Below are 42,527 nucleotides of genomic sequence, written 5' to 3'. Positions count from 1 at the left end.
AATCAGTCCAGCGCAAGGCAGCTTGCTGGATGACCTGCTCGATACAGACCTTGAAGCTATCGAGGCTGAGCTGAAACAGCTTCTCCCAGCTGCGCAACAGGCCGAACCACGGCAATCCCCGAAACGTGCGCCCTTGCCGCCGCAGTTTCCCCGCACCGTCATTCGCCATGAACCCGAAAACACTCAGTGCGTCTGTGGCTGCCTGCTCCAACGCATCGGCGAAGACGTCAGCGAGAAGTTGGATTACACGCCGGGCGTGTTTACCGTCGAGCAACATGTGCGTGGCAAATGGGCCTGCCGTCAGTGTGAAACTCTGATCCAGGCGCCAGTGCCAGCCCAGGTTATTGACAAAGGTATTCCGACCGCAGGCCTTTTGGCCCACGTGATGGTGGCCAAGTTTGCCGATCACCTGCCGCTGTACCGACAGGAGAAAATCTTTGGTCGCGCCGGACTGGCAATTGCTCGCTCGACCTTGGCCCAGTGGGTCGGACAAACCGGCGTGCGACTCCAGCCGCTGGTCGATGCACTGCGTGAGGCGGTGCTGAACCAGGGCGTGATTCACGCCGACGAAACACCGGTTCAAATGCTTGCGCCAGGCGAGAAGAAAACCCACCGGGCCTACGTCTGGGCCTACAGCACGACGCCGTTTTCGGCGCTCAACGCGGTGGTTTATGACTTCAGCCCAAGCCGTGCCGGGGAACATGCGCGCAACTTCCTAGGTGACTGGAACGGCAAGCTGGTTTGCGATGACTTCGCTGGCTACAAGGCCGGATTTGAGCAAGGCATCACTGAAATCGGCTGCATGGCCCACGCCCGTCGCAAGTTCTTTGATCTGCACGTGGCGAACAAAAGTCAGCTGGCTGAACAGGCACTGCATTCGATCAGCGGCTTGTACGAGGTCGAGCGCCAAGCGCGGGACATGAGCGATGAAGACCGCTGGCGAATACGCCAGGAAATGGCGGTGCCGATCATCAAAACGCTGCATGACTGGATGTTGGCTCAGCGCGACTTGGTGCCCAACGGGTCAGCTACGGCCAAAGCCCTCGATTACAGCCTGAAACGCTGGGTAGCGCTGACGCGCTACCTGGACGATGGGGCTGTGCCCATCGACAACAACCAGGTCGAGAACCAGATACGGCCATGGGCACTCGGGAGATCGAACTGGTTGTTTGCCGGGTCACTGCGCAGCGGCAAACGAGCGGCGGCGATCATGAGTTTGATCCAGTCGGCACGCATGAATGGGCATGATCCGTATGCCTATCTCAAGGATGTGCTGACGCGGCTGCCGACCCAACGGGCCAGTGAGATCGGTCAGTTGCTGCCGCATCAGTGGATGCCGGCCTGATTTACGCAAGGTAAATTCGCCGGACGCTTACGTCTGAGTGTTCTTAGGTCAAATAGAAAGCAAGTACGCGCTCGTACATTGCTGCGTCCTGAGTAATCAGCAACAGGCTAGGACAGGCTCCAAGCAGAGCGTGCGTTGGCTGCAAATCTTCAATTTGTGACCAGAACTCGTCGACCTTATCGGTCTCTCCGAAAGGTTCAAATGTAACAGCGCTACTAAATTTGGCTAGCCTCGCCCTATCAGGTAAGCGGTCAAAGACATACCACTCATCAAAGCCTGGCGTCGGTAATTGACCGATATCCGTAATTATAGGACTGATCGCCAGGTCTCCTACTCGCTGCCACCCACTAGCGATCTCAGCAGCGCTAAGTGTATAGGGCCCGCTATCTGCCCAGGCGATTGCCACATAACGGCCCAGTACGAGCTGAGGAAGCTGGTGAATGACGTCGCCCAGGTTAACGTCGCATCCGGCATTCCAGTCGAGAGTGCTGTAGCCGGCACGCGCCCCCGTGTGCAGTTCAGCTGTCATAAACAATCCTTTGAGTAACAACGATGGAGCAGGTGTGGCGACCTGCCGTTTGGCAGGATAGACCGTCTTTAGCGTCACCCGCACCGTAAGCTTATGGGCAAAATTCTACCGCAGGTCAGCGGGGCATCCATTGAAGGAGCAAGGTGACTTCTACAGACGCTTACACTGCAGGCGGCTTCTGGCACGACGTAAATCGTGGTGCGCCCCGAATGCGAATTCCCATTCTGGGGCGTGACGAAATTTTCTGCGGGTGGTGGTGACACACAGTTTATGCGCATTAAATAGAGGTCCACTTCAAAAAATAGACTCCAAAATGCGTAACGCTCTCGTTTCAATCTCAGTGAACACCATCGCGAGCCTCCTGACTGCGCTCGTGCTTCACTGGATCACTCCCCCTCTTACTGACCCGTCGATTCGACTAATCACTGTGTCAAGCTGCGCATCCCAAAGCGCTGCGTAGCTGAGTGATCTGTAAGCGTCCGGTCAAGTCACCTTCCGAACTCCAGCATTAAGGGAGATGGTGTCTGTGTATCTTCAAGCGGGCGCGATCACCTTTGTCGTCAGGATTTTCATGCGTCAACGAAGCTATCGGCTCCCGGCGTCACCGAAATAATCATCCTTTGCGACCAGACCAAGATCATCGATGAAATCCTGGCCATCCTCGCTGAACAGATTTTGAGTCCGCCGCTCCTGCTTGAGGTAAGCCAATGTTTGGAAGAAGCAATCCTCACACAGGTGCAGTTCATAGCGCTCCCCATCATGGGCAGTACCATAGCCCCAGTGTGCTTGTAGGGCGCCGAACTGATTCCCGCCAGTATCCAAGCGGGTGGAGCAACGGCATACATCGCACACGACGTCTATAACGGTCTCGACTTCGACTCTTCCGGTTATTTTCATCGCTGACTCCTACAAGCGCCTCTGACTTTCGCGTTCAGCATGCTACCTCCAGGACGGAGCGTAGGCTTGCCATTGTAGTCTCCATTGTGTGAATCCATAGCCGTTCTTTACCGGTCATGATCATGGAATGTAGTGGTCACTTCCATGCCAATGGCTACTCAGATCAAAGTGATCTGGCCTTTAGGGCCCGCGCAGGTCGGTCAGGCATGCTTTGGGCGGGCTTCAAACCAGTGGGTGACCACCAAAAGGGTCAGTTAGGCCTACTGCTGCCTATCCTCGCTCGTTACCATCCAGAGACCCTCTATTGATACGGTTTCAGCAAAGATGGATGTCTATAAGCTCCGCATCGAAGACACAGAAAGCAAGATCATCGACAAGGAAGGTTTCGAGGCCGAGACCTTCCGCAGAGATCCGTGGTACCAGCCTGGGAGTGCGGGCAAGCTAGCTCAGTTTGCTGTATGCCCGGCATGCGACAACCCTGTCCAGCTGGTTGGGCTGTATGAGCTACCGCCTAACGTGAAGAACCCATTCGGGAAACATGCTACTAAGAGCATTCGCGGCATCGCTCCATTTGATAGTGAGGCCCGTAACGATTGCCCGTACTTCCAGCCTCGCCAGCACAAGAAAACAGAACGAAAAACCAGGTTTGACGGCGTCCCGCGGAAGATTCTCAAGCTATTGATCGAACAGTTCGATCGCGTGGTTTACATCCTGGAGAAAGAGACCCAACTGGTCCTTTCCGAGAACGCGTTGAGAGGCATGCTGCAGCGTTACAAGGGAGAGCGTGGCTACCTCTATACCGGCGCGACGCTTCGCAATGTGCCATGGATCTTTGCTTACATGTCGGACGCCACCCGCCTGTTTGGCCAGAAGGTCAGTGGAAATGCTGAGCTGGTGAAAGCTATTGCCGCTGAGGTGCCGGGGGCGGAAATCAGCAGCGCTGGTCGGCTGGAATCGAAGAAGGTGCCTGGTTCGAAGGCGGCATATTTTGATCTCAAAATGAGTTTCATCCGCCATCGAATCGTCAAAGACAGTGAAGTGTCCGGCTTGGTCGAAAGCATGGAGTTTGTGGTGTCACAGCCTCGCAGAGGTGAGCTTGAGCACATTCACAAGGAAGTCATCAAATTCGATTCGGCTTGGTTCGAATCCCTTATCCGGATGCCGGTTGATCATCCTTATCGCAGAATGGATAGAGTGAAGATGGCCCGGGAGGAACTGGGCGATCTGCTGGAGCTGACTCAAGCCTGAGGAGGCCTGCTGTAAACCACTTTTTTCACTGTAAACCACAGTGGTTTACAGTGAAAAAAATGGTTTACAACGTAGCTACGACACGCGCCCTGGCCACTCCCCAGGCCAGCGCGCTCCTCATTGATTCGTTCTGCCGGGTGTCGAACACCTGTGCTGCTCGGGGCCTTGCAACGCCGCGGTGTCCTATAATTCATCTTGAGCTGAATGGAGCAAAATGTTGTGAAGCGCACATTCATTGGAATGGTCGAGGCTGGTGAGCCACTGATGAGACAAGCGCTTGAAGCTATCCGACAGGCCCACGAAGCGGAGGATGCTGGATTGCCAGACCTTGAAGTACAGCGTCTTCACCTATTGGCAGATTCGCTGTACCAGGCTGTCATTGATCGCAGAATCACAATTTCGGGCTGTCAGCGAGTATCAGCTCAACGCTCTGGGATATCAGTCTCGTCGTCCGCACTGAAGGGATAACCGATCCGGAGGTAGCTTCAGAATCCATCAAGCCAAGCGGAAGACTCACGACGCGGTCCGATTGATCAGCGAGACGGTCGGGAGGGTTTGCACACAGCCCAAAAAAAGCAGCTCCCGAGAGCTGCTTTTTTCTTACTCCCCCTTTTTGTGCTTGTGGGGTTTCAGGTCCGGATGGTCCTTCTGCTTTTCAGGGGTGACTCGCTGCCTTTTGTCCGGAGTGCCATCTTCATTGGTGCGCTTTGGGCCTGGTTTGATGCTCATGCAAAACTTCCTTTTCCGCTTGGGTTGTTGAATGCAGCTATGTAAATAGTCCAGCTTCTCTCAGCTGTCAAAGCAGGCTGGTGCAGAACCGCCTGGCCGATGATCCGGTCCACAACGAACATTCAGAGGCCAGAATAAGAGCCTCCGGCCAAGGGCTTGCAAGGGGCTGTGAAATCCAGCGCTGAGCGATACGAAGACGTCTGAACGTTCATCATGCCGAGCACGGTGTGAAACAGGTAAGAGTTCAGCAGATCGAGCGTCTACTGAGCGCCAGAGGCGGAATAGTCACAGCCTGGTGGTTGAACGCGGTACAGCTGGTGTACGCAGAGCTGGACTCATTGTTTTTTGAATGGCGCATTGCAGCACATAGAAATATAAAATCCCGGAAGAAAATACGATTGCGGACAGGGAAACCATTTCTGAATCTAAGACCCCAGAAATCATATACTGCTTAATCGTGACAGATCCCAGGATGATTCCAGTGCAGTACATGACCCCTGTGAACTGGTTTCCCAAAAAACTTAGGATACCGCTGAAAGCATTATTCGCACTCAGTAGAACTGCTTTCAGAATTGTCCACCCAAGAAGTGGCAGAAAAGCCTTAATCATGAAGGCGAATAACATCGATGATGCGAATAGTTTTATCGGCGTTTCTGCCCACGGCTTGATGGTACCGTCTATTTCAACCCCGGTATACAAGATCACATTAAGAACAAGTGCCATGACGGTGCATATGCCGAGGCGTATCATTTCCCGCTTTAGTGGGGCCATCATTATCACGGCGTGAATCTTGCGTCCGATGAATCGGTTTAGTCCTTGGGTCGACATTTCTCTTCCTATGTTTTCGGGGATGACACTGTTGTAACGTTGTAAGAAGGTCACCCTTTTACCCGAAGAGAGGTGACGCTTCAACGGTTGTGGATTGCGCAGGGGGTCATGTCCTTCCCTTACTGGTAGCTTGCTGAGTAATCCTCATCTACCTGCGTGGCAAAGATGCGTCCACCCCGTCGCCGTCAGAGCTCGGGAGGACTGGCTGCTGTCAGTAACTCATCAAGTGACGGAACCTTAGCGTTAGCACTCAGGACGAGTGTCCTGGATCGGAGTATGGATACATCATAGAAAGATTCGCACTCGACTCTTCCATTCACTTCTCTCCAGTGGGTGACTTCTGGTATCAGCTCGTTAGGCACCGGATGTAATGCCATAGGGTTATGGAAGACCTCCACTTCAGCAGACCACGGCTCGTAGCCATACTGCGGCCAGAGCTCACCGTAATCGCTGGACGCTACATCCAACAAAAATGGGATACCTTGTGATGCACCTGGAGAACGGTCGAAAAACTCACCAAACCGCAAGTATCGGTACCCGTCTAGATCAGCTCCACCTGAAATCGGCACTCGGCTGAGCTTTGGGACTGTGCAGGCATTGGTGAAAATGACCGCTGAAAGATGGGCATTTTCCCTTAGCGTAAATAGGCCGTTGGGGCGCCCTGATAGCAGAGATGTCTCTTCCTCCACAGTTATCAGCTGCATTCCACGATGCGCAGATGAGTGAACTGAAAAGCCATAGAGATAGCTGATGAGTGACTCCCTGCTCCACAGCATTGAACTGGGCGCATGGAAATCGGCTAAGGCCAGAATGAGCGGCTTACCCTCCACGTGCGGTAGGGATTCGTAACGCTTGTCCAATTTGTTTTGGATGGTCCTCGCAAACCTTTCTGCAGCCGCTCCAAAGAAGCGCTCATGTCGGTCAGCGGGTGGGAGGACCGGCGAGGCGCCAAAATGCTCATACCGCTCTTCCGGGTTGGCTGTCACTGCTTCAACCCAGGCCTCATCTCCCAGCCTATTCTCGATATGAAAATCGGGTGATTCTTTAGGCTGGGTGACCAAGAGTCCCTGCTCACGAAAAATCGCTAATAGGTGGGCCTCCCAAAGGCGGGTGTGAAAATTCTCAGTCTGGCAATCGGGAACCCAATTTCTGTCTGGGGATGGCAGTGCGAGATACAGTTGATTGAGCGCCCACGCCCCAATACGGCGGCTTGGATCAAATAGTGATTTGAACACCACGCTTGGTGTGCGCTTACCCATTCTGCTTAGAGGAGCACGTCGTCGTTCGCCTGAGGGGAGTGGAAGCGGATGGGCTTGGGTATTGAGAAAATGGCTGATTGAGGCGCGGGCTTCGGACTCGCGAGCGGTGCACTCACCATGGCTGAGGAGCACCCACACGCTATCGACACGACGCCGTAAGATGACTACTCCGAAGCTGCCGGACTGGATATTTCGGGTTAGAGCGGCACAAGAAAGTCCGTCCTCACTAAGCCATGCCCCTACTGGCGGGCTGTCCCCAAACCCCAACCCTCGTGGAAGCGACAAAGCGATTAGATCGAACATCGGCGCAGCAATTTCTTTCATTCACTGATCTCGGCAGCCGTGAAATGCATTCCTTCATTGCCTCGGAGCGTGCCCGCCGGCGATGGCATCGGTGGAGGTACCTATTGAAGGAGGGGGCTTTGCTCCACCAGGACGTCTCGGTTGGTGAAGATGGTCTCAATGGTTGCAGCCTCGGCAGCCACATGAGTCTTGCGCGTAATCTCTTCGAGGGCCAGTTCGAGCCGGTAGTCTTGGAAATACTCGTACAGCTTTTCAGAGCTCTCGGATATCTCCTCCCCACCATTCTTTGCGAACAAGATGTGGATGATCGCTGCGAGTGGGAGGGAGATGTCGAGATTCTTCTCTTCTGCATCCGACTCCGAGTTCAAACCGTCGAAATACCTCTCCAGATGATTCTGGAGCTCCTCAAGCCAGAACTGAGATAGGTTGCTAGGTAGGGAGCTTTCAGGCCCGGCCAAAAGGACTTCATCTCTGAATCGAACCAGCAGATTGGGGTTTGCCATGGAGGACCTCACGATTAGATTTGAGAGCAACTGGTCAGCATAGTCCACCTCAAAATGACCAGCTCCTTGACGCCTATCCTGGTGCTCCTGATCCTCAGACGAGGTCTGAATGGGGGCGATCCCTCAAACTCAAATCAGGACACCGCTCATAGGAATGGAGTCGTCTCCCTTGACTCTAACTGCTACCATGGTGGCATAACGTAATCCTGCTTTGGCGAGCAGGATGCGAGTCATTGAGTCCCTCCTATCCTGAGCACCGCGTCGTCGCCATAGCCACGGATTGGGCATTTTTTGCAGAGATCAGGTAACAGAAATGGCCAGCGCCGAACAGCTCAAAGCGCTCGTGAAATCTCACATCGAACGGGATGACAGTCAGTTCTATTCCGTAGCGATGCAGGTTGCCGCGCGCGAAGCTAAATCGGGCCATGGCAAGCTGGCGACCGATCTGCGCGACATGATTGATGCTGCCAAAAGCAGTGTGAGTCTGGAAGGTCGACGCAATAGCCCTACTCCCCTTGCCAAGCCTCGCGGCGAAATGGCGGGCTTGCTGAGCGTTACCTATCCTAAAGATCGCTTCGTAGAGATGGTTCTCGACGAAACGGCATCTGCTCAGTTGCAACGAGTCTTGAAAGAACAACGAATGTTTTCTCGTCTACGAGAGCATGGGCTTTCTCCTCGCAGGAAGGTGCTGTTGGTAGGCCCCCCAGGGACGGGTAAATCCATGACTGCCTCCGCTCTAGCTGGTGAGCTCGGAGTGCCACTTTTCCTTGTCCGCTTGGACACGCTTATTACCAAGTTTATGGGTGAAACTGCGGCGAAGCTTAGGCAGGTTTTTGATGCCATAGCTGAAGTCCGTGGTGTCTATTTTTTTGATGAGTTCGACGCAATTGGTTCCCAGCGTGGAATGCCAAACGATGTTGGCGAGATCCGACGGGTCCTAAACAGCTTTTTGATGATGATCGAAGAAGACCAATCAAATAGCCTAATCATTGCCGCGACTAATCACCCCGAGATCCTTGACTACGCCTTATTTCGTCGTTTCGATGACGTCATCGAGTATCACTTACCTACTGCTGAACAAGCATCGAGTCTTATTCGTTCGCGGCTTGGCCATTTCGCACCTAAGCCCTTTTCAGCTAAAGCCATTGGGGAGAAGGCTGCTGGCTTGAGCTATGCCGAAATCCGGCGGGCGGTGGATGACGCTATTAAAGATGCCGTTATGCATGATGAAGAACGCGTCAAAGGACAGACGCTGGGCAAGGCATTGATGGACCGCCAACTGCTCAGCCAGAAATTGGCAAAACAACGTAGCAGCGAGCCATGCCGGACAAAAGAAACGCAAAGCGTGAACACTTAATACTGCCAAAAAATTCTAAGCCGAGAGATTTCACGGCACATGCCTCTAAGGGTGGCGTAAAGCCGCAGATCCCAGATTTGCCAAGGCAGCAGCATGGTGCGTCACTTCAGCATCAACTGCACGCATTGAAGCCAATGGCCGAAGCAGCTAAGAACTTTCAACAGGGGATAGATGTTGAAAGCGGCTTGGGCTTGCAAATCCAGTTCATCGGTCAACCCGATGTGGAAATGGCTTTCCAAAGCCTTGGTGATGAGCGCAAGAAAATCGAACTCCTCAGCGTACGCCAAGAGGGAGACCAGACCATTGCCAACGTCTTCGTCCCCGATGGCAAGCTCGACCACTTTGAGAGGATCGTTACGGAGTACCTTCAGGAGAAGAAGGACAAGAACGGTAATCCCCGAGACCACCGTAACCTAGTCAACACGATCGAATCGATTCGCAACGCCGAGTTGGAAGCCTTATGGACAGACGATCCAGATTTGCTGCCGGACGACAAATCAAAAGAGTTTTGGTGGGAGGTGTGGCTTCCGGTACGAGGTGCGCGCCAGGCCGTTATTAACGATTTCACTAAGATCGTCGAAGGTAGTGGATGCGTAGTCAGCGAAGCACGAGCTGATTTTCCCGAACGAACTGTGGTGCTGATGAAAGGTTCACAGCGCCAATTTTCGCAATCGGTGATGGGGCTCAACTGCGTCGCTGAGCTTCGTCGAGCCAAAGAAACCGCAGATAGCTTCGATGACTTGGCCAATGAAGAGCAAATCGAATGGCTGGATGAACTGGTTGCGAGAACTGATTTCCCAGCAATCAATCGTCGCGCTCCTAGAATTTGTTTGCTGGACTCTGGGGTCAATCGCGCTCACCCCTTGCTCAGTCCACTGATCGAGGAAGAGGATACTCACACCGTTAACCCTCAGTGGGGTAAGCACGATGAGGAGAACCACGGCACCGGCATGGCAGCCCTCGCAGCCTATGGCGATCTTACCGACTGCCTGTCATCACTTGAACGTGTGAGCATTCATCATCGGCTTGAGTCGGTGAAGCTTCTTCCAAGCCATGGGGCGAACGAGGGGAACGCACTGCTTCATGCATCGCTTTTTGCTGAAGGGGTGGCGCGACCAGAAATTAGCCACGCGGATCGATCCAGGGTCTTTAATTCAGCAGTTAGCGCCGAGGACTATCGTGACCGCGGTCGCCCATCCTCCTGGTCTTCAAAGCTGGACAGCCTAGCTGCGGATGCCGATAACGAAGGTGAGTTCCCCAGGCTGTTTATCCAATCGGCCGGGAACATTCGCGACATCAACGCCTGGATGCTTTATCCCGCGAGCTTGAGCACCAACCTGATCCATGATCCGGGGCAGGCTTGGAACGCTCTGACAGTGGGTGCCTGTACCCGCAAAATGGACACGAGACTCACGGCCTATGAACCAATAGCGCAAGAAGGTGGGCTCAGCCCCTTTACCACAACTTCTGCTACGTGGGAAAGTGCCTGGCCATTGAAACCGGACGTGGTTTTTGAGGGGGGCAATGCTGCCAAGGACCGATATGGCGCAGCGGGGATGGCGAGCCTTAATTTGCTCACCGCCAAGAATGAGTTCGAGGCAAGACGATTCTGCACCTTTAACGCTACGAGCGCAGCGTCGGCATTGTGCTCACGTATGGCGGCCCAAATTCTGGTTCAGTACCCAGCCTTGCGTCCAGAGACAGTCCGCGCCCTGATTGTTCACTCAGCGGAATGGTCGGAAGCTATGCGTGACGCTTATCTTCCTGCTCGCCCAGTGAAATCGGACTACGTAAACCTTATTCGACATGCCGGCTGGGGAGAACCGAGTCTTGAGCGTGCTCTTTGGAGTGCGAGCAACTCTCTGACCTTGGTGGTGGAAGACCAGCTCTTTCCTTATAAAAAAGGGAAGGGGAAGATCGATACGAAGGAGATGAACCTCCACAACATCCCTTGGCCAAAGGACGAGCTTGAAGCTCTGCAAGGCGCAGAGGTGGAGATGAAGGTCACCCTTTCCTATTTTGTTGAGCCGAATCCCTCTGCTCGCGGCTCCGCGTCCAAGTATCACTACCCATCACACCGCCTACGATTCGATGTTAAGCGGCCTTTGGAAGGGCCTGATGATTTTGTGGGACGCGTAAATGCGGCTGCTGAGCAAGTGAATGAAGGGATGGCGCCCAAGGATCCCGACTGGCTCCTCGGGGGGCAATACAGGCACAAAGGGTCCATTCACCAAGACATTTGGAAAGGCACTGCTGCTGATCTCGCAAGCCGTGGCTTGCTGGCTGTGTTTCCTGGAATGGGCTGGTGGAGAACCCGACCCAATCTCAACCGGTACGCGCTCCCCGCTCGTTACAGCCTGATCATCTCTATCAAAACCCCAGAGACGGACATCGATCTGTATACCGCTGTCGAAAACAAGCTGGCTATCTTGGTTTAAATATCGTTCAAATGGCTCACCGGCCGCTCTGGGTTGATCGCGGTCAGTCGAAACCGGCTGCTTTCGACCCATTGCAGGCGAGAATCACCGCTTCTGCGGTAGATTAGCTAGTCGACAAGCTCAATGTAACTAGACTCGCCCCACCCGTCGCACCGGATAACCATCCCCAAACAAAATGAAGCGTCGTGCGCCCAAGATCGTCTTGGCCAATCTCACCGCGCGACCAGCCAGCAGGGATCTCATCCTCAGTGGTAAGGCAGTGATAAAGAAGCTCGATGGTGTTGCTGCCGGTCACCCGCCCCACTTGACTGCCCATGCGGATCCGGCCGCCGTGGTAAGTGCCGGTGATGGCTCCACCGTCGACGAGATAGTGAAATATCGTTCCACTACCAGATAGCCCTTGGGAGTTGTTGGCTACCGTGAATCGACGGTTGTTCAACCGCTCGTGAATTTCGGAACTAGCCATAAGCCACATGCCCTCACTTGGAAATCCATTTCAGAAGCGCAAAGCCTATACCTAGATGGCTGGGGCTTCTCTCTGAATGTCCGCAATGGGTGGATTGCAATCATCGCGAGTGACCGCTTTCGACCCATAGCGGCCCTTCCCGGAAGACCGCAATCGGCCAAAAACAGTCTTTCGCCCGTCAAGTTTGATAACCGTCTATTCGTAAATGACGGCCATCAGAATCATGCTGCTGTCGTGGGTAGATTTAGTGTGTTTCGGCATCAATTGATCAAAGACCGGTTGCCTTTATGGCTCACTCCAGTCAAATTGCATGCCGCGCGATCCACATAGGGTGGTCAAAAAGCGCGCAAAGACAGATCTTAATGGTGGTTATTGTTCTCGATTCCGTGCCGGGAGGGGTGATTTTCGATGTCGGAAGCAGAAATTCCAAATGGTGACTCTCTCAACTTAGATGGTCTCAACGCTTTCATCGTGAATATGATGCTATGAAGAAGCGTGACGAAGATGAAGAGCTAAAGCAAGCGGCCTTAGAAAAAGAAAGGCAGGCCAGAGTGAAAAATCAACTCGCCAGCGAACTATTTCAACAGAAGATTTTTTCAACACTGACCGTTATTACCTTTGTTGTTACAATTTTTGGAACTGTTTTTACTTTTCGTGAGTCGGTGGTCTACTATTATTTCTATGTGACCTATACTGCGATTCCTGTTTTGCTCGCGATAAGCTTTTTCGCTATTGCCAAGATCTGGATGCGAAAAGACTTGACTGGTAGTGACACCTCTTTCGTTGAGCTAGATAAACGTGCCGAATATAGAGAATTAATCAAGGCGAAGGCTCAAGCACAGGCTCAAATGCGAGCGTTTTCGGAAGAGCTTGCACGCGTTAAGATTGATGCCGTTAACAAATATTCTGGACTTGAGCTAAAGTCTATAAGTGAAGCCAAATCAGCCCCTGTAAAAGATCCAAGCTATGATTTTGTCGAAAATATTCAAGATATAATTTCAAATCTTGATAGTCAAATTCGCTACGCTGAGGAAAAAGCTTCCCGGTTGCTTGAGAGCGGCAGATCGTTCATAAAAATGGGTATTTCATTTTATTTGATTACAATTATTGCTTGGCAATTATATCTGTGGGGGGCTCACATGGAGCTAACGCCAGGGATGATTGTTGGCATGGCGTCGTGCACAATTCTATTCATAACAGTAGAGTTTTTGGGGGCCTGGTTCTTAAAGCAATATCGCCACTATGGGGATTCAGCTTTTGCTTACATGAAGGTACGGTCTATGTACGGAAGGCACCTCTTGGCATACTGTGCTGTGTTTGAGTTCGGTGATGGGGGGGAGGTAGCAAAAAATGATTTGCTTAAAATTCTAGAGAAGTCAGAAGAGTGGCCAGAGCTCAAAGATTTAAATAAGAACGACTTCAATCATATGCTCCAGTCCGTCGAGGCTGTGGGTGTTTTGTTTGAGAAATTAAAGAGTATAAAGAAAAGCAAAAGCGCTGAAGCGTCGTAATGAGTGGCTGAAAGTGAATTTAATTGCTTGAGGCTCTCCAGTTTCTGGTTGGCAAAAAATTATAGGTTCTGATCAGCTAGTCCAGGACTCTGCATTAATTTTTCTCGGCTTCAGTGGGCGCCTGAATCGCCCTTGGATTTGTAGAAATTTCCGAACGGCTGCTTCTGGCTGAATCCTGCCATTCACCAATGGCTGCTTTGGGTCGAAAGCGGTCATTCACGACCGACCGCTTTTGACCCCAAACCCCGGCTGTTGTGAGGAATCTGAGCCTTTCATCGCATGTGATTGAACGAGCTTGCCTCCTCGGGTAACGTCGTATCGGAGGACTGCAATCGCGCATCCGTCGTGACTGGGTACCAGCAAAGGCCCCCCGGCATTTTTGGCAGCAGAGAAAGCTGGTTTCTCTGAAGTAGTGACGACAGGCCTAGCCTGTAGGATTCTGAACCCAAGGTCATTAGACTGGGAGCTAAAGGATCGCTGCGACTACTCCTCGGACATATTGAAAAGGCACCCGTGGGTGCCTTTTTTTGCGCTCGTTGTTGCCGGGGCTGTCAGTACCAAGCTACGTAGAATCGACGCTAAGGTTGCAGATGACGATCTGCCGTTTTGGATGCATCAGCTAATTTGTGAATGCGGTAGGCAATTCTCATTTTTTCTGTGAAATTTCTACTGATGAGTCACAGAATAGATGCAGCTTCAGCTGTAAACACTGGACCGCAGATGTCAGCTTTTCTGTGAGCCTACATCCGGTGTAGATCCACAGCCAATAAAAAGCCCGCGCAAGCGGGCTTTTTAGTCTCAAGTCGCATTCAGCGCCAAGGCTTTCAGACGCCGATACAGCGTGCGCTCACTCATGCCCAGATGGCGCGCCAATTCACTGCGTGGTCCCTGAAATTGCGCCAGCGCCTGTGCCAGATCACTCAAGTCGCGTGGCTTGCTCAAACCGACTGGTTGCGGGCCAATATCCTCTGGCAGATGCTCTGGCCGGATCAGCCCGTCATCGGTAAATAGCCGTGCCCTTTCCAGGATGTTACGCAGCTCGCGGATATTGCCCGGAAACGGGTGCAGCGCCAGTTGCTGCAGCGCGGCGTCGGTCAGGCTAGCGGTCGGCTTGCCGGTCATACGCTGAAACAGGCTCTGTGCAAGCAACGGCAGATCTTCCACCCGCTCACGCAATGCCGGTAGCCGAATCGGAAAACCGCTGATGCGGTAGTACAGGTCTTCACGGAATGTCCCGTCGGCCACCGTTTGCTTCAGCGGTTTGTGGGTTGCGCACACCAGGCGGAAATCCGCGTGCACGGTGCGCGTGCTGCCGACCGGGCGGAAACTGCCGGACTCGATAAGGCGCAGCAATTTGACCTGCATGGCCAACGGCACTTCGCCGATTTCGTCGAGGAACAACGTGCCGCCATGCGCGGCTTCGACCAGGCCGGTCTTGCGCTGGTTGGCGCCGGTGAACGCCCCCTTCTCGTAGCCGAATAACTCACTCTCGAACAGCGACTCGGTCAGGCCGGTGCAGTCGACCACCACCAGTGGGCCATTGGCCCGTGGGCTGCCCATATGGATCGCCCGAGCGAACAGCTCTTTCCCGGTACCGGATTCGCCCTGCAGCAGCACCGGAATCTGCGCGGGTGCCGCACGCTGCAGGCTGGCCAGCGCCGTCTTGAACGCTGGCGCGCGGCCGACCAGGCCCTGTTGGGCAGGCTGTGCGGAAGCCAGGGTTATAGTGGTCAGGCGTTCGACAAAGGCTATCACCCTGCCCTGTTCATCGAGGATTGGCCGCAGTTCCACATCCACATGCTCAGGCCCGCGTGGTGTGTGATGAATGTGCAGCACGCGTTCCGGCAACTTGCTGTCCCAGGCCTTGCGCAGGGGGCAATGCTCGCCGGCCTGATCGCAAGGCACGGCGTAGTGATGGGAAACCCGGTGGCATTTTTCACCCAGCGGCGCCTGATCGTCGCGAGCGAACTGCCGGCGATAAGCAGCATTGGCGGCGAGGATGTTGTAGTCGGTGTCCAGCACGATGCTAGGCAGCGGATCGTGTTCGAGGTAGGAAACCAGAGCTAGGATGAGGGGACGGGATTCAGGCATGACGGCACCGGTGAGTTAACCCGGCGCAGGGTAACAAGGACTGCCAAACACTGCCATTGGCTGACAGTCGACTGCCAGCACAGCTGTCAGCGTGCCGGGCAGGCGCCACTACCCACTGCTTTTGCGGGCCCTGGTCAGGGAAATTGGCTGGCATGCATCTTGATAAACCACCTGTCACTGCCTACGCCTGTACAAGGCGCGGTGGATTATTTGGAGAACGTGATGATCATCGGCAACAACCTTCAGGTGGAAGCCTTCTTCGACGAGGCGACCTCGACCATCAGCTACCTGGTGCTGGATCGTGAGACGCTTCACTGCGCGTTGATCGACAGCGTGCTGGACTACGATCCAAAGTCGGGCCGCACCAACACCGCTTCAGCGGACCGGTTGATCGAACGGGTGCAGGCCCTGGATGCGAAGGTGCAGTGGGTGCTGGAGACCCATGTGCACGCTGACCACCTTTCGGCAGCGGCCTACCTCAAGGAAAAACTCGGCGGGCATACCGCCATCGGCGCCGACATCACCAAGGTGCAGAAGACCTTTGGTGCATTGTTCAATGCCGAGCCAGGCTTTGCCCGCGATGGCAGCCAGTTCGATGTGCTGCTGATGGATGAGGAAGGCTTCTCGATCGGTAACCTGCATGCCCGCGCCTTGCACACGCCGGGGCACACCCCGGCCTGTATGAGTTACCTGGTTACCGATGCGGGTGAACAGGCGCTGTTCGTTGGCGACACCCTGTTCATGCCTGACTACGGCACTGCGCGCTGCGACTTCCCCGGAGCCGACGCGCGCACCTTGTACCAATCGATTCGCCGCTTGCTGGCCTTCCCTGACCAGACCCTGCTGTTCATGTGCCACGACTACCTCCCCGGTGGGCGCGACATGCAATACGTCACCACCGTGGCCGAGCAGCGCGCCAGCAACATCCACATCCATCAAGGCATCGACGAGGACAGCTTCGTGGCCATGCGCGAGGCTCGCGACAAGACGCTCGACATGCCCGTGCTGATCTTGCCCTCGGTGCAGGTCAACATGCGCAGCGGCCACTTCCCGGAGCCTGAAGCAAACGGCGTGAGTTACCTGAAGATCCCGCTGAACAAGCTGTGACCGCCCTGCCCCACATAATTAGATTTCCAGGATTGATTGCCATGCCTGCCTCGTTGTCCCCTGCCAATTCCGACCATCACAAGGTGGTCATCGTCGGTGCCGGCGCCGCCGGGATCGCCACGGCCTCCAGCCTTATCAAGCGTGACCCTTCACTGGACATCGCGCTGATCGACCCCGCCGATGTGCATTACTACCAGCCTGGCTGGACAATGGTCGGTGCTGGCGTGTTCAAGGCGCCCAGCACTGCTCGCACCCTGGCGTCCACCATTCCCCGGGGCGTGCGCTGGATCAGAGCGCGGGTACAGAGTTTCGACCCGTCGCGCCAGTTGGTCGTCCTGGATGATGGCCGCTCCATCAGTTATGAACAGCTGGTGGTCTGTCCCGGCCTCAAGCTGGATTGGGCTGCCATCGACGGCCTCAGCGAAACCCTCGGTCGCAATGGCGTGACTTCTAACTACCGCTATGACCTGGCGCCCTATACCTGGGAGCTGGTGCAGAACCTCAAGCAAGGGCGTGCCCTGTTCACCCAGCCGCCCATGCCAATCAAATGTGCCGGCGCCCCGCAGAAGGCGTTGTACCTGTCCTGCGACCATTGGCTGCGCATGGGGCGGTTAGGCGACGTCAAAGCCAGCTTCTTCAATGCTGGTGCCGTGCTGTTCGGCGTGCCGGACTATGTGCCCGCGTTGATGGCCTACATCGAAAGATATGGCGTGGACCTCAATTACAGCCATCGTCTGGTGGCCGTCGATGGCCCCAACAAGCGCGCCACGTTTACCCGTACCCTGGCCGATGGCACCAGCGAAACCCGCAGCGAAGTTTTCGACATGCTGCACGTCGTACCCCCGCAGGTGGCCCCGGACTTCATCCGTCAGAGCCCACTGGCCGATGCCGCTGGCTGGGTCGATGTCGACCCCCACACCCTGCGCCATCGCCAGTTCGCCAGTGTCCACGCCCTCGGCGATGTGGCCAATACCAGCAACGCCAAGACCGCCGCTGCTGCGCGCAAGCAGGCACCGGTGGTCGCCAACAACGTGCTGGTGGCATTGGGCAGGTTGTCGATCCTCGCCCAGTACGACGGTTACGGCTCCTGCCCGCTGACGGTCGAGCGTGGCAAGATCGTCCTCGCCGAGTTCACCTATGGGGGCAAGGTCGCGCCGAGCTTCCCGCGCTGGCTGCTCGATGGCCGCCAGCCAACACGACTGGCCTGGCTGCTGAAGGCGCGGGTGCTGCCACCGCTGTACTGGCAGGGCATGCTCAAAGGTCGGGAATGGCTGGCACGCCCGCAGCCGCTGGTCGAGGGCGTGCAGTGATCGAACAGCAATTACTCGGGGCCGGGTTGGGCGCAGTCATTGGCGCGGTGCTGGCGCTGACCGGCGCGGGTGGCGGCATCCTCGCCGTGCCGCTGTTGGTCTTCGGCCTCGGCCTGTCGATGGTCGAAGCTGCACCGATCGGCCTGCTCGCCGTGGGCCTCGCTGCGGCTGTGGGGGCGATACTCGGGTTGCGCCAAGGTTTGGTGCGCTATCGCGCTGCCCTGTTCATCGCCCTGATTGGCATCGCCGCTGCGCCCCTCGGCCTGATGCTCGCACATCGGCTGGCCAACACACCCTTGGCGTTGGTGTTCGCTGGAGTGCTGGTGTATGCCTGTTTGCGTATCTGGCGCAAAGCGACGAGGGAGTTGCGCGGAGAAAACAACGACGCCCACCGCTTCATCGAACCTTGCGTGCTCAACCCGTTGCAGGGCCGTTTGCGCTGGACCTTGCCTTGCGCGCGAGCCCTGGCCATGACCGGTGCAGTGTCGGGGTTGTTGTCCGGTTTGCTGGGCGTGGGCGGAGGCTTCGTGATCATTCCCGCCTTGAACCGCTACACCAACCTGCGCATGAAAAGCATCGTCTCGACCTCGCTGGCGGTAATCGCCCTGGTGTCTACGGGGAGCGTGGTCAGCGCCAGCCTGGCCGGCGTGATGCACTGGCAAGTCGGCGCGCCCTTTGCAGTAGGGGCGGTGCTAGGCCTGTTGCTGGCGCGACCTCTGGCGAGCAAGCTGGCCGGCCCCCGCCTGCAGCAGCTGTTCGCGGTGGTCGGCTGCAGCGCGGCGTTGATGTTGGCCGGCAAGGCGCTACTCGGCTAGCAGCTCATCCTGTTCGGCCGCGCACAGCGCCAGCAGGTAGTCCCAGACTACCCGCAGGCGCACCGACTTGTGCAGCTCGCGGCGGGTACAGATCCAGTAACTGCGCTGGATGGTTTCATTGGGCAACACGCGAACCAGCGTCGGGTCGTGGCGTGCCATGTAGTTGGGCAGCACGGCAATGCCCAGGCCCGCGCGCGCCGCGGTCTGCTGAGCGATCACGCTGGTGCTGCGAAAGGCCACGTTGGGCGATCGGCAGAAGCTGTTGAGAAACAGCAGCTCCTGGCTGAACAGCAAGTCATCGACGTAACCGATCCAGCTGTGACGCGCCAGGTCTTCGCGGTTACGTAGCGGCGGTGCGCGGTCCAGGTACACCTGGCTGGCATACAGCGCCAGGCGGTAGTCGGTGAGCTTGCGGGTGATCAGCAGGTCGGCATTGGGCCGTTCGAGGTGAATGCTGATTTCCGCTTCGCGGTTGAGGATGCTGACGAAGCGCGGCACCGCCACCAGTTCCACTTCCAGCCCCGGATAGCGCTCGAACAGCGCGTTCATGCGCGGCGTGAAGAACATGATGCCGATGCCTTCCGTGACGCCCAGGCGGATCTTGCCCAGTGGAGTGATGGCCTGGGTGATTTCTTCCTGCGCCAGCAACGCGACATTTTCCATGGCTTCGGCGTGCTTGAGCAGCGCCTGGCCGGAGGGCGTCAGTTCATAACCTTGGGCGTGTTGCACGAACAACGGTGTGCCCAGGCTTTTCTCGATGCTCTCGATATGCCGGGCGACCGTACTGTGGGTGGTGTTGAGGCGCTTGGCGGCACTGAGCAGGCGGCCGCTGCGCTGCAACTCGAGGAAAAACCGCAGATCATTCCAGTCGAACATGCATCCATTCCCTGTTTGTCGCTGTGCTAAAACGCACAGCGGCTGCGCGAAAACTCGTGTTCCCACAGCGAAATTACTCACTAAGATGGATCGGAACAAGAATAAAAATCAGGCGCGAGGTTGCACATGCCATCAGCCGATTCTGTCTTTGATTACGTGGTCGTAGGCGCCGGTCCTGCCGGATGCTTGTTGGCCAATCGTTTGTCCGCCGACCCTTCCTGCCGCGTCTTGCTGCTCGAAGCGGGTGGCCGCGACAACTATCCCTGGATTCACATCCCCGTCGGTTACCTCTACTGCATCGGCAACCCACGCACTGACTGGTGCTTCAAGACCGAAGCGCAGGCCGGCCTGGGCGGTCGCAGCCTGGGCTATCCACGGGGCAAGGTGCTGGGTGGCTGTTCATCGATCAACGGCATGATCTACATGCGTGGCCAGGCGGCGGACTACGACGCCTGGGCCGCACAAGGCAACGACGGCTGGGCCTGGAAGGACGTGCTGCCCCTGTTCAAGGCCAGCGAAAATCACTTTGCCGGCGACAGTGAGCACCACGGCGGCGCTGGCGAATGGCGGGTCGAGCGCCAGCGCTATAGCTGGCCGATCCTCGATGCCTTCCGCGATGCCGCCGAGCAGAGTGGCATCGCCAAGGTCGATGACTTCAACACCGGCGACAATCAGGGCTGTGGATATTTTCAAGTCAACCAGCGCAGCGGCGTTCGCTGGAATGCCTCCAAGGCTTTCCTGCGGCCTGTGGACAAGCGCCCCAACCTCACTGTGCTGACCGGCGTGCAAGTCGACCAGGTGTTGTTGAACAACATCCGTGCCCGCGCGGTGAAAGCGCTCTGGCAAGGCGCATGGCATGAGTTTGCCGCGCGCCGCGAGATCATCCTTTGCGCTGGCGCCGTGGGCTCCCCCGGCATCCTCCAGCGCTCCGGCATCGGCCCGCGTCCGCTGCTGGAATCCCTGGGTATTGCGGTACGCCACGATATGCCCGGCGTCGGCGGCAACCTGCAAGACCACCTGCAATTGCGCCTGATCTATCAAATTCGCAATACCCGCACCCTCAACCAGATGGCCAACAGTTTGTGGGGCAAGATGGGCATGGGCCTGCGCTACCTCTACGACCGCAGCGGCCCGCTGGCCATGGCGCCGAGCCAACTGGGAGCGTTCGTACGCTCCAGCCCTGAGCAGGCCACCGCCAACCTGCAATACCATGTGCAACCGCTGTCGCTGGAGCGCTTCGGCGAGCCGCTGCATCAGTTCCCTGCGTTCACCGCGTCGGTGTGCAACCTGCGCCCGCTGAGCCGTGGGCGCATCGACATTCGCAGCGTCGACATGAACAGTGCGCCCCATATCGACCCCAACTACCTCAGCGACCCGCAGGACCTGCACGTCGCCGCCGATGCTATCCGTATCACCCGACGGATCGTCCAGGCCCCTGCCCTCGCCGCCTTCGACCCACAGGAATACCTGCCCGGCCCGGCCCTGCAGACCGAGCAAGACCTGTTCGACGCCGCCGGCAAGATCGGCACCACCATCTTCCACCCGGTCGGCACCTGTCGCATGGGCGGCGGCCCGCTGGACGTTGTGGATAACCAGCTGCGAGTGCACGGCATCCCCGGCCTGCGCGTGGCGGATGCGTCGATCATGCCGCAGATCACCTCCGGCAATACCTGTTCACCCACACTGATGATCGCCGAGAAGGCGGCACAACTGATCCTCAAAGGAGCCGCTACCCAGACCTATCTGAACGAAGACGCGCTACCGACGCCCTGACCGGGTGCGTGCAGTACCGGCAGCGCGCGGTCAGACGCTGCCGACAGTGGAACAAAAAGAATAATCACTGTGGCCTGCGGGCCGAGGACAGCAACGATGTCGGATTACATCCAAGAGCAGGGTGCGACGGCGGCCAGCCCCAGCCGTCGTGAAGAACGAAAGATCATTTTCGCGTCATCCCTCGGGACGGTTTTCGAGTGGTATGACTTTTTTCTCTATGGCGCGTTGGCAGCGGTCATCAGCAAGCAGTTCTTTGCCGGTGTAAACGACACCACCGCCTTCATCTTCGCCTTGATGGCCTTTGCCGCCGGCTTCCTGGTGCGACCCTTCGGTGCGCTGGTGTTCGGTCGCCTGGGGGACATGATCGGGCGCAAGTACACCTTCCTGGTGACCATCGTGCTGATGGGCCTGTCGACCTTTGCCGTTGGCCTGCTGCCCACCTACGCCAGCATCGGCATCGCCGCGCCGATCATCCTGGTGATACTGCGCATGCTCCAGGGCCTGGCACTGGGCGGTGAATACGGCGGCGCGGCCACTTACGTGGCCGAACACGCGCCACACGGCAAGCGCGGCTTCCACACCGGTTTCATCCAGTCCACCGCCACCCTTGGCCTGCTGTTGTCGTTGCTGGTGGTGCTCGGCAGCCGCTACATCAGTGGCGACCAGTTCGAAACCTGGGGCTGGCGCTTGCCGTTCCTGCTGTCGATCGTGCTGCTGGCGATTTCCACCTGGATCCGCATGAGCATGCACGAGTCGCCGGCTTTCGTGAAAATGAAGGCACAGGGCAAGATCAGCAAGTCGCCGATCCGCGAGTCGTTCACCTCCTGGCCGAATCTCAAGGTGGTGCTCACCGCGCTGTTCAGTATCAACGCGGGCCAGGCCGTGACCTTCTACACCGCGCAGTTCTATGTGCTGTTCTTCATGACCCAGATGCTCAAGATGGACCCGGCCCAGGCCAACACGCTGCTGATCATCAGTGTGGTGATCGGTGCACCGTTCTTCGTGTTCTTCGGCTGGCTGTCTGACCGTATCGGCCGCAAGCCGATCCTGATGCTTGGCCTGCTGCTGGCCACGGTGCTGTACTTCCCGCTGTTCAAGGCGCTGAGCCACTACGCCAACCCGCAGATCGACGCGGCCAGCCGCCAGGCGCCGATCGTGGTCACCGCTGACCCGCAAGGCTGCACCTTCCAGTTCGACCCGGTCGGCAAGGCGCGTTTCGACAGCCCGTGCGACAAGGTCAAGACCTTCCTGGTCAAGCAGGGCCTGCCGTACAGCTCGGTGAATGTGGCCGGCAGCCAGGTGGTGGTGAACATCGGTGACAAGAGCATCAATGGCTTCGACGAAGCGGCCATGCGCTCGGCGATCGAGCAGGCAGGCTACCCGGCCAAGGCAGACCCGGCGCAGGTCAACCAGGTGATGGTGGTGGTGCTGATCGTGGCGATGATCCTGATCGCGACCATGACCTACGGACCGCTGGCGGCAGTGATGGTCGAGCTGTTCCCGACCCGCATCCGCTACACCTCGATGTCTTTGCCCTACCACATTGGTAACGGCTGGTTTGGCGGCTTCCTGCCTACGGTGTCGTTCGCGCTGGTGGCGTACACCGGGGATATCTTCTATGGCTTGTGGTACCCGGTGCTGGTGACCGGCATCAGCCTGGTGGTGGGCATCTTCTGCCTGAAAGAAACCAAGGATGTGGATATCGACAAGGTGTGACTGAAGCCATAAAAAAACCGGCTGTAAAAGCCGGTTTTCTTATGCCCTGAAAAAACTTATGCACGTTTTTCAGAAAAATGTCATGTGTTGAAATAAATAGCTAATTCAAACACTTAGCGATCATCAGTAGCAGTTGGCGGAAAAATTGCTAACAAGTTATCCACAGATCGTCAGGCAATCTTTTCCTCAGGTTTTTCGTCTACCGGTGGCAGAGAACCCATTGCCCGCTGAGTAGCCTCGTTCCAGGCCGCAGCGCGGTCGTTGAGCTCGGCAATGGCGCGTGGGCCAGTACCGTTGGCGTACATCGGCTCACCGATCACCACCTCGATGGTACCCGCGCGTTTACCCCATCCCGCCTTCGGCCAGAACTTGCCGGCATTGTGCGCGATCGGCAGCACCGGCAACCCGGCATTCACCGCCAAGGCAGTACCGCCGCGGGAGAATTTGCCCACGGTACCGAAAGGCACCCGGGTGCCTTCCGGGAAAATCAACACCCAGGTCTTCTGCTTGAGCAGTTCATCACCCTTGCTGGCCACCTGACGCAGGGCTTCCTTGGGGTTGTCGCGGTTGATCGCGATCGGTCGCAGCATGGCCATGGCCCAACCGAAAAACGGCACGTACAGCAGCTCGCGCTTGAGCACCTGGCTCAGGGGCGAGAAGTACTGGGACAGGAAGAAGGTTTCCCAGGTGCTCTGGTGGTTGGACAGGATCACACAGGGCTCACTCGGCACATGCTCAGCGCCAGTGATCTTGTAATCGATGCCAAGGATCGTGCGGCTCAAAAACAACGCACAACGGCACCAGTACACGTTGATGAATTTGTAACGCTTGGGGAACGACAAGAAGGGCGCGATAAAAAAGCTCAGCGAGCACCACAGCAGCGAACTGGTGCCCAGCAGCAGGTAAAAAAGAAAGATTCTGATCGCCTGCAGGATCGACATAGTGGCATGTACCGTTGCGGGGCGTGCCCGCCTGAGAAAAATGCGCCCGTAGGCGCATCGTTTAAATTAGTTCTCTGGCGATAGCTGCCAGATCGTCGAAAATCAGTGTAGTTTCCGCGACGCCCTTTTCCACGGTTCGCTCACCCTTGCCGGTTTTCACCAACACGGGTTGTGCACCGACGGCCAGGGCGGCCTCCAGGTCACCTTTGCTGTCGCCGACGAACCATACGCCGCACAGGTCGGCCTGGTAATGCTCGGCGATTGCCCGCAGCATGCCGGGCTTGGGCTTGCGGCATTCGCAACCCTCGTCCGGCCCATGCGGGCAATACACGATATGGCCCACTTCGCCGCCCTGCTCGGCCACCAGCGTGCGCAGGCGCGCATGCATGGCGTCGAGGGTTGCCAGCGAATAGTAGCCACGGGCAATACCGGACTGGTTGGTGGCCACGGCCACCGTCCAGCCCGCCTTGCTCAACTGCGCGATGGCCTCGATCGAGCCGGGGATCGGGATCCACTCCTCCAGCGACTTGATGTAGGCGTCGGAGTCTTGGTTGATCACCCCGTCACGATCGAGAATCAGCAGTTTCAAGGCTTACCCCAGCAGCGAAATGTCGGCCACGCCCAGGAACAGACCGCGCAGGCGGCTGAGCAGGGCATAACGGTTGGCACGCACCTTGGCGTCTTCGGCGTTGACCATCACCGCTTCGAAGAAGGCATCGACCGGGTCACGCAGGGCCGCCAGGCGCGCCAGCGATTCGCTGTACTGGCGAGCAGCTGCCATCGGCTGCACGGCCTGGTCGGCCTGCTGGATGGCCGAGTACAGGGAGAACTCGTTGGCGTTGTCGAAGTACTTCGGCTCGACCTGCTCGGCGATGGCGCCTTCGGCCTTGCTCAGCAGGTTCGATACGCGCTTGTTCACCGCGGCCAGGGCTTCGGCTTCCGGCAGTTTGCGGAAGGCCTGCACGGCCTGCACGCGCTGGTCGAAGTCCAGGGCGGAACCCGGCTTCAGGGCACGTACCGACAGGTAGGTGGCGACGTCGATGCCTTCGTCTTCGTAGCGTGCACGCAGGCGATCGAAGACGAACTCAAGCACCTGATCGGCCAGACCTGCGGCCTTGACCTTGGCGCCGAACTGCTTGACCGCGAAATCGACCGCACCGGTCAGGTCCAGGTCCAGCTGCTTCTCGATCAGGATGCGCAGCACGCCCAGGGCGGCACGGCGCAGGGCGTACGGGTCTTTGCTGCCAGTAGGCAACATGCCGATGCCGAAGATGCCCACCAGGGTGTCGAGCTTGTCGGCGATGGCCACGGCAGCACCGGTGAGGGTCTGCGGCAGCTCGGCGCCAGCACCGCGCGGCATGTACTGCTCGTTCAGGGCCAGGGCGACGTCTTGCGGCTCGCCATCGTTGAGCGCGTAGTAGTAACCGGCAACGCCCTGCATCTCAGGGAATTCGCCGACCATCTCGGTGGCCAGGTCGCATTTCGACAGCAGGCCGGCACGAGCAGCGCGCTGGGCGTCGCCGCCGATCAGCGGGGCGATGAACGCGGCCAGCTTGGAAACGCGCTCGGCCTTGTCGTAGACAGTACCCAGCTGAGCCTGGAACACCACGTTCTTGAGGCGCTCGTTGAAGGTTTCCAGCGGCTGCTTCTTGTCCTGCTTGAAGAAGAACTCGGCGTCGGTCAGGCGCGGGCGCACGACCTTCTCGTTACCCTGGACGATCTGCTGTGGGTCACGGCTTTCGACGTTGGCCACGGTGATGAAGCGCGGCAGCAGCTTGCCTTCGCTGTCCAGCAGGCAGAAGTACTTCTGGTTGTCCTGCATGGTGGTGATCAGGGCTTCTTGCGGCACGTCGAGGAAACGCTCCTCGAACGAGCACACCAGCGGCACCGGCCACTCGACCAGCGCAGTCACCTCATCCAGCAGCGCCGGCGGCACGATGGCGCTGCCTTCCTGCTGCATGGCCAGTTCCGCAGTGCGCTTGGCGATCAGTTCGCGGCGCTCGGCGAAGTCGGCCAGCACATAGGCTTTGCGCAAGTCTTCGACGTAGTTGGCCGGCGTGGTGATCACCACGTTTTCCGGGTGGTGGAAGCGGTGGCCACGGGATTCACGGCCGGCCTGCTGGGACAGGATGGTGCAATCGACGACCTGGTCGCCCAGCAGCATCACCAGCCACTGGGTCGGGCGCACGAACTCTTCACGGCTGGCCGCCCAGCGCATGCGCTTGGGGATCGGCAGGTCGTTGAGCGAATCTTCGACGATGGTCGGCAGCAGGCTGGCGGTGGCCTTGCCCGGAATGTGCTGGGAGAAGCGCAGCTTGGCGCCGCTCTGGTCGATTTCCGATAGCTCCACGCCGCACTTCTTGGCGAAGCCCAGAGCAGCCTGGGTCGGCTCGCCGTCCTTGAAGGCCGCCTGCAGGGGCGGGCCGTCGATGTTGATGCTGCGGTCAGGCTGCTGCACGTCCAGTTGGCGGATCAGCACGGCCAGGCGGCGCGGTGCTGCGTACACCTGCTTGCCGGTGTAGTTCAGGCCAGCGGCCTGCAGGCCTTTCTCGATGCCGGCCAGGAAGGCGTCGCCGAGGGCCGACAGGGCCTTGGGTGGCAGCTCTTCGGTGCCCAGTTCTACCAGGAAATCTTGAGCACTCATTGTGCAGCCTCCAGCTTCGCCAACACTTCGTCACGCAGTTCAGGGGTGGCCATCGGGAAGCCCAGGCGTGCGCGGGCTTGCAGATAGCTTTGCGCCACGTCCCGGGCCAGGGTACGCACGCGCAGGATGTAACGCTGGCGCTCGGTCACCGAGATGGCGCGGCGGGCGTCGAGCAGGTTGAAGGTATGCGAGGCCTTCAGCACCATTTCGTAGGTCGGCAGCGGCAGCTCCAGCTTGATCAGGCGGTTGGCTTCGCTTTCGTAGAAGTCGAACAGCTCGAACAGTTTTTCGACGTTGGCATGCTCGAAGTTGTAGGTCGACTGCTCCACTTCGTTCTGGTGGAACACGTCGCCGTAGGTGACCTTGCCGAACGGGCCGTCGGCCCAGACCAGGTCGTACACCGAGTCGACACCCTGGATGTACATGGCCAGGCGCTCCAGGCCGTAGGTGATTTCACCGGTGACCGGGTAGCACTCGATGCCGCCCACTTGCTGGAAGTAAGTGAACTGGGTGACTTCCATGCCGTTGAGCCAGATTTCCCAGCCCAGGCCCCAGGCGCCCAGGGTCGGCGACTCCCAGTTGTCTTCGACGAAGCGGATGTCGTGGACCAGCGGATCCAGGCCGATGGCTTTCAGCGAGCCGAGGTACAGCTCCTGGAAGTTGGCAGGGTTGGGCTTGAGCACGACCTGGAACTGGTAGTAGTGCTGCAGGCGGTTGGGGTTTTCGCCATACCGCCCGTCGGCAGGGCGACGGCTGGGCTGCACGTAGGCGGCGTTCCAGGTTTCTGGGCCGACGGCGCGTAGGAACGTGGCGGTATGGAAAGTGCCGGCGCCTACTTCCATATCGTAGGGCTGAAGCACCACACAACCTTGAGCTGCCCAGTAGTTCTGCAGGGCGAGGATCAGGTCTTGGAAGGTACGCACGGCTGGCGTAGGCTGGCTCACGAAATTCACCTGTATCTGGGGATGCGGATGTAAAGAGCGGGAGTATAACCTGATTCGCCTCGCCCTCTACTCATTGGAGCCTTATGCCACGCTGCTTTTGGTGTACCGACGATCCGTTGTATCAGGCCTACCATGACCAGGAATGGGGAACACCGCAGCGCGATCCGGCGTTGCTGTTCGAGATGCTTTTGCTCGAAGGGTTCCAGGCCGGGCTGTCATGGATCACCGTTTTGCGTAAGCGCGAGCGTTATCGCGAGGTGCTGGAGGGCTTCGACCCGGTCAAGCTGGCGCAGATGAGCGACGAGCGCATCGAAGAATTGATGCTCGATGCCGGCATCATCCGCAACCGCCTCAAGCTCAACGCCGTGCGGCGTAATGCCAAGGCCTGGCTGGCTGTGGACAACCCGGCCGAGTGGCTCTGGTCGTTCGTCGGCGGCGCGCCGAAGATCAACCACTTCAAGGCCCGTGGCGATGTGCCGGCGGTCACCGACGAAGCCAAGGCCATGAGCAAGGCGCTGCAGAAAGCCGGCTTCACCTTCGTCGGCCCGACCATCTGCTACGCCTTCATGCAGGCCACCGGCATGGTCATGGACCACACCACCGATTGCGATCGCTACGCCGCCTTGCTGCGCTGAGGGGTTACAATGCGCGCCTTGCTGAAATAAGGAATTCGCCTGTGGAAAAGTTCAAGGGCGCCCTGATGGTCGGGGTGCTGCGTCTGTTTGCCAAGCTGCCCTGGGGCGCGGTGCAGCGCGTCGGTGCGGGCATCGGCTGGCTGATGTGGAAAATCCCCAATGGGTCGCGCAATGTCGTGCGCATCAACCTGGCCAAGTGTTTCCCGGAGATGGACCCGGTTGCCCGCGAGCAATTGGTTGGCCAAGCCCTTCGGGACATCGGCAAGTCCTTCGTCGAGAGCGCCTGTGCATGGATCTGGCCGCCACAGCGCTCGCTCGATCTGGTCAAGGAAGTGCACGGCCTTGAAGTGCTGGAGCAGGCCCTGGCCTCGGGCAAGGGCGTGGTCGGCATCACCAGCCACCTGGGTAACTGGGAAGTGCTCAACCACTTCTACTGCAACCAGTGCAAACCGATCATCTTCTACCGCCCGCCGAAACTGAAGGCGGTGGATGACCTGCTGCGCGAGCAGCGGGTGCAGATGGGCAACCGCGTGGCGCCTTCGACCAAGGAAGGCATTCTCAGCGTGATCAAGGAAGTGCGCCGCGGTGGCCAGGTAGGCATTCCGGCCGACCCGGAGCCGGCTGAGTCGGCGGGGGTGTTCGTGCCGTTTCTTGGCACCCAGGCGCTGACCAGCAAGTTCGTGCCGAACATGCTGGCCGGTGGCAAAGCGGTGGGGGTGTTCCTGCATGCGCTGCGGCTGCCGGATGGCTCGGGCTTCAGAGTGATTCTGGAAGCGGCGCCAGAGGCGATGTACAGCACCGATGTGACTGAGTCGGCGGCGGCCATGAGCAAGGTGGTCGAGCGTTATGTGCGCGAGTACCCGAGCCAGTATATGTGGAGCATGAAGCGCTTCAAGAAGCGCCCGGCCGGCGAGCCGCGCTGGTATTGAGCCTTTGAGGTTCTTCCAGAAGGCTGAATACAAATCTACCTGCTTTAGCAGGGACATTGTGGGAGCGGGCTTGCCCGCGAAGAAGGCACCGCAGAGTATGGCACCGGCTTTGCCGGTGTTCGCGGGCAAGCCCGCTCCCACAAGGATTGTGCCTGCTGTCAGAAATGAGCCAGGTAGTAACCGCGTCAGCTTGAGGTTTTGTTGAGCTTCTTGAGGAACACGGTCATCTCTTTCTCGGCCTGCTTGTCGCCATGTGCCTGGGCCGCGACGATCCCGTCCTCCCAGGCCTTGCGCGCCGCTGCGAGGTCACCTTGCAGCTGATACGCCTTGCCCAACAGCTTCCACGCCGCCGAATACTTCGGGTCCTGCTCCACGCACCGCGCCAGGTGCACCGCCGCTTCAGCGCCATTGCCCTCATCCAGCCAGGCCTTGCCCAGGCCAAACCTCAGCAATGGGTTATCCACACCCTTGGCCAGCATCTTCTCCAGCGATTCGCGCATGCCCTCTTCTCCTAGAAGAAACTCAAGCCAACGTGGAACAGCTTCTCCACGTCCCGAATATGCTTTTTATCCACAACGAACAGAATCACATGGTCACCCGACTCGATCACCGTGTCGTCATGGGCAATCAGCACCTCTTCGTCGCGGATGATCGCGCCGATGGTGGTGCCCGGTGGCAGGGCGATGTCTTCGATGGCCTTGCCAACCACTTTGCTCGACTTCGCATCGCCGTGCGCCACCGCCTCGATGGCCTCGGCCGCGCCACGGCGCAGGGAGTGCACGCTGACGATATCGCCACGGCGTACGTGCGCCAGCAGTGTGCCGATGGTGGCCAGCTGTGGGCTGATGGCGATGTCGATCTCGCCGCCCTGCACCAGGTCGACGTAGGCCGGGTTGTTGATGATGGTCATCACCTTGCGCGCGCCCAGGCGCTTGGCCAGCAGCGAGGACATGATATTGGCCTCGTCATCGTTGGTCAGGGCCAGGAAGATGTCGGCGTCGGCGATGTTCTCTTCGAGCATCAGGTCCTTGTCTGACGCGCTGCCCTGCAGCACCACGGTGCTTTCCAGGGTGTCGGACAGGTGCCGGCAGCGGGCCGGGCTCATCTCGATGATCTTCACCTGGTAGCGGCTTTCGATGGCCTCGGCCAGGCGTTCGCCGATCTGCCCGCCACCGGCGATGACCACGCGCTTGTTGGTCTCGTCGATGCGCCGCAGTTCACCCATCACGGCGCGGATGTCTTTCTTGGCGGCGATGAAGAACACTTCGTCATCGGCCTCGATCACCGTGTCACCGCGTGGGGTGATGGGCCGGTCGCGACGGAAGATTGCCGCCACGCGGGTGTCGACGTTGGGCATGTGCGCACGGATCTGGCGCAGTTGCTGGCCCACCAGCGGGCCGCCGTAGTACGCCTTGACCGCCACCAGCTGCGCCTTGCCTTCGGCGAAGTCGATCACCTGCAGCGAACCTGGGTGTTCGATCAGGCGCTTGATGTAGTTGGTCACCACCTGCTCGGGGCTGATCAGCACGTCCACGGGGATATGGTCGTTGTCGAACAGCTCTTCGCGGGTGAGGTACGCAGACTCGCGCACCCGAGCGATCTTGGTCGGGGTGTGGAACAGCGTGTAGGCGACCTGGCAGGCGACCATGTTGGTTTCGTCGCTGTTGGTCACCGCCACCAGCATGTCGGCGTCGTCGGCGCCGGCCTGGCGCAGCACCGTCGGCAGCGAGCCACGGCCCTGCACGGTGCGGATGTCCAGGCGGTCGCCGAGGTCGCGCAGGCGGTCGCCGTCGGTGTCGACCACGGTAATGTCGTTGGCTTCGCTCGCCAGGTGTTCCGCCAGCGTGCCGCCCACCTGCCCTGCGCCGAGGATGATGATCTTCATCCGCTACTCCCTAACCTTTTTACTTATCCGCGCGAGGCGGCGATCTTGATCAGCTTGGCATAGTAGAACCCGTCGTGGCCGCCTTCCTGGGCCAGCAGCTGGCGGCCATGGGGCTGGCGCACGCCGGCTTCGGTCGCCAGGTCCAGCTCACGGGCGCCCGGAGTGCGGGCGAGGAAGGCTTCGATCACTTCGGTGTTCTCGGTTGGCAAGCTGGAGCAGGTGGCGTACAGCAGCATGCCGCCCACTTCCAGCGTCGGCCACAGGGCATCGAGCAATTCGCCTTGCAGCAAGGCCAGCGCTGGAATGTCGTCGGCCTGGCGGGTCAGCTTGATGTCCGGGTGGCGGCGGATCACGCCGGTGGCCGAACACGGGGCGTCGAGCAGGATGCGCTGGAACGGCTTGCCGTCCCACCAGCTGGCGGTGTCGCGGGCGTCGCAGGCGATCAGCTCAGCGTCCAGTTGCAGGCGGTCGAGGTTTTCTCGAACGCGGGTAAGGCGCTTGGCTTCCAGGTCGATGGCGACCAGGTGCGCCAGGCCAGCTTCGGCTTCGAGCAGGTGGCAGGTCTTGCCGCCCGGGGCGCAGCAGGCATCGAGCACGCGCTGGCCGGGGGCCAGTTCGAGCAGGTCGGCCGACAGCTGCGCGGCTTCGTCCTGAACGCTCACCCAGCCTTCGGCGAAGCCCGGCAGGCTGCGCACGTCGCAGGCCTCGTTCAGCACGATGCCGTCGCGGCTGAACAGGCAGGCGCTGGCGCCGACACCGGCTTCGGCCAGCAGTGCCAGATAGGCATCGCGGCTGTGGTGGCGGCGGTTGACCCGCAGGATCATCGGCGGGTGGGCGTTGTTGGCGGCGCAGATGGCTTCCCACTGCTCGGGCCAGAAGGCTTTGAGTGCTTTCTGCAGCCAGCGCGGGTGCGCGGTACGCACCACCGGGTCGCGTTCCATGCCGGCGAGCAGTTCCTCGCCCTCACGCTGGGCGCGGCGCAGCACGGCGTTGAGCAGGCCCTTGGCCCACGGCTTCTTCAGCTTGTCGGCGCAGCCAACGGTTTCGCCGATGGCGGCGTGGGCGGGAATGCGCGTGTAGAACAGCTGGTACAAGCCGACCAGCAGCAGCGCCTGTACGTCGGCATCGGCGGCCTTGAACGGCTTCTGCAGCAATTGCGCGGCCAGCAAGTCCAGGCGCGGCTGCCAGCGGGCGGTGCCGAATGCCAGGTCCTGAGTCAGGCCACGGTCGCGTTCATCGACCTTGTCCAGTTGTGCCGGCAGCGAGCTGTTGAGCGATGCCTTGCCGCTGAGGACAGCGGCCAAGGCGCGGGCGGCGGCGAGGCGTGGGTTCATTGGCCGAGCACCTTGCCACTGGCGAACTTCTCGCGGCGGCTGTTGAACAGGTCTGCGAAGTTGAGAGCCTTGCCACCCGGCAGCTGCAGGCGCGTCAGGCTCAGGGCGTGATCACCGCAGGCGACGACCAGACCGTCCTTGCTGGCGGAGAGGATCTCGCCTGGGGCGCCCTGGCCTGTGGACAACGTGGCTGCCAGCACCTTGACGCTTTCGCCGTCCAGCGTGCTGTGGCACACCGGCCACGGGTTGAATGCACGGATCAGGCGCTCCAGCTCGACAGCCGGGCGGCTCCAGTCGATGCGCGCTTCGTCCTTGTTCAGCTTGTGTGCATAAGTCGCCAGGGCATCGTCCTGCACTTCACCTTGCAGCGAACCGTCGGCCAGGCCGGCGATGGCTTGTACCACGGCCGGCGGGCCCATTTCGGCGAGGCGGTCGTGCAGGCTGCCACCGGTGTCTTCGGCGCTGATCGGGGTGACCACCTTGAGCAGCATCGGGCCAGTGTCCAGGCCCGCTTCCATGCGCATCACGGTTACGCCGCTCTCGGCGTCGCCGGCTTCCACGGCGCGCTGTATCGGCGCAGCGCCGCGCCAGCGCGGCAGCAGGGAGGCGTGGCTGTTGATGCAACCCAGGCGCGGGATGTCCAGCACGGCTTGCGGCAGGATCAGGCCGTAGGCGACCACCACCATCAGGTCCGGCATGAGCGCGGCGAGTTCGGCCTGGGCATCAGCGTTACGCAGGGTTGGCGGCTGCAACACCGGGATGTCATGGGCCACGGCGAGCGCTTTGACTGCGCTCGGCATGAGCTTCTGGCCACGACCTGCCGGGCGGTCGGGCTGGGTGTAGACGGCCACGATCTGGTAAGGGCTGTCGAGCAGGGCCTTGAGGTGTTCGGCGGCAAACTCTGGAGTGCCTGCAAAGACGATGCGCATGGAGTTCTCGCTTCAAAATAGAAAAAGGCTTGCCGGAGCAAGCCTTCTGGAAGGTGGGGATCAGGCTTGCTGGCGGTGCTGCTTTTCCAGCTTCTTCTTGATCCGGTCGCGCTTGAGCTGCGACAGGTAGTCGACGAACAGCTTGCCGTTGAGGTGATCGAACTCGTGCTGCACGCACACCGCCAGCAGGCCTTCGCATTCCAGCTCGTAGGGTTTGCCGTCGCGGTCCTGGGCCTTGACCCGTACCCGCAGCGGGCGGTCGACGTTTTCGTAGAAGCCCGGCACCGACAGGCAGCCTTCCTGGTACTGGCCCATGTCGTGGGTCAGCTCTTCGACGGTCGGGTTGATGAAGACGCGCGGCTCGCTGCGGTCTTCGCTCAGGTCCATGACCACGACCTGCAGGTGCACGTTGACCTGGGTCGCGGCCAGGCCGATGCCGGGCGCTTCGTACATGGTTTCAAACATGTCGTCGATCAGCTGGCGCAGGGCGTCGTTGAACTCCGTCACCGGTTTGGCGATGGTGCGCAGGCGCGGGTCTGGGAATTCGAGAATGTTCAAGATGGCCATAAGGTCAGGCAGTCACTGTGCGTTCGGTTGAAAACTGAGCACACATAATAAAGGGAATCGGCGATTTCGGCACCTGGGAAGGTCGTCTAGGGTGTCTATGGGATTGATAGCGTTCATTTCATGGACAGCTTTTCAAAGTGTTACCCACACAGTTATCCACAGGTTGTGCCACGTAAATGGCCCTGTTTCGATCAAGGATGATCACCATGCCGATTCACCATTCGTCGCTTTGCTCCCCTGCTGAACTTGAGGCGCGACTTCGCCTGCATCGCCTTCCCAGCACGGGGCTGCGTCGGTTTCAAACGTTGGTTGAAGCGTTCGGCAGTGCCTCTTCAGCGCTCACTGCACCCGCTGGCGCGTGGCGCGCATTGGGGTTTACGCAGGCAACCATCGACGCCCGACGCAGCGCCGAAGTGCGCGATGGGGCTATGGCTGCAATGGCCTGGCTAGAGCGACCGGACCAGCATTTACTGATGTGGGACAGCCCTGGCTACCCTGCGCTGCTGGCTGAAATCGACGATGCGCCGCCGCTGCTTTTCGTCGCGGGCGACCCTGCCCTGCTCGACCGACCGCAACTGGCCATTGTGGGCAGTAGGCGTGCTTCACCGACGGCAATCGACAACGCCAGGGCGTTTTCCCAATATCTGTCGCAAGCCGGTTTCACCATCACCAGCGGCTTGGCCCTGGGCATCGACGGCGCCGCTCATCGGGGCGCGCTGCAGGCTGGAGGACGCACGATAGGTGTGCTCGGCACGGGGCTGCAAAAACTTTATCCACAGCGCCATCGCGATTTGGCCAACGCGATGATCGACAGCGGTAGCGCGCTGGTTTCCGAGTACCCGCTGGATGCCGGGCCGCTGCCGGGCAACTTTCCGCGACGCAATCGCATTATCAGCGGGCTGTCGCTGGGCGTGCTGGTGGTCGAGGCGAGTTTGGCCAGCGGGTCACTGATCACAGCGCGCCTGGCGGCCGAACAGGGCCGCGAGGTGTATGCCCTGCCCGGCTCCATCCACCACCCCGGTGCCAAGGGCTGTCATCAACTGATCCGCGATGGAGCGTTGCTGGTGGAAAGCGTGGAGCAGATCCTGGAAACGTTGCAGGGGTGGCAGAACCTACCGCCGATTACTGTGGATATACCCGGCCATCCATTGCTCGCTTTGTTGCATGCTGCACCACAGACCAGCGAGGCGCTGGCGCTGTGCAGCGAGCAGCCGTTGGCACAGGTGCTGGCGCAATTGACCGAGCTGGAGCTCGAAGGCCGGGTGAGTAATGAAGCTGGCCGTTGGTTTGCCCGCGTGGGCTAAGTAAACTGCGCGCATGGCTTAAAGGCGGAGAGACACAAATGGTGAGCAGTTTTCGTGTGCAACAAGCCGCACGTGAGATCCGGGCGGGCGCAGTAATCGCCTACCCGACGGAAGCGGTCTGGGGCCTGGGCTGCGATCCCTGGAACGAGGACGCGGTGTATCGCCTGCTGGCGCTCAAATCCCGGCCTGTGGATAAAGGCCTGATCCTGATCGCCGACAACATCCGCCAGTTCGACTTCCTGTTCGAGGATTTCCCCGAAGACTGGATCGACCGCATGGGCAGCACCTGGCCAGGCCCGAACACCTGGCTGGTGCCGCATCAGGATTTGTTGCCGGAGTGGGTGACGGGGCAGCACGACACCGTGGCGCTGCGGGTCAGTGATCATCCCCAGGTGCGTGAGCTGTGTGCGCTGGTGGGGCCGTTGATTTCCACCTCGTGCAACCCCGCCGGGCGGCCTGCTGCGAAGACGCGGTTGCGGGTGGAGCAGTATTTCCATGGCCAGCTGGACCTGGTGCTCGGTGGGGCGCTGGGGGGGCGGAAGAATCCGAGTGTGATTCGGGATTTGGTGACGGGCGAGGTTGTGCGGCCTGGCTGAATTGCCAAGTGTAAGCCCCGCACTTTGTGGGAGCGGGCTTGCCCCGCGAAGAGGCCGGTCCAGTTACCCAATGTGTATGGCCAGGGCTTTGCCCTGGTTCGCGGGGCAAGCCCGCTCCCACAGTGGACGGATTCGCCTGCAATTTTTCTAATTCTTACCCAAATGGCTGTCCAGCCTTCAGTTTGGGAAAATTCCTACAGCCCGCATCGAATACCATCACCTTCTCATTGGGAAGTCCTGTCTCTAGGCTTCAGACCGTCGCCGAACAACTTGGCGATCGGGTGTGGTAGCCCGGATGCATTCTTTCCATGACAGTCTATGGCGGCTGTGCGCGGGAGGCTTTCGAGCCTGCCTGGTTTGGAAAATGCCCGGGTCTACCACCTCGCGTACAGTCGCCACCCAATTCACGTGGTAGTGGTTGGGTGCGGCCTTGAGGAGCATTTTCCATGACCAAGAAGCTAGTGCCCGATCCACCCCTTCCCTGCACCTCCACCCGAGCCTTCGGCCGCTGCGACGCCGGCCATGAAGCCCTGTTCAGCGTAAACCCCAACATCTGCGCCGCCGATGCTTTGGTGCATGTCGCCCTCTACCTACGCAGCGCCTGTGAAACCGGCTACAAGACGCTCGACTACCTGAGCGAAGAAGGTCGCGGCATGTACTGGTCGAACCTGCATGCGATTGAACTGGCTGAGGGATTGGTCGAAGCGATACTCGATGGCATCGAGTCAACGCCGGAAGCCGAGAAATCTGCTGGCTGACGTCTTCGCGGGCGGTGCGGCGACCCGACAACCCCGCTCCCACAGGTACATCATCGGCCTACGAAGCAGTGCATATTCTGTGGGAGCGGGCTTGCCCCGCGAAAGGGCCGCACAGCGGCCCCCGCGATCACGGCAGTAAGACAGTAGACCCCACGGTCCTGCGCGCCGACAACTCTTCCTGCGCCTTCGCCGCCTCACTCAGCGGATACCGCTGCTGAATATCCACAACCACCTTGCCGCTCGCGATCACCGCAAACAGGTCATCCGCCATCGCCTGGGTATTCTCGGCATTGTTGGCATAGGTCGCCAAGGTCGGCCGGGTCACATACAGCGACCCCTTCTGCGACAGAATCCCCAGGTTCACCCCGCTGACCGCTCCGGAAGCATTACCAAAGCTCACCATCAACCCGCGCGGCTGCAGGCAGTCCAGCGAGGTCAGCCAGGTGTCGGCACCCACGCCGTCATACACCACCGGGCACTTCTTGCCATCGGTCAGCTCCAGCACCCGCTTGGCCACATCTTCGCGGCTGTAGTCGATGGTGGCCCACGCCCCCAGCGCCTTGGCCCGCTCGGCTTTCTCGGCAGAGCTCACGGTACCGATCAGCTTGGCACCCAGCGCCTTGGCCCATTGGCAGGCCAGCGAACCGACGCCCCCGGCCGCCGCGTGGAACAGGATCACGTCGCCGGGCTGCACGGCATAGGTCTGCTTCAACAGGTACTGCACGGTCAAACCCTTGAGCATCACCGCCGCCGCCTGCTCGAAACTGATGTTGTCGGGCAGCTTGACCAGATTGGCTTCGGGCAGCGTGTGCACTTCGCTGTAGGCGCCCAGCGGGCCGCCACCGTAGGCCACGCGGTCGCCCACTTTCAGGCGGCTGACGCCCTCACCTACCGCCTCGACCACGCCGGCACCTTCGGTGCCCAGGCCCGAAGGCAGCGCAGGCGGGGCATACAGCCCGTTGCGGAAATAGGTGTCGATGAAGTTCAGGCCGATCGCATGGTTGCGCACGCGCACTTGCTGCGGCCCGGGCGGTGCCGGGTCGAATTCCACAAGCTGCAACACTTCGGGGCCGCCATGCTGGCTGAACTGGATACGCTTGGCCATCTCGCACTCCTGTTGTCGGGATCGGAAAAGGCCTTCTATCGGACGCCTTTGCTTGATCGCCGTCAACTGCGGCGCGCGCGCTGGCGGTGATATGCTACGCGGCGAATTCTTCCCTGCCCGTTTCTGGTGACCCGATGACTAGCCGCACCGAGGCCGTGAAAGCCTACCTGCTCGACCTGCAAGACCGCATCTGCTCCGCCCTCGAAACCGAGGACGGCGGCGCCCGCTTCGTCGAGGATGCCTGGGTGCGCGAAGCCGGTGGCGGGGGCCGCACGCGGGTGATCGGTGAGGGCAAGGTGATCGAGAAAGGCGGGGTCAACTTTTCCCATGTGTTCGGCGCCGGCCTGCCGCCGTCGGCCAGTGCCCACCGCCCAGAGCTGGCGGGCCGTGGCTTCGAGGCCCTGGGCGTGTCGCTGGTGATCCATCCGCACAACCCGCATGTGCCGACGTCCCACGCCAATGTGCGCTTTTTCATCGCCGAAAAAGAGGGTGAAGAAGCGGTGTGGTGGTTCGGTGGCGGCTTCGACCTGACGCCGTACTACGGCAACGAAGAAGACTGCATCCACTGGCATCGCGTGGCCGAGCAGGCCTGCGCGCCGTTCGGCGCCGACGTGTACCCACGCTACAAGGCCTGGTGCGACCGCTATTTCCACATCAAGCACCGTGGCGAGCCGCGCGGTATCGGCGGGCTGTTCTTCGATGACTTGAACGAGTGGGACTTCGACACCTGCTTCGCCTTCATCCGCGCCATCGGCGATGCCTTCGTCGACGCTTACCTGCCGATCGTCCAGCGCCGCAAGGCCACGCCCTATACCGCCGAGCAGCGCGAGTTCCAGGAATACCGCCGTGGCCGCTACGTGGAATTCAACCTGGTCTACGACCGTGGCACCCTGTTCGGCCTGCAATCCGGTGGCCGTACCGAATCGATCCTCATGTCGCTGCCGCCGCAGGTGCGCTGGGGTTACGATTGGAAGGCCGCGCCAGGCAGTGAAGAAGCCCGCCTGACCGAGTATTACCTGCAAGACCGCGACTGGCTCGCCCAGTAAGCCTGTGGATAACCGAGGAGCCCCCATGGACCAGTACGTCGTATTTGGCAACCCCATCGGCCACAGCAAGTCGCCGTTGATTCACCGGCTGTTTGCCGAGCAGACCGGCGAAGACCTGGAATACGCCACCTTGCTGGCACCGCTGGACGAGTTCAGCGATTGCGCCCGTGGCTTCTTCAAGCAAGGCAGTGGCGCCAACGTCACCGTGCCGTTCAAGGAAGAGGCCTACCGCCTGTGCGACAGCCTCACCCCTCGCGCCCAGCGAGCCGGCGCGGTGAACACCTTGAGCAAACTGGCCGATGGCACGCTGCGCGGTGACAACACCGACGGCGCTGGCCTGGTGCGTGATCTGACGGTGAATGCCGGGGTCGAGTTGGCAGGCAAACGTATCCTGATTCTGGGCGCCGGTGGTGCGGTGCGCGGGGTATTGGAGCCGATTTTGGCCCACAACCCGCAGTCGCTGGTGATTGCCAACCGCACAGTGGAAAAAGCCGAACAGTTGGCGCGCGAGTTCGATGAGCTGGGGCCGGTGGTGGCCAGTGGGTTCGCCTGGCTGCAGGAGCCGGTGGATGTGATCATCAACGCCACCTCGGCGAGCCTCTCCGGTGAGCTGCCGCCGATTGCCGACAGCCTGGTCGAGGCGGGGCGGACGGTGTGTTACGACATGATGTATGGCAAGGAGGCGACGCCGTTCTGCCAGTGGGCCAGCCAGTTGGGCGCGGCCAAGATGTTGGATGGGTTGGGGATGCTGGCTGAGCAGGCGGCCGAGGCGTTCTTTATCTGGCGTGGCGTGCGGCCGGATACGGCGCCGGTGTTGGCTGAGTTGCGCCGGCAACTGGCTCGCGGCTGAGGTATTGGGGCTGCTTTGCAGCCCATCGCGGATGAATCCGCTCCTACAGGTTCAGCGCAACACCCGTAGGAGCGGATTCATCCGCGATGGGCCGCAAAGCGGCCCCAATCACTCCACAAATCGAATCGGGCACACCTCGGCCCCTTCCAGCTTCTGCAACTCCTCGATCACCTGCGGCCTGGCCCGCTGCAACGTCAAACTCCCCCCGCCCCGCTGCAACCGCCGCGCCTCGCGGTGCAACATATCCACCCCCGAGTAATCGATGAAATTCACCTGCCGCGCGTCGATCACCACGTCCGGCCCCTGGCAGCGTTGCAGCCGCACCTGCAGATAATGCGCCGCACCAAAGAAGATCGACCCACCCACCCGCAGCACATCGGCCTGCCCTTCGCGGCTCTGCTGCACCCGAGGCCGTGAGGTGCGCTTGAGGTAGAAGAACAGCGAAGCCAGCACGCCCGCGTAGATCGCCGTCTGCAGCTCTAACAGCAAGGTGGCGGCGGCGGTCAGGGCCATGACCAGAAATTCCGCGCGGCTGACCCTAAACAACGCGCGTATTCCCCGGTGGTCCACCAATCCCCAACAGATCAGCAGGATGCTGCCGGCCATGGCCGGAATCGGCAGGTGCGCGATCAGGCTGGCGCCCGTGACGGCGAACAGCGCCACCCACAGCGCCGAGAACACCCCGGCCATGGGCGAGCGAGCACCGGCGTCGTAGCTCAGGCCCGAGCGGGTGAAAGAGCCAGACGACAAATAACCCGAGAAGAACGCGCCGACCATGTTCGACAAACCTTGGGCGCGGATCTCCTGGTCGGCGTCGATCAGTTGTTCCGAGCGTGCCGACAACGAGCGAGCAATCGACAGGCTGGTGACCAGGCCCAGCATGCCCACCGCTACGGCACTGGGCAGTAGACGCAGTATCAGTTCCACATCCAGCAGCGGTAGCGGGCTGAGCGGCGGCAATTGACCGGTAAACGAGGGCACCCGCGGTACATGGCCAAAGTAGCCCGGCAGCAGCCAGGCCAGCAGGCTGACGGCGATAAGACTTATCAACAGGCTCGGCCAGCGCGGCCGCCAGAGTTTGACGACGACGCCGATCAGTACCGTGGCCAGGCCCAGGATCAAGGATGGCAGGTCAACTTCACCGGCGTGGCTGGCCAGGTCTTGCACCGTTCTCAACGCCGTTGCCTGGCTTGGCAAGTCCATGCCGAGCAGGTTGGGCAGTTGGCCGAGAGCGATGACGATGGCGGCGCCCAGGGTGAAGCCGAGCACCACCGAATGGGACACGAAATTGACCAGCGCACCGAAGCGCAACAGCCCGAGCAGCAGTTGGAAGATGCCGGCGAGGAAGGTCAGCAGCAGTACCAGCGTCACATAGTCGCTGCTGCCAGCCACGGCCAGCGGGCTGATGCTGGCGTACAGGACGATGGAAATGGCAGCGGTCGGGCCGCAGATCAGGTGCCAGGATGAGCCCCACAAACACGCAATCAAGACCGGCACGATGGCCGCGTACAGGCCGAATTCGGCGGGCAGGCCGGCGATCAGGGCGTAGGCGATGGATTGTGGCAGGGCGAGAATGGCACCGCTCAAGCCTACCAGCAGGTCCTGACGCAGGCTGCGGCCCGATTGGCGAGGCAGCCAGGTGAGGAAGGGCAGCAGGTGGATGAGGCGGTGCATGGTTTATTCAGAATCCTTGTCAGTGTGCAATACCCTGTGGGAGCGGCGGTCCGGCGATCCGGCTTGCCCCGCGAACACCGGCGAAGCCGGTGCCATGCACTGCGGTGACTGCTTCGCGGGGCAAGCCCGCTCCCACAGATCTCACAATTTGGTGTTTAGAGCCTGAACAGCATCACCGCCTTCTTTGGTAGTCACTCCTGCCAGCCAGCCTTCCAACAGCTCGGGATGCGTCTTCACCCAAGCCCTGGCCGCCTCATCAAAACTGATCTTCTTATCCACAACCTCGGCCATGATGCTGTTTTCCATGTCCAGGGTGAATTTCAGATTGCTGAGCAACCTGGCCGGGTTCGGACAGGCTTGTGGATAACCTTTGCGGGTCAGGGTATAGACCTCGCCCTTGCTGCCAAACCACTTCTCGCCACCCGTCAGGTAATGCATCTTCAGCTTCACGTTCATCGGGTGCGGTGTCCAGCCCAAGAAGGTGATGAACTGGTTTTTCTTCACCGCGCGGTCCACTTGCGCCAGCATCGCCTGCTCGCTGGATTCGACCAGCTTCCACTGGCCGAGGTTGAATTCATTCTTGTCGATGACTTCCTTCAGCGACAAGTTGGCGGGCGCCCCCGAGCCAATACCGTACAGCTTTTTGTCGAACTGATCGGCATGCTTTTGCAGATCGGCGAAATCCTTCACACCGGCATTCCACACGTAGTCGGGCACTGCGAGGGTGAATTCGGTGCCTTCCAGGTTGCGCGACAGTTGCTGCACATCGCCATTGGCGATGAATTTGTCGTGAAAGCCCTGCTGCGCCGGCATCCAGTTGCCCAGGAAGGCATCGACCTTACCGTCCTTGAGGCCCCCATAGATGATCGGCACCGCCAGGCTGTCGATCTTCACCTGGTAGCCCAGGCTCTCCAGGAGAAGGCGGGCGACCGCGTTGGTGCTGGCGATATCGCTCCAGCCAGGGTCGGCCAGCTTCACGGTGCTGCATTGCGCGTCTTCGGCGTGGGCCGTGGCGGCGCCCAGGCTCAGGGCCAGGGCGAACACGGCGGGGGAGAACTTGTGCATGGCGGCCTCTCTTCTCAATCCATGGGTGCGGGCTGTGGATAACGTGCCTTGCGCTCGAGGTCGTCGAGATCGATGTGGTTACGCATGTACTGTTGGCTGGCGTCCACCAGCGGTTGGTGGTCCCAGCTTTTCAGTTTGCCGATGGCCAGGGCCTCGGCCACCAGGCGGCGGCGCCGCTGGCTGGCCAAAACGTGTTGGCGCAGGCTGGGGATATCCCAGC

The 42,527-nt window shown here is 59.7% G+C and carries 39 protein-coding genes and 1 pseudogene (1 of these 40 only partly in view); 18 read left to right on the top strand and 22 right to left on the bottom strand.

Translation table 11 applies throughout. The features are described 5' to 3' along the window. Positions 1 to 1,345: IS66 family transposase (gene tnpC, locus ACIPZF_RS21155; protein ID WP_400802790.1), on the top strand; the 1,345-nt coding region annotated here is incomplete at its 5' end. A gap of 43 nt (positions 1,346 to 1,388) precedes the next feature. Here the strand turns inward: tnpC and ACIPZF_RS21150 are convergent. Together ACIPZF_RS21150 and ACIPZF_RS21145 are read right to left on the bottom strand one after the other, a co-directional pair. Further along, complete coding sequence (locus ACIPZF_RS21150; RefSeq protein ID WP_400802787.1) at positions 1,389 to 1,874, bottom strand: hypothetical protein; 486 nt, start codon at positions 1,872 to 1,874, stop codon at positions 1,389 to 1,391. Between the two features lie 585 nt (positions 1,875 to 2,459). Further along, complete coding sequence (locus ACIPZF_RS21145; RefSeq protein WP_346612740.1) at positions 2,460 to 2,771, bottom strand: hypothetical protein; 312 nt, start codon at positions 2,769 to 2,771, stop codon at positions 2,460 to 2,462. A 324-nt stretch (positions 2,772 to 3,095) separates the two neighbouring features. On the opposite strand from ACIPZF_RS21145, the gene ACIPZF_RS21140 reads away from it, so the two are divergent. Together ACIPZF_RS21140 and ACIPZF_RS21135 are read left to right on the top strand one after the other, a co-directional pair. After that, positions 3,096 to 4,019: a hypothetical protein gene (locus ACIPZF_RS21140; RefSeq protein WP_400802784.1), complete on the top strand. Its 924-nt coding sequence runs from the start codon at positions 3,096 to 3,098 to the stop codon at positions 4,017 to 4,019. Positions 4,020 to 4,223: 204 nt separating this feature from the next. Continuing rightward, positions 4,224 to 4,487 (top strand): hypothetical protein, encoded by a 264-nt coding sequence (locus ACIPZF_RS21135; RefSeq protein WP_346612742.1) that lies wholly within the window; start codon positions 4,224 to 4,226, stop codon positions 4,485 to 4,487. A gap of 132 nt (positions 4,488 to 4,619) precedes the next feature. Here ACIPZF_RS21135 and ACIPZF_RS21130 read toward each other — a convergent pair whose 3' ends face one another. From ACIPZF_RS21130 to ACIPZF_RS21115, 4 genes are all read right to left on the bottom strand, one after another. Further along, positions 4,620 to 4,748 carry a hypothetical protein gene (locus ACIPZF_RS21130; RefSeq protein ID WP_003253468.1) on the bottom strand — a complete coding sequence of 43 codons (129 nt, stop codon included), beginning with the start codon at positions 4,746 to 4,748 and terminating at the stop codon, positions 4,620 to 4,622. A 285-nt stretch (positions 4,749 to 5,033) separates the two neighbouring features. Next, positions 5,034 to 5,576, bottom strand: coding sequence for a hypothetical protein (locus ACIPZF_RS21125; protein WP_049696546.1), 543 nt, complete (start codon positions 5,574 to 5,576; stop codon positions 5,034 to 5,036). 185 nt (positions 5,577 to 5,761) lie between these two features. Continuing rightward, a complete protein-coding gene (locus ACIPZF_RS21120; protein WP_400802781.1) occupies positions 5,762 to 7,159 on the bottom strand; it encodes a hypothetical protein in 1,398 nt (465 codons plus the stop codon). A gap of 80 nt (positions 7,160 to 7,239) precedes the next feature. After that, positions 7,240 to 7,641: a hypothetical protein gene (locus ACIPZF_RS21115; protein ID WP_400802779.1), complete on the bottom strand. Its 402-nt coding sequence runs from the start codon at positions 7,639 to 7,641 to the stop codon at positions 7,240 to 7,242. Between the two features lie 313 nt (positions 7,642 to 7,954). Between ACIPZF_RS21115 and ACIPZF_RS21110 the strand changes: the two genes are divergently transcribed. Both ACIPZF_RS21110 and ACIPZF_RS21105 read left to right on the top strand, forming a co-directional pair. Continuing rightward, positions 7,955 to 8,998, top strand: a complete 1,044-nt coding sequence (locus tag ACIPZF_RS21110) for an ATP-binding protein (RefSeq protein WP_346612745.1) — start codon at positions 7,955 to 7,957, stop codon at positions 8,996 to 8,998. Beyond that, positions 8,962 to 11,436: a S8 family peptidase gene (locus ACIPZF_RS21105; protein ID WP_400802776.1), complete on the top strand. Its 2,475-nt coding sequence runs from the start codon at positions 8,962 to 8,964 to the stop codon at positions 11,434 to 11,436. The genes ACIPZF_RS21110 and ACIPZF_RS21105 overlap by 37 nt, the downstream gene beginning before the upstream one ends. 107 nt (positions 11,437 to 11,543) lie before the next feature. On the opposite strand, the pseudogene ACIPZF_RS21100 reads toward ACIPZF_RS21105, so the two are convergent. After that, positions 11,544 to 11,902 (bottom strand): annotated as a pseudogene (locus ACIPZF_RS21100) (hypothetical protein). Between the two features lie 485 nt (positions 11,903 to 12,387). On the opposite strand from ACIPZF_RS21100, the gene ACIPZF_RS21095 reads away from it, so the two are divergent. After that, positions 12,388 to 13,413 carry a hypothetical protein gene (locus ACIPZF_RS21095; RefSeq protein ID WP_400802774.1) on the top strand — a complete coding sequence of 342 codons (1,026 nt, stop codon included), beginning with the start codon at positions 12,388 to 12,390 and terminating at the stop codon, positions 13,411 to 13,413. A gap of 798 nt (positions 13,414 to 14,211) precedes the next feature. Here the strand turns inward: ACIPZF_RS21095 and ACIPZF_RS21090 are convergent. Next, positions 14,212 to 15,504 (bottom strand): sigma-54 interaction domain-containing protein, encoded by a 1,293-nt coding sequence (locus ACIPZF_RS21090; RefSeq protein ID WP_400802771.1) that lies wholly within the window; start codon positions 15,502 to 15,504, stop codon positions 14,212 to 14,214. A gap of 222 nt (positions 15,505 to 15,726) precedes the next feature. On the opposite strand from ACIPZF_RS21090, the gene ACIPZF_RS21085 reads away from it, so the two are divergent. Genes ACIPZF_RS21085 through ACIPZF_RS21075 form a run of 3 tightly spaced genes read left to right on the top strand, consistent with a single transcriptional unit; the run spans position 15,727 to position 18,736 of the window. Further along, the gene (locus tag ACIPZF_RS21085; protein WP_400802768.1) at positions 15,727 to 16,611 is read left to right on the top strand and encodes an MBL fold metallo-hydrolase; all 885 of its coding nucleotides are present in this window, start codon (positions 15,727 to 15,729) and stop codon (positions 16,609 to 16,611) included. A gap of 41 nt (positions 16,612 to 16,652) precedes the next feature. Then, positions 16,653 to 17,921: an FAD/NAD(P)-binding oxidoreductase gene (locus ACIPZF_RS21080; protein WP_400802765.1), complete on the top strand. Its 1,269-nt coding sequence runs from the start codon at positions 16,653 to 16,655 to the stop codon at positions 17,919 to 17,921. Then, a complete protein-coding gene (locus ACIPZF_RS21075) occupies positions 17,918 to 18,736 on the top strand; it encodes a sulfite exporter TauE/SafE family protein (RefSeq protein WP_400802798.1) in 819 nt (272 codons plus the stop codon). The genes ACIPZF_RS21080 and ACIPZF_RS21075 overlap by 4 nt, the downstream gene beginning before the upstream one ends. Here the strand turns inward: ACIPZF_RS21075 and ACIPZF_RS21070 are convergent. Further along, positions 18,725 to 19,612: a LysR family transcriptional regulator gene (locus ACIPZF_RS21070; protein ID WP_400802762.1), complete on the bottom strand. Its 888-nt coding sequence runs from the start codon at positions 19,610 to 19,612 to the stop codon at positions 18,725 to 18,727. The two genes, ACIPZF_RS21075 and ACIPZF_RS21070, sit on opposite strands and share 12 nt — an antisense overlap. 126 nt (positions 19,613 to 19,738) lie before the next feature. On the opposite strand from ACIPZF_RS21070, the gene ACIPZF_RS21065 reads away from it, so the two are divergent. Both ACIPZF_RS21065 and ACIPZF_RS21060 read left to right on the top strand, forming a co-directional pair. Further along, on the top strand, positions 19,739 to 21,385 hold the full coding sequence (locus tag ACIPZF_RS21065) for a GMC family oxidoreductase (RefSeq protein WP_400802759.1): 1,647 nt from the start codon (positions 19,739 to 19,741) through the stop codon (positions 21,383 to 21,385). A gap of 96 nt (positions 21,386 to 21,481) precedes the next feature. Then, entirely contained in the window at positions 21,482 to 23,101 is a 1,620-nt protein-coding gene (locus ACIPZF_RS21060; RefSeq protein ID WP_400802756.1) for an MFS transporter, read from the top strand. 170 nt (positions 23,102 to 23,271) lie between these two features. Here ACIPZF_RS21060 and ACIPZF_RS21055 read toward each other — a convergent pair whose 3' ends face one another. The 4 genes from ACIPZF_RS21055 to glyQ form a co-directional block, all read right to left on the bottom strand. Then, positions 23,272 to 24,042 carry a lysophospholipid acyltransferase family protein gene (locus ACIPZF_RS21055; protein WP_400802753.1) on the bottom strand — a complete coding sequence of 257 codons (771 nt, stop codon included), beginning with the start codon at positions 24,040 to 24,042 and terminating at the stop codon, positions 23,272 to 23,274. 61 nt (positions 24,043 to 24,103) lie between these two features. Next, positions 24,104 to 24,631, bottom strand: coding sequence for a D-glycero-beta-D-manno-heptose 1,7-bisphosphate 7-phosphatase (gmhB, locus tag ACIPZF_RS21050; protein ID WP_400802751.1), 528 nt, complete (start codon positions 24,629 to 24,631; stop codon positions 24,104 to 24,106). A 3-nt stretch (positions 24,632 to 24,634) separates the two neighbouring features. Next, positions 24,635 to 26,686 carry a glycine--tRNA ligase subunit beta gene (glyS, locus tag ACIPZF_RS21045; RefSeq protein WP_400802748.1) on the bottom strand — a complete coding sequence of 684 codons (2,052 nt, stop codon included), beginning with the start codon at positions 26,684 to 26,686 and terminating at the stop codon, positions 24,635 to 24,637. Beyond that, on the bottom strand, positions 26,683 to 27,630 hold the full coding sequence (glyQ, locus tag ACIPZF_RS21040; protein ID WP_027592054.1) for a glycine--tRNA ligase subunit alpha: 948 nt from the start codon (positions 27,628 to 27,630) through the stop codon (positions 26,683 to 26,685). Before glyQ ends, glyS begins: the two co-directional genes overlap by 4 nt. A gap of 83 nt (positions 27,631 to 27,713) precedes the next feature. Between glyQ and ACIPZF_RS21035 the strand changes: the two genes are divergently transcribed. Then, complete coding sequence (locus ACIPZF_RS21035) at positions 27,714 to 28,265, top strand: DNA-3-methyladenine glycosylase I (protein ID WP_400802747.1); 552 nt, start codon at positions 27,714 to 27,716, stop codon at positions 28,263 to 28,265. 41 nt (positions 28,266 to 28,306) lie between these two features. Beyond that, positions 28,307 to 29,194: a lysophospholipid acyltransferase gene (locus ACIPZF_RS21030; RefSeq protein ID WP_400802744.1), complete on the top strand. Its 888-nt coding sequence runs from the start codon at positions 28,307 to 28,309 to the stop codon at positions 29,192 to 29,194. A 185-nt stretch (positions 29,195 to 29,379) separates the two neighbouring features. Here the strand turns inward: ACIPZF_RS21030 and ACIPZF_RS21025 are convergent, their stop codons facing one another. Genes ACIPZF_RS21025 through def form a run of 5 tightly spaced genes read right to left on the bottom strand, consistent with a single transcriptional unit; the run spans position 29,380 to position 33,909 of the window. After that, on the bottom strand, positions 29,380 to 29,694 hold the full coding sequence (locus ACIPZF_RS21025) for a tetratricopeptide repeat protein (RefSeq protein WP_306580554.1): 315 nt from the start codon (positions 29,692 to 29,694) through the stop codon (positions 29,380 to 29,382). Between the two features lie 11 nt (positions 29,695 to 29,705). Then, positions 29,706 to 31,079: a Trk system potassium transporter TrkA gene (trkA, locus tag ACIPZF_RS21020; RefSeq protein WP_400802741.1), complete on the bottom strand. Its 1,374-nt coding sequence runs from the start codon at positions 31,077 to 31,079 to the stop codon at positions 29,706 to 29,708. A 23-nt stretch (positions 31,080 to 31,102) separates the two neighbouring features. Then, positions 31,103 to 32,413 (bottom strand): 16S rRNA (cytosine(967)-C(5))-methyltransferase RsmB, encoded by a 1,311-nt coding sequence (gene rsmB / locus ACIPZF_RS21015; RefSeq protein WP_400802739.1) that lies wholly within the window; start codon positions 32,411 to 32,413, stop codon positions 31,103 to 31,105. Beyond that, positions 32,410 to 33,342, bottom strand: a complete 933-nt coding sequence (gene fmt / locus ACIPZF_RS21010; RefSeq protein WP_400802738.1) for a methionyl-tRNA formyltransferase — start codon at positions 33,340 to 33,342, stop codon at positions 32,410 to 32,412. The genes rsmB and fmt overlap by 4 nt, the downstream gene beginning before the upstream one ends. 60 nt (positions 33,343 to 33,402) lie before the next feature. After that, the gene (def, locus tag ACIPZF_RS21005) at positions 33,403 to 33,909 is read right to left on the bottom strand and encodes a peptide deformylase (RefSeq protein ID WP_400802735.1); all 507 of its coding nucleotides are present in this window, start codon (positions 33,907 to 33,909) and stop codon (positions 33,403 to 33,405) included. A 206-nt stretch (positions 33,910 to 34,115) separates the two neighbouring features. Between def and dprA the strand changes: the two genes are divergently transcribed. From dprA to ACIPZF_RS20990, 3 genes are all read left to right on the top strand, one after another. Then, a complete protein-coding gene (gene dprA / locus ACIPZF_RS21000; RefSeq protein ID WP_400802732.1) occupies positions 34,116 to 35,213 on the top strand; it encodes a DNA-processing protein DprA in 1,098 nt (365 codons plus the stop codon). Positions 35,214 to 35,251: 38 nt separating this feature from the next. After that, positions 35,252 to 35,809, top strand: coding sequence for an L-threonylcarbamoyladenylate synthase (locus tag ACIPZF_RS20995; RefSeq protein ID WP_400802729.1), 558 nt, complete (start codon positions 35,252 to 35,254; stop codon positions 35,807 to 35,809). Positions 35,810 to 36,255: 446 nt separating this feature from the next. Next, complete coding sequence (locus ACIPZF_RS20990) at positions 36,256 to 36,567, top strand: hypothetical protein (protein ID WP_400802727.1); 312 nt, start codon at positions 36,256 to 36,258, stop codon at positions 36,565 to 36,567. A 127-nt stretch (positions 36,568 to 36,694) separates the two neighbouring features. Here the strand turns inward: ACIPZF_RS20990 and ACIPZF_RS20985 are convergent, their stop codons facing one another. After that, complete coding sequence (locus ACIPZF_RS20985) at positions 36,695 to 37,672, bottom strand: NADPH:quinone reductase (protein ID WP_400802719.1); 978 nt, start codon at positions 37,670 to 37,672, stop codon at positions 36,695 to 36,697. 134 nt (positions 37,673 to 37,806) lie between these two features. On the opposite strand from ACIPZF_RS20985, the gene hemF reads away from it, so the two are divergent. Both hemF and aroE read left to right on the top strand, forming a co-directional pair. Continuing rightward, positions 37,807 to 38,718, top strand: coding sequence for an oxygen-dependent coproporphyrinogen oxidase (gene hemF / locus ACIPZF_RS20980; protein WP_400802718.1), 912 nt, complete (start codon positions 37,807 to 37,809; stop codon positions 38,716 to 38,718). 25 nt (positions 38,719 to 38,743) lie between these two features. Beyond that, entirely contained in the window at positions 38,744 to 39,568 is an 825-nt protein-coding gene (gene aroE, locus ACIPZF_RS20975) for a shikimate dehydrogenase (protein WP_400802716.1), read from the top strand. A 108-nt stretch (positions 39,569 to 39,676) separates the two neighbouring features. Here the strand turns inward: aroE and ACIPZF_RS20970 are convergent, their stop codons facing one another. The 3 genes from ACIPZF_RS20970 to betC form a co-directional block, all read right to left on the bottom strand. Continuing rightward, a complete protein-coding gene (locus tag ACIPZF_RS20970) occupies positions 39,677 to 41,242 on the bottom strand; it encodes a SulP family inorganic anion transporter (protein ID WP_400802713.1) in 1,566 nt (521 codons plus the stop codon). A 141-nt stretch (positions 41,243 to 41,383) separates the two neighbouring features. Further along, complete coding sequence (gene choX, locus ACIPZF_RS20965; RefSeq protein WP_400802711.1) at positions 41,384 to 42,307, bottom strand: choline ABC transporter substrate-binding protein; 924 nt, start codon at positions 42,305 to 42,307, stop codon at positions 41,384 to 41,386. A 14-nt stretch (positions 42,308 to 42,321) separates the two neighbouring features. After that, positions 42,322 to 42,527, bottom strand: the 3' portion of a protein-coding gene (gene betC / locus ACIPZF_RS20960) for a choline-sulfatase (protein ID WP_400802709.1). The gene runs 1,312 nt beyond the window's last position; 206 of the gene's 1,518 nt are visible here — the last part of the coding sequence; its start codon lies off the right edge, out of view; the stop codon is at positions 42,322 to 42,324.

Source organism: Pseudomonas sp. NPDC089752 (assembly GCF_044748725.1).
In the GTDB taxonomy this organism is placed as follows: Bacteria; Pseudomonadota; Gammaproteobacteria; order Pseudomonadales; family Pseudomonadaceae; genus Aquipseudomonas.
This window is presented reverse-complemented; position numbering and strand designations above follow the sequence as displayed.

Excerpts from the sequence above, each read along its gene's own strand:
- ACIPZF_RS21150 (WP_400802787.1), bottom strand. The coding sequence starts at position 1,874 with ATGACAGCTGAACTGCACACGGGGGCGCGTGCCGGCTACAGCACTCTC.
- ACIPZF_RS21145 (WP_346612740.1), bottom strand. The coding sequence starts at position 2,771 with ATGAAAATAACCGGAAGAGTCGAAGTCGAGACCGTTATAGACGTCGTG.
- ACIPZF_RS21140 (WP_400802784.1), top strand. The coding sequence starts at position 3,096 with ATGGATGTCTATAAGCTCCGCATCGAAGACACAGAAAGCAAGATCATC.
- ACIPZF_RS21135 (WP_346612742.1), top strand. The coding sequence starts at position 4,224 with ATGGAGCAAAATGTTGTGAAGCGCACATTCATTGGAATGGTCGAGGCT.
- ACIPZF_RS21130 (WP_003253468.1), bottom strand. The coding sequence starts at position 4,748 with ATGAGCATCAAACCAGGCCCAAAGCGCACCAATGAAGATGGCACTCCG.
- ACIPZF_RS21125 (WP_049696546.1), bottom strand. The coding sequence starts at position 5,576 with ATGTCGACCCAAGGACTAAACCGATTCATCGGACGCAAGATTCACGCC.
- ACIPZF_RS21120 (WP_400802781.1), bottom strand. The coding sequence starts at position 7,159 with ATGAAAGAAATTGCTGCGCCGATGTTCGATCTAATCGCTTTGTCGCTT.
- ACIPZF_RS21115 (WP_400802779.1), bottom strand. The coding sequence starts at position 7,641 with ATGGCAAACCCCAATCTGCTGGTTCGATTCAGAGATGAAGTCCTTTTG.
- ACIPZF_RS21110 (WP_346612745.1), top strand. The coding sequence starts at position 7,955 with ATGGCCAGCGCCGAACAGCTCAAAGCGCTCGTGAAATCTCACATCGAA.
- ACIPZF_RS21105 (WP_400802776.1), top strand. The coding sequence starts at position 8,962 with ATGCCGGACAAAAGAAACGCAAAGCGTGAACACTTAATACTGCCAAAA.
- ACIPZF_RS21095 (WP_400802774.1), top strand. The coding sequence starts at position 12,388 with ATGAAGAAGCGTGACGAAGATGAAGAGCTAAAGCAAGCGGCCTTAGAA.
- ACIPZF_RS21090 (WP_400802771.1), bottom strand. The coding sequence starts at position 15,504 with ATGCCTGAATCCCGTCCCCTCATCCTAGCTCTGGTTTCCTACCTCGAA.
- ACIPZF_RS21085 (WP_400802768.1), top strand. The coding sequence starts at position 15,727 with ATGATCATCGGCAACAACCTTCAGGTGGAAGCCTTCTTCGACGAGGCG.
- ACIPZF_RS21080 (WP_400802765.1), top strand. The coding sequence starts at position 16,653 with ATGCCTGCCTCGTTGTCCCCTGCCAATTCCGACCATCACAAGGTGGTC.
- ACIPZF_RS21070 (WP_400802762.1), bottom strand. The coding sequence starts at position 19,612 with ATGTTCGACTGGAATGATCTGCGGTTTTTCCTCGAGTTGCAGCGCAGC.
- ACIPZF_RS21065 (WP_400802759.1), top strand. The coding sequence starts at position 19,739 with ATGCCATCAGCCGATTCTGTCTTTGATTACGTGGTCGTAGGCGCCGGT.
- ACIPZF_RS21060 (WP_400802756.1), top strand. The coding sequence starts at position 21,482 with ATGTCGGATTACATCCAAGAGCAGGGTGCGACGGCGGCCAGCCCCAGC.
- ACIPZF_RS21055 (WP_400802753.1), bottom strand. The coding sequence starts at position 24,042 with ATGTCGATCCTGCAGGCGATCAGAATCTTTCTTTTTTACCTGCTGCTG.
- glyS (WP_400802748.1), bottom strand. The coding sequence starts at position 26,686 with ATGAGTGCTCAAGATTTCCTGGTAGAACTGGGCACCGAAGAGCTGCCA.
- ACIPZF_RS21035 (WP_400802747.1), top strand. The coding sequence starts at position 27,714 with ATGCCACGCTGCTTTTGGTGTACCGACGATCCGTTGTATCAGGCCTAC.
- ACIPZF_RS21025 (WP_306580554.1), bottom strand. The coding sequence starts at position 29,694 with ATGCGCGAATCGCTGGAGAAGATGCTGGCCAAGGGTGTGGATAACCCA.
- trkA (WP_400802741.1), bottom strand. The coding sequence starts at position 31,079 with ATGAAGATCATCATCCTCGGCGCAGGGCAGGTGGGCGGCACGCTGGCG.
- rsmB (WP_400802739.1), bottom strand. The coding sequence starts at position 32,413 with ATGAACCCACGCCTCGCCGCCGCCCGCGCCTTGGCCGCTGTCCTCAGC.
- fmt (WP_400802738.1), bottom strand. The coding sequence starts at position 33,342 with ATGCGCATCGTCTTTGCAGGCACTCCAGAGTTTGCCGCCGAACACCTC.
- def (WP_400802735.1), bottom strand. The coding sequence starts at position 33,909 with ATGGCCATCTTGAACATTCTCGAATTCCCAGACCCGCGCCTGCGCACC.
- dprA (WP_400802732.1), top strand. The coding sequence starts at position 34,116 with ATGCCGATTCACCATTCGTCGCTTTGCTCCCCTGCTGAACTTGAGGCG.
- ACIPZF_RS20995 (WP_400802729.1), top strand. The coding sequence starts at position 35,252 with ATGGTGAGCAGTTTTCGTGTGCAACAAGCCGCACGTGAGATCCGGGCG.
- ACIPZF_RS20990 (WP_400802727.1), top strand. The coding sequence starts at position 36,256 with ATGACCAAGAAGCTAGTGCCCGATCCACCCCTTCCCTGCACCTCCACC.
- ACIPZF_RS20985 (WP_400802719.1), bottom strand. The coding sequence starts at position 37,672 with ATGGCCAAGCGTATCCAGTTCAGCCAGCATGGCGGCCCCGAAGTGTTG.
- hemF (WP_400802718.1), top strand. The coding sequence starts at position 37,807 with ATGACTAGCCGCACCGAGGCCGTGAAAGCCTACCTGCTCGACCTGCAA.
- aroE (WP_400802716.1), top strand. The coding sequence starts at position 38,744 with ATGGACCAGTACGTCGTATTTGGCAACCCCATCGGCCACAGCAAGTCG.
- ACIPZF_RS20970 (WP_400802713.1), bottom strand. The coding sequence starts at position 41,242 with ATGCACCGCCTCATCCACCTGCTGCCCTTCCTCACCTGGCTGCCTCGC.
- choX (WP_400802711.1), bottom strand. The coding sequence starts at position 42,307 with ATGCACAAGTTCTCCCCCGCCGTGTTCGCCCTGGCCCTGAGCCTGGGC.